Source organism: Paraburkholderia sacchari (genome assembly GCF_000785435.2).
GTDB classification, from domain to species: domain Bacteria; phylum Pseudomonadota; class Gammaproteobacteria; order Burkholderiales; family Burkholderiaceae; genus Paraburkholderia; species Paraburkholderia sacchari.
Genome location: NZ_JTDB02000010.1, coordinates 57117 through 114787 on the forward strand (window position 1 = coordinate 57117; position 57671 = coordinate 114787).

A 57671-nucleotide genomic window follows, 5' to 3' on the forward strand; every position below is an offset into this window, starting at 1 on the left:
CTTCGGAAGTGAACGGCGCAACGAGCACGTTCACGCCCGCGGCCTTGGCCTTCTCCAGCGTCTCGGCGAGATTCGCCACTTCGTAGCCCGTCATTTCGCGCCCGAACGGATAAGGCAGATGGCCGTCGGTCGCGAGCACGGTCATCTTCCCGAAGCCCGAGTCAATGCGCACGCGGCGATACGTGTCGTTCGGCCGTCCGATTTCGACGCCCGGTGCGTTGGCTTCGTCGGACACCACCTTGCCGTGCGAGAAGTTGACATAGGCATGCACGAGCCTGTGCAAGCTTTGCGGCGACACGTACACGCGATTCTCGGGCACGGTCTGCAGCGCGTCGTAGTGCGGCGCCTGGGTATGCCAGTAGAGCTGCGTGTTGACGCCGCCCGGCCACGTGAGCACCGCGTCGCGGCCGATCGGGTCCGGGAACGTATCGACGATCACGTCCGCGCCGAGCGCGCGCGCCGATTTCACCGCCGCGTCCATGTCGGTCACGAGGTAGCCCGTGCGCTCGGCGCCGAACGGCCAGGGAGTGGGCGTCTTGAAGCCGAACACGGAGATCGTGCCCACCGGCGTGAAGACGAGCTGCGACATCGTCTGGCTCGGTGTCGGCGTGACCTGGAACACGCCCTGCTTCGACTTGCTGCCGCCGAATGTCGCCACGAAGCTGTCCGTGAAGCGGTCGAAATCTTCGGGCGCAACGTACACGTGAGTCGTGTCGTACTGCGGACCGACCGCGACCCACGGCGCCTGCGCCGGAAGCACCGGTGGCTTCGCGAACGACACGGGCGCGACGACGAGACCGCCCGCGATCATCACGGCGGCGAGTACAGAGCGAATGGCTTTCATAACGGGATTTCCTTGATGTTTCATTTTGCCGCCCCATCATGCCCGGCTGTTGCCGGATGCGGGTTGCGTATCGACGAGCATCGTCGCGAGCACGAGCGCCGCGATCATCCCCAAATGCTCGAAAAAGCTGTTGAGCGCCATGAAGCGCGCGGTGCCGGTCTGATTCCAGAAGTCGTTGGCGACGAGCATCGCCACGACCGTGAGCACACCGAGTCCTCCCGCGCCAATCCAGACGAAGCGGCGCAGCACGATGCACAGCGATCCGCCGATCTCGACCGCGACCGCAAGCGCCGCCCACAGCGCGGGCGGATGCAGGCCGAAATGGGCCTGCTCCGCGATGGCGCCGTCGAAGTGCAGCGCCTTGTTGACGCCGCCGATCAAATACGCGGAGACGAGCGCGAGGCGCACGAGCGCCGCGACCCACCACGGCGAAAGCAGCGCACGCACCCATGCGGGGTTGCGGCTGCCGTTCAGCGCTGTCATGTCAGATCGCCCAGCAGGAGCAGCCTAGCGCGCCCCAGAAGCCCTTGGCGTCCGAGGTCGGCAACGTGCTGCCCCATGCGTTCGCGTGGCCGTGACCGTGCACGTCGCAAGCGCTCGCGCAGGCGCACATCGCTGCTGCCGCCGCACGCTGCAGCGGCGCACCTTCGCGCTGCTGGTTTGCGTACCCGCGTCCCCAGCCGCCATAGCCGCCGTACTGGCGCACGGGCGACCAGTCCGGCATGGCGGGCGGGATCGGCGCGTCGTATTGCGAGAACGGGCCCGCGCCCCACACGATCCTGCCGCCCACGACCGTGAGCAACGCCGTCGTCGTGGCGATATCGTCCTCGGCGCACGCGAAGAAGTCGCGGTCCGGCACCATCAGGTCGGCGAGTTGCCCGACCGCGATGCGGCCTTTGCGGCCTTCTTCGTTCGAGAACCAGGTGACGTATTCCGTCCACATGCGCAGCGCGGTTTCACGATCGAGCAGATTGCGCTGCGGATACAACCGCAGACCGCCCACCGTCTTTCCGGTCACGAGCCACGCGAGCGACACCCACGGGTTGTACGACGCGACGCGCGTGGCGTCGGTACCCGCCGACACCTTGATGCCCTTCGCAAGCATCTTCGCGACGGGCGGCGTGGCTTCAGCCGCCTGCGCGCCGTAACGCTCGACGAAATACTCGCCCTGGTAAGCCATGCGATGCTGCACGGCGATGCCGCCGCCGAGCGCGGCGATACGATCCATCGAGCGCTCGGAAACGGTCTCCGCGTGATCGAAAAACCAGTTGATGCCCTCGAGCGGAATATCCTGGTTGACCTTCTCGAACACATCGAGGGCACGGCTGATGGTTTCGTCGTACGTGGCGTGCAGCCGCCACGGCCAGCGGTTCTGCGCCAGCACGCGCACCACGCCTTCGAGTTCGCCCTCCATTCCGGGCGGCAGTTCGGGGCGCGCGACACGGAAATCCTCGAAGTCGGCCGCCGAGAACACGAGCATTTCGCCCGCGCCGTTATGCCGGAAGTAGTCCGAACCATCGTGATACTTGACCGAGCCTGTCCAGTTCACGAAATCTTCTTTTTCGGCGTTCGGCTTTTGCGTGAAAAGGTTGTACGCGATGCGCACCGTCATCTCGCCCGCCTCATGGAGCTTGCGGATGACCTCGTAATCGTCGGGATAATTCTGCGAGCCGCCGCCTGCGTCGATTGCGCCGGTCACGCCAAGGCGATTGAGTTCGCGCATGAAATGGCGCGTCGAGTTGTACTGATACTCGATCGGCAGCTTCGGACCATTCGCGAGCGTCGCGTAGAGAATCGACGCATTCGGATTCGCGAGTAACAGGCCGGTTGGGTTGCCTGCACCGTCGCGCAGGATCGTGCCGCCAGGCGGCTCGGGTGTTTCCTTCGTATAGCCCACTACGCGCAGGGCTGCTGCGTTGAGCAGCGCGCGGTCGTACAAATGCAGAATGAACACGGGCGTATCGGGCGCCACGGCGTTCAGTTCTTCGATGGTCGGCAGCCGCTTCTCTTCGAACTGATGCTCGGTGAAGCCGCCGACCACACGCACCCATTGCGGCGCGGGCGTGATTGCGACCTGCTGCCTGAGCATTTCCATGGCAATGGCGAGCGAGCGAACGCCGTCCCAGCGCAATTCCATGTTGTAGTTGAGGCCGCCGCGAATCAGGTGCAGGTGATTGTCGATCAAGCCGGGGAGTGCGGGCCGGCCGCCGAGATCGACGACTCGGGTCGCGCTGCCCGCGAGCGGCATCACCTCGGCATCGCTGCCCACCGCCACGAAGCGGCCATCGACGATCGCCACGGCGGTGGCGCGCGGGTTCGAACGGTCGAGCGTGGTGAACCGGCCGTTATGCAAAATGAGATCGGGATGGGTAGCGGTTGCACACATGTGCGGTTCCTCGCTTCACGTACTGCGATTAAAAGCCGAACAACGGCTTGAGGGTTGGAATAGCCTGAGCGCCGATCACCATGCCCAGCAAGCCGACGAGCGCGACCAGCGGCGGCGCGGGCGAGCGGACCTTGATGGCGCTGTAGATCACACCGGCGAGCGCGCCAGCACCGAGCGACACGAGATACGATTCCATTCAGTTATCCTGATCGATCAATTCACTGAACCAGCGCCTGGCGCATGGAACGCGCCGCGCCAGCCTGCGCTGACGCGGCGCGCGCGATTACTTCGCCGGCACCGCCGCCAGCAACTCGTGCGGCACAGCCGTGCGTTGGGCGGCCTTGTGGACCATCGTGTAGGCGTAGTCGACGCCCATGCCGTACGCGCCCGAATGCTCCTTCGCGATCGCCATGACCGCGTCGTACGTTTCGCGGCGAGCCCAGTCGCGCTGCCACTCGAGCATGACCTGTTGCCACGTCACGGGCACTACGCCCGCTTGAACCATGCGCTGCATGGCGAAGTCGTGCGCATCCTTGGACGTACCGCCCGAGGCGTCGGCCACCATGTAGATTTCGTAGCCGCCTTCGAGCATGGCGCACAGCGCGAACGTCGTGTTGCAGACTTCCGTCCACAGGCCGGCCACGACCACCTTCTTGCGGCCGTTCGCCTTGAGCGCGTCGCGAACCTTCTGGTCGTCCCACGAATTCATGGACGTACGCTCGAGCAGCTTGTGATCGGGAAACACGTCGAGCAGTTCGGGATATGTATAGCCCGAGAAGCTTTCTGATTCGACCGTCGTGATCGTGGTCGGCACGTTGAACACCTTGGCCGATTTGGCCAGCGCAACGACGTTGTTCTTCAAGACCTGGCGGTCGATCGACTGCACGCCGAAGGCCATTTGCGGTTGCTGATCGATGATGATCAACTGGCTGTTCTGCGGGGTCAGGACTTCAAGCTTAGGATTGCTCATTACACTAGTTTCCTTTGAACCGGGGAGAGGAGACGCTACCTTGCGGGCATGGCCGCGAGGCGACCGGGATGCATTGCACTGGCGAGATTGTCCGGCCAGCTGCGGTTATTTGACACGCTAAAGCAGACGTTCAACAACTAAAAAAAACGAATTAATCCAATTCCAGAAAATTAACCCTTAATTAATCTGAACGCGCCTTCTCCCGCCTCTGAAAACCCGATACCCTTTCGAGAAAAGTGCCGCGCAAGGCCTCTTTATGAGCCGGTTTTCCACTGAGATTCGTATCATGAAACCCTATATTCTTTCGCTGCTGGCCGGCGTGCTTATCGGTGTCGTCTACTCCGCGATCAGCGTGCAGTCGCCCGCCCCGCCCATCATCGCGTTGATTGGACTGCTCGGCATGCTGGCAGGCGAGCAGATCCTTCCGCTTGCGCGCCGCATGCTTTCGGGCGACAAGCCGCGCACAGCATGGCGCGACGCCAAGTGCGGCCAGCACATGTTCGGCTCGCTGCCCGGCGCTCAAGTTTCGGATGCCGCGGCAAAAGACCGTCAACCATCATGATGTACCGCCGCGCGCCCGCTCTGCACTGCTTGAACCGCTGACAAATGAATGAATAACGTCGAGCTTTTTCACTATCTCCTGCTGCTGATTTGTGGCGCAGGCGCGCTGACCTGGCTCGCCGAGCGTGTCTCGATCCCGCCTGCCGTCGTGCTTTTGCTGGGCGGCTGCGTCATCGCAGTGGCCGGCAAACGCGTGCCCGACATGGACCCCGACTTGCTGCTCGCGGCCGTGCTGCCGCCGCTGCTGATGTCGAGTTCGTTCTATACGGCATGGAAGGAATTCCGGCAGGAACTCGCCACCATTACCTCGCTCGTGCTCGGTGCGGTCACGTTCACGACCGTCGCCGTTGCCTTCGCGGTGCGCGCGTTCAATCCGGACCTGCCGTGGGCCGCGTGCTTCACGCTCGGCGCGATCGTCTCGCCGCCCGATGCGGTCGCCGCCAAGGCGATCCTCCAGCGCCATCCGCTGCCCGGCAGGCTCGTAGCGGTGCTCGAAGGCGAAAGCCTCGTGAACGACGCTTCGGGACTGCTGCTCTATCAGATGGCGGTTTCCGCCGCGCTCGCGGCCACGATCACCGTCGCGAGCGCGACGGGGCTGTTCTTCGCGCTGACACTGATCGGCGTCGCGGTCGGCCTCGCCTGCGGCCAGGCCATGTGCTGGGTGCTGCCGCGCCTGCGCGACCCGATGCTTGGCATCGTCGTGACTTTCGTGATGGCGTGGGCCAGTTATGGCATCGCCGAGGCCGTGCACGGCTCGGGCGTCCTTTCGGTGGTGACGTGCGGCCTCGTGCTCGGCGTGCGCCAGCACCGCGTGTTCGACGCCGACATGCGCATCAAGGCCAAGGCGACCTGGGAGGCGATCGTGTTCGTGCTCGATGCGCTCGTCTTCATCCTTATCGGCCTCGCGCTACACGGCATTCTCGCGGGCGTGCATCACGAAGGCGCCGTGCTGGCAGCCGGGTTGCGCGTCGCGTTGCCCGCGACGGCGGCGGCAATTGTCGCGCGCCTCGTGTGGGTGTTCGCCGCGGTGTGGCTGCCGAGCCGGTTGCGAGCGAGGCGCGCGGGCGCTCAGCCCTGGTCGTTCGCGGAGGCCGTCGTGCTCGGATGGGCCGGCATGCGAGGCGTCGTGAGTCTTGCCGCCGCGATTGCGTTGCCGGGCAATTTCCCGGGCCGCGATCTGATCGTGTTCAGCACCTTCTTGCTGATCATCGCGACGCTCGTCGTGCAGGGCGCCAGTCTTGCGCCTCTCATCCGCCTGCTGAAGCTGCGTGCGGCCGCGCGCCAAACCATGTCCGAGCACGAGGCGCGCGCACAAACGTTCGGCGCGTCCCTTGCCGCACTCGAGCAGATCGGCAAGCGCGCGTCCGGCCTCGAACGCGCAACGCTCGAGCGTCTGCGCGCCGAGTACCGGATCCGCGTGAGCGCGAACCAGGATGCGCACACTTCAGGCGTCGAGCGCGTCGAGGACCGCGCGCGCTTTCTGCGCGTCGAACTCGAGCTTGTCGGCGTGTCGCGCGCGACGCTGCTCGACCTGCACCGCGTGGGAAAAGTGGACGATGGGGTTCTGCATCGCATCGAGTCCGAACTCGATCTCGAGGAGTTGCGCCTGCAGCGTCTGCTCGAACCGTAACGCGTTGCGCGGATCGCGCGGCTTCGCTTGCGCCGGCCCGCTACGACTGGCTCAGGATTCGCAGCTTCGTGACTCGCACCGGGCGAGCCAGGCATGAATCTGCCCGACCACCGCCGCGCCGTCGCCTACCGCCGAGGCTACGCGCTTCGCCGCGCCCGAGCGCACGTCGCCGATGGCGAAGAGGCCTGGCACGTTCGTCTCGAGCGGCAGGCAGCCCGCGCCGTTGCTCGCGTCGGACGGCCCGGTCACGACAAATCCGTGCTCGTCGAGTTGTACCCCGGTCGATGTCAACCAGTCGGTTTTCGGGTCGGCGCCGATGAAGAGGAAAAGGTGCCGGGTCTCGATAGTCTCGCTGCCCGCATCCTGATGCCGGACCTGAATGCGCTCGAGACTTCCATGGCTCGCCTCCAGCGATTCGAGCGCGCAGCCCGCGCAGATCAAAACATTTTGCAGCGCGCTAATTCGGTCGATCAGGTAGCGCGACATCGTGGCTTCGAGATTCTGCCGCCGAATCAGCACGCGCACGCTTCTTGCGAAGTTGGCGAGAAACACGATAGCCTGCCCCGCGGAATTCCCCCCGCCGATCAGCACGATGTCCTGGCCTCTCACGAGACGCGCCTCGATGGGAGACGCCCAGTAATAGACGCCTCGGCCTTCGAAGTGCTCGAAGCCCGGCACGCAAGGTCTGCGGTACGCCGCGCCGCTTGCCACCACGACAGATCGCGCCCGAACGCTCTGTCGATCGGAAAGCGCGAGGGTGAACGTGGCGGACGTGCGTTCGATGCACTCGACAACAGTCGGAATCGCAACATGAGCGCCGAACTTCAGCGCTTGCTGGAATGCGCGCGCTGCGAGCGCCTGCCCCGTGATCCCCGTTGGAAAGCCCAGGTAGTTTTCGATACGTGCGCTCGCGCCAGCCTGCCCACCCGGCGCACGCCGGTCGAACACCACCACCGAGAGCCCTTCCGATGCGGCGTACACTGCCGCCGCGAGGCCCGCTGGACCGGCGCCGACAATCGCAATGTCGTAGCACTGCGAAGCACAGAAGGTCGGCACGAGGCCAAGCCGCGTGGCAAGTTCCACCTCATCTGGCGCGCGCAGGACCGTCCCGTCCGGGCAAAAAACGAGCGGAAAGTCATCGGGATTCGAAGTGAGTCCCGCAAGAAACCGTACGGCCTCCGAATCGTTTCGCGCATCGATCACGGCGGCGGGATACGCGTTGCGCCGCAGGAAACCCTGCAGCCGGACGAGACGCGCGTCATCGGCATAGCCGACAATGATGGGCCCGAGTCCCTGCTCGATGAGCCCGAGACGCCTCAGGATCAACGCGCGCATGATGTGTTCACCAAGCTGGGCGTCCGCGACGATAAGCGCGCGCAATTGCTCCGGCTTGAGCACGAGCGTGTCGCAGTCGGTGAGCGCGATGGCGTCGACGAGGGACGGCTTGCCGGTGAGTTGCACCATCTCGCCCATGAAATGCCCATCGTGGTGTTCGGTGACGAGCGTCGTGCGCCCCTGTGCGTCACGCGATTCGATGCGCACACGGCCGCTCAGCAGGATATGCAACCCTTCGGCCTCGCGTCCGGTCTCGAAGATCAGCTCCCCGGCCTTGAACGCCTTGCGGCGTGCGAAGCGGCTCGCGCTATGGATCTCTGCGCTGGAAAGGCGGGGAAACATCTGGTGCCTGCGATGTTCCAGCGAGGAAAACGGATGCTCGGAGTCGGGTGAGTCCTGGCTCGTGCTTGTACTTGCGTCGTCTGCGTCGATCATATGGGTTTTGCCTCGCGCTCAGGCAATCAATTGCCTGTATCGTGTCCCCTCATCGTGGCATTTTTCGCACGGGCAGACATTAAGCCGGACTGAAACGTTCTGAACGCGCGAGCCACGCTGCGCCGCTTTCGCGTGGAAGCGACCGTCGCAGACATGCTCTGAATACGCGTGCAGGACGCGCTGCGCGCGCCTTAACCGGCTTCCTGCCCCACCCGCGCCTCGAGAAATTGCAGCAACGCGCGCACCTTGGTGGAGTGGCGCCGGTTGGGAAGATATGCGGCGTACGTGAGCGCGTCGCCGTTGTGCGGGCTCACGCGCCAGTCGGCGAAGCAGTGCAGCAGGCGGCCCGCGCGGACATGCTCGTTCACGAGCCACGCGGGAAGAAGGGCCAGTCCCTGGCCGGCCAGCGCCGCTTCCAGCAGCATGTCGAGATTGTTGGAGATGAGCCGCCCGCGCACATTCGCCTTCTCCTCCACGTCGCCGCGCGTGAAAGTCCAGACCTGGCGCGCGCGGTAACTGCCGCCATAGGCCACGCGCACGCATTCGTGCTCCGCGATTTCGCCGGGATGCCGCGGCGTGCCAGCGCGTTCGAGATACGCGTGGCTCGCGACGACCATACGCGGGTTCCCGGCCAGCGTCTTCACGATGAGATTGGGATCTGCCGACGGCAGCCCGATCCTCACCGCGACGTCGATACGCTCGATAGCAAGGTCTACGAAATTATCCGCGACCACCACGTCGAGCGCGACGCGGGGATACTCGCGCAGATATGCCGCGAGATGCGGTGCAAGCACCACGCGGTTGTACACGGACGGTACGGTGATGCGCAGCGCGCCGGCCGGCGCCGCGCCTGTGTCGAGCACGCTTTCGTCGGCTTCGGCGAGGTCGTCGAGGATCCTCGAGACCTGCTCCACGTACGCCGTGCCCGCTTCGGTCAGACTCACGCGGCGCGGCGTTCGCGTGAGCAGCGCCGTGCCGAGCGCGGCTTCGAGGGCGTCCATCAGCCGCGTGACCGACGACGTAGCCACGCCAAGACGTTGAGCGGCCTTCGCGAAGCCGCCCGCATCGGCGACTTCGAGCAGCGTGTTCAGTGCGAGTAGCTTGTCCATGACAGCGATTATGCCAGCGCGATTGCGCCTTTGACGCGTCTTCGGCACCCATTCGCCAGGGCGCGCGCGCAACATTTAACTGCCGGATTCAGGACTTTTCAGGCGCATCGTGACACGCTTGCACCGTCACGAGGACCCGAGCCTTTCGTTGCGCACGACGCAATGGGCGTTTGCGCCGCGGGTGTATTCCGATGCCGCCGCCAAATGTCTAACCTTGACGCAACCGAATCGCCCCCCGCCACAGTGACTTCATCGTACAAGGAACCATCATGCCCACGCCGTCGAGCACGCTTGGCCACAAAACGCAGGCAATCAAGCTCACCCAGGGACTCATTGCGCTCTTCGCATTCAGTTGCGGTGCGATCGTCGCCAATCTGTACTACGCGCAGCCGATCACCGAACTGATCGGGCCGTCGCTGCATATGTCGGCCGGTGCGGCGAGCCTGATCGTGTCGCTCACGCAGATCGGCTACGCACTCGGCCTGTTCTTCATCGTGCCGCTCGGTGACTTGCTCGAAAACCGCAAGCTCATGATCACGACGGCCCTCGTGTCGATCGCGAGCCTCGGGGCCGCTTCGCTCGCGCACTCTCCAGGCTGGTTCCTCGCCCTCTCGCTGCTGATCGGCTTCAGCTCCGTCGCGGTGCAGATCCTCATTCCGCTCGCGGCGCACCTCGCGCCCGATCACGCGCGCGGCCGCATTGTCGGCACGATCATGAGCGGCCTGCTGCTCGGCATCCTGCTCGCGCGCCCGCTCTCGAGCGTCGTCGCCGACCATTTCGGCTGGCGTTTCGTGTTCGCCGCCGCCGCTGTGCTCATGGCGCTCGTCACGGCCGTCCTCGCGCTGACCATTCCGCGCCGCCAGCCAGAGCATCAAACATCCTATTTCGCGCTCATCGGTTCGCTGCTTCATCTTGTACGCACCATGCCGGTGCTGCGCCACCGCGCGTTCTATCAAGGGTTGATGTTCGCCTCGTTCAGCCTGTTCTGGACCGCCGTGCCCATCGAACTCACGCGCCATTATGGCCTCTCGCAGTCCGCGATCGCGGTGTTCGCGCTGGTCGGCGCCATCGGTGCGACGTCCGCGCCGCTCGCCGGTCGCCTCGCCGATGCGGGCCACTCCGTGCGCGCCACGTTCATCGCCTTGATCGCTGCCGCACTAGCCTATACGCCCGCGCTGATTCATCCGGCGTTCGGCGTGTACGGTCTCGTCGTCACGGGCATCGTGCTGGACTTCGCCGTGCAGATGAACATGGTCCTCGGGCAGCGCGAAATCTACGCGCTTCACGCGCCAAGCCGCGGCCGCCTCAATGCGCTCTACATGACGAGCATCTTCGCTGGCGGCGCGATCGGCTCGGCGCTCGCGAGCACGCTGTATGAACGCGGCGGCTGGACGCTCGTCGCGGGCGTTGCGCTGGCGTTCCCGCTCGTCGCTTTCGTGCATTTTCTGCTCGTGGGCCGCCCGCATGCGCGCGCAACGAGCCTGGCGGCGCATGCCGTCGCGCAACGGGAGCGATCATGAAGCGCAGAGGACTCTGGATCGGTGCGGCCGCAAGCATCGTCGTGGCCATCGCGGCCGCCGCGGCCATCATGTACAGGCCGCCCATCGCGCCCATTGCGCCGCCGTCGCCGGACAGCTTCGATGCGCAGCTCAAGCGCGAGGGCGCGCGCGTGGTCGCGCTCGGCGACTGTATCGTCTGCCACACGGCGAAAGGCGGCCGTCCGTTCGCGGGCGGCTTGCCGCTCGCCACGCCGTTCGGCACGATCTACGCGACCAACATCACGCCGGAGCCGCAAACGGGCATCGGCGCGTGGTCGGAGGCGGCCTTTGCGCGGGCGGTGCGGCACGGCGTCTCGCGGGACGGGCATCTGCTCTATCCCGCGTTTCCGTACGTGCATTTCACGCGCATGTCCGACCACGACATTGCCGCCGCCTACGCCTACCTGATGAGCCGCGAACCGGTTCATGCGAGCGCGCCGGCCAACGAACTGATCTTTCCGCTGAATTTCAGGCCGCCGGTGGCCTTCTGGAACCTGCTCTTTCTGCGCGCGGGTTCGCGCGAAGCGGACGCTTCGCAGGACGCCCAGTGGAACCGCGGCAAGCTGCTCGTAGACGGCCTCGGCCACTGTGCCTCGTGCCATTCGCCGCTGAACGCGATCGGCGGCGAGAAGGCCGGCCGCGCCTTCGACGGCGGCGTGGTGGACGGCTGGGAAGCGCCCCCGCTCAATGCGCTTGAGAGCGCGGCGAAGCCGTGGACGACGACGCAGCTCGTCACCTACCTGCGCACCGGCCGCGCCTCGGAGCACGGCGCCGCCGCGGGCCCGATGCTGCCGGTCACGCGCGACCTCGCGACCGTGCCGGTGGAAGACGTCGAGGCGATCGCCACCTACTTCCTCTCGCTGCAGAAGGGCGCGCCAGGCGATGCGACGCCCGCAGTACGCGTCGCGGCACACGAAGCCACGCCCGCCGAACAGCGCGGCGCGGTCCTCTTCAACGCCTCGTGCGCGCAATGCCACGGCCCGGGCTCGCCGATGCAAACGATCGGCGAGCGTCCGACGCTCGCGTTCAGCACGGCGGTCAACTCGGGCACGCCGCGCAACGCCGTGCAGATGATCCTGAACGGCATCAACTGGAAAGGCGCGGACGCGATGAACTATATGCCCGCGTTTATGGGCGTCTACGACGACCGGCAGATCGCCGACATCGTCGCCTACGTGCGTGGCGCCTACTCGACCCGACCCGCGTGGCCCGACGCCGAACCGCTCGTCGCCCAGCTCAGAAAGGAGGATAGTGCGCGATGATTTCACTGAACGTCAACGGCGTGCAGCACGCGCTCGACATCGACCCCGCCACGCCGTTGCTCTATGCGCTGCGCAACGATCTCAAGCTGCATGGCGCGAAGTTCGGCTGCGGACTCGGTCAATGCGGCGCGTGCACCGTCATCGTGGACGGCGAAGCGACCTTCTCCTGCCTCGTGCCCGTGAGCGCGATCGGCGAGCGGCCGGTTCGCACGCTCGAAAGCCTCGGCAGCGCGGCGCATCCGGGCGCGTTGCAGCAGTCGTTCATCAAGCACCAGGCGGCGCAGTGCGGCTACTGCATCGCGGGCATGATCATGCGCGCGCAGGCGCTGCTTGATCGCAACCCGCATCCCACGGAGCAGGAAATACGCGCGCACATGGCGCCGAACCTGTGCCGCTGCGGCACGCACATGCGCATTCTCGCCGCCATCGGCGACGTCGCGGGCGTGAGCGCCCCGCCCACCCATTCCGTCACTGCCGCGAAGACCACATCATGAGCCACCACGACGACGATTCCATCGACGCGCCCATCGACGAACGCCGCCGGCATTTCATGATTTCCGGCGCGCTTTTCGTCGCGTTCAGCATGGTCAAGGGCGCGAACGTGCTCGCTCAGGAAGTCATCGCCGACGAAGGCGCGGCCGTGCACATTGCGAAGGAGACCCAGGCACTTGCCGGGAGCCTCAAAACCAACCCGCTGCTCGATGCGTGGATCAAGATCACGCCCGCCGGCAAGGTCACGGTCTTTACGGGCAAGGTCGAACTCGGCACGGGCGTGCGCACGGCGCTGCTTCAGGTCGCCGCCGAAGAGCTGAACATGGCGCCCTCGCTCATCACGTTCCTCACCGCCGACACGGGCGCCTCGCCCGACGAAGGCCTCACGGCGGGCAGCCACACCATGGCCGACAGCGGCAGTGCGCTGCTCAATGCCGCCGCGCAGGTGCGCGGCCTGCTGGTCGGCGCCGCCGCGAAGCACTTCAGCGTCGATGCGGGCACGCTCAGCGCGAGCGATGCCGTCATTCGCACGCAAGACGGCCGCACGATGCACTACAGCGAAGCCGTCGGCCTCGTGGACCTGCATCGCAACGCCACGCCCACTTCGCCGCTCAAGGACCCGAAGACGTTCCGCGTCATCGGCACGCCGTTGCCGCGCCTCGATATTCCGTCGAAGGTCACGGGCGGTGCGAGCTATGTGCAGGACATGCAGTTGCCGGGCATGCTGCACGCACGCATTGTCATGCCGCCCGTGTACGACGCGAAACTCCTCACATTCGACGAAACCGCCATCGCGAAGATGCCCGGTGTCGTGAGGATCGTGCGCAACGGCAGCATGTTGGCCGTGGTGGCGCAAGGCGAATGGCAAGCGATTGCGGCGCAACGCGCCCTCGCGGCGAGTTGCCAATGGTCGCCGGGGCGCGCGCTGCCCGATCCGGCCACCGTGCATCGCGACCTCAAGCCGCTCTGCACGCAGCAGATCAAGATCGCGGATCACCATGCGCCCGCCGCGCCCGCCGTGAAAACGCTGGAAGCGCGCTTCATCAAGCGCTATTTGATGCACGGCTCGATCGGGCCTTCGTGCGCCGTCGCGCATCTCGACGCGGGCCAGCTCACCGTCTGGACCCATTCGCAAGGCGTTTATCCGCTGCGCGACGCGCTGGCCGAAATGCTTTCCATGCCGAAGGAAAGCGTGCGCTGCGTCCACACCGAAGGCTCCGGCTGCTATGGCCACAACGGCGCAGACGATGCCGCCGCGCATGCCGCGCTGATCGCCGCGGCCATGCCGGGGCATCCGGTGCGCGTGCAGTGGATGCGCGAACAGGAACACACATGGGACCACTTCACGCCCGCGATGGTGACTGAGGTGAAGGCGTCGATCGACGCGAGCGGGCGCATCGTGGACTGGCAATACGCGCTCTGGAGCAGCTCGCACAACGAGCGCATCGTCAACGCCGGGCGGCTGCTGCCCGCGCGCATGCTGGAAAAGCCCTTTGTTTCCGCGCCTTCTACGCCGATGCTGCAACCCGAAGGCGGCGGCGACCGCAACGGCATCCCGCTCTACACGCTGCCGAACATCGAGGTGATGAACAACTTCTCGCCGACCATGCCGCTGCAGACTTCGGCAATGCGCTCGCTCGGCGCGCACACCAACGTGTTCTCGATCGAGAGCACCATGGACGATCTCGCGCATATGGCCGGTATCGATCCCGTCGAGTTCCGGCTGCGCCACATGGACGATGCGCGTGCGCGCGATGTGATCCAGCTTGCGGCGAAGCGGTTCGGCTGGCCGCGGCCGCCGCGCGCGCGCAGTCGCGGTGTGGGTTTCGCGTTCGCGAGGTACAAGAATTTGATGGCGTATGTGGCCATCGCCGTGGAAATCTCCGTCGAGCCCGAGACGGGTCTCGTGCGGCTGGAAGAGGCGCAAGTCGCCGTGGATTGCGGCCAGGTCGTGAATCCCGACGGCGTGCGCAACCAGATCGAAGGCGGCATCGTGCAATCGGCCAGTTGGACGCTGCACGAGGAACTGCGCTACGACACGAGCCGCATTCGCAGCTTCGACTGGGGAACGTACCCGATCCTGCGTTTCGATTCGGCGCCAAAGCGCATCGACGTGCACCTGATCGACCGGCCCGGCGCACCGTTCCTCGGCACGGCGGAGGCCTCGATGGGGCCCGCTGCGGGCGCACTCGGCAATGCGATCTTCGACGCGACCGGCAAACGGGTGCGCGAAATGCCGCTGGCGGGCGACACGCTGAGAAAACTCATCGAGGTATAGCGCCCGGCGATATCGACGCCTTCCTCGATGGCGTGCCGCACACGCTCAAGCAGTGGCGGCACGAGCGGCGCAAGCAACGATAAGCCGGCGTAATGCCGGCTTATCGTTTCGCTCAACCGCTTGGCCGCTTAGTTGCCGGGCGTGCGCACCGACAACCGGTTGACGACCTGGCTCACGCCTTCCACGTCTTGCGCATGCTGCTCCGCGACCGCGATCTGGGCGGTCTCAGGAACCGTTCCGGTGAGCGTGACCACGCCCGATTTCGCGAGCACGACGACGTTTGCCATCGGCACATCGCCTGCCTTCGTCACCGCCTTGCGCACGTTTGCGGCCAGTTTGCGATCGGCGGCTTTCGCGGCCTTGTGGGCCGCTTTGCGCGCCGCTTTCTCCTGTGCCGCGCCCGAAGTGGCGTTCGGCGCGTGCGTCGCGACGGGCGGCGAATAGGACGTTGCCGCATCGGCGGCCAGGGCGTGAACGCCCGTCAATGCGAGCGCGGCCAGCATCGGAATGAAACGTTGCTTCATCGTTTTAGTCTTCTTGAGTGGGAAAGTAAGTTCTTGTCCGGCTGAGTCCAGCGCGAGCCCAGAATGAGCCCGCAAAAATTCAGCCGGCAGTAGTCGGGATCGATGCGGGCAAGAATGTCCGCGCTCCACGTGCCGCTCGTCGTGTGCGGGCGATGGGCGACGCCTCTGCCGATCGCCCGGATCACGTCTTCGCAGAACGTGGCTTCGCGCGGATAGGCCGCCAGAATGGCCCCGCGCTCGGCACGCGTATAGGCGTCGTAATGCTCGCCGACGAGATCGGTCCACGCCGCTTGCGCCAGCAGACGCGCGAGCGGCGAAACATGCTCCGGAATGCCCGGCGTGGTGTGCAGGGCGATTGCCCGCCACACGTCCTCCGCCACGCGGGGGGACACGCGCGCGAGCAGCGCGCGCGCCGCATCGGCGCTGTCCACCTCGTAGCGCAGCTTCGAGTGTGCATAGGCCGGGCTCAGGCCCATATTCGCGTACATCGCGCTCACGTAGAGTGTTTCCGCGTCACAGGCTTCACGCGCGCGACGCGCGGCGAGCGCGGCGAACACGAACACGCGATGCGCGTGTCCGATCAGCACGGGATCGAGCGCCGCGCACGCGTTCTCGAAAGCGAGAGCCGCGAGCGCGGTGCGCGGAATAAGCACGCCCGCCACTTCGTCCGGAGTTGCTGCTGGTTCAGGCTTCATGACGCGCTCCGTGCTTACGCCGGCAATCGGCCTTACGCCTTCAGGAACGCCAGCAGATCCGCATTCACTTCGGCAACGTGCGTGCTGCACATGCCATGCGGCGCGCCGGGATACACCTTGAGCGTAGCGTGCTTGACGAGCTTCGCCGAGAGGCGCGCCGAATCGTCGATCGGCACGATCTGGTCATCGTCGCCGTGCAAAATGAGCGTCGGCATGTCCATCTTCTTCAGGTCTTCCGTGTAGTCGACCTCGGAGAACTGCTTGATGCACTCGTACTGGCCTTTGATCGAGCCCTGCATGCCCTGCCGCCAGAAGTCCTGAACGAGACCCTGCGAAACCTTCGCGTTCGGGCGGTTAAAGCCATAGAACGGCGTTGCGAGGTCGAGATAGAACTGCGAGCGGTTGGCCGCCACGCCGTCGCGAATGCCGTCGAACACGGACATCGGCAGGCCGCCGGGGTTGGTCGCCGACTTGACCATCTGCGGCGGCACGGCGCCGATCAGCACCGCCTTTGCCACCCGCTTCGAGCCATGCCTGCCGATGTAGTGCGCCACCTCGCCGCCGCCCGTCGAGTGGCCGACGAGCATGGCGTTGCGCACGTCGAGCGCGTCGAGCACAGCGGCCAGATCGTCTGCATAGATATCCATATCGTTTCCGGCGGACGGCTGGCCCGAGCGCCCGTGGCCGCGACGGTCGTGCGCGATCACGCGATAGCCCTGGTTCACGAGAAAGAGCATTTGCGCATCCCACGCATCCGCCGAAAGCGGCCAGCCGTGCGAGAAGACCACCGGGATGCCCGTGCCCCAGTCCTTGAAAAAGATCTCGGTGCCGTCTTTCGCCTTCACGAAGCTGCCGTGGCGCTGATGCTCGCCGCCGCCGTGCGCGGCCGTGCCGCCGGCGGCCGACGCCGCCGAGGGCAGACCCGACATGGCGAGCGCCCCGGCCACGCCTGCGCTGGCCGAAAGCATTCTGCGTCGCGTGGGCGACGGCGCATCCGCGTTTTCTTGCAAGGTCATCGTTATTCTCCGTCGTTGCCGACCCATACGCGGGGTGGCGCGTGATGAGTCTGCGTGTTGCTGTTGTCCACGATGCAAAGAGGCTACGCCCCGCATCGGGAAAAGAGCTTAGCGACGCCAAATTAAAAGGTCCTTTTCCGGTGCTTAAATATGCTTAATGGCCGATTCAGACGCCGGCCGCGCGCGAGTTCGGCGCTGCGCCCCGCACGGCCAGCGCGCGCTTGCGTTCTGCGCCATAATTACGACGCATTACAATGACATTGCCGGGCATATCAATGCGTACGGATCACACCGATGATTTCATCACCGTTCATGCCGAATAGCTCAACCGGTTCGAAAGACTCGCTCGGGTGCGTGAGCACCAATCTGCGCCGGGACGTGCAAGTCGCGACCGGCGGCATCACGTTCTTTCGCAAGTGCATGGACACGCCGGAGCTGGAACGCATTGCGATGCCCGGATGCGAGCGTGGCTTTCTCGTGGGCGTCTCGTTGCGAAGCGGTCACCGGCGCAAGATTTTCCGCGCAGCGCAGACAATCGATCGCCGCTTTGGCGACAACTCGATTTATATCCGCGACTTTTCCGAGCATTACCGCGCGGATCTATACGGCAATTTCGACTTTCTGCTGGTCGAGTTGTCTCACGCTTTCCTGAATCACCTGGCCGACGAGCATAACGTACCTCCCGTGCAGGGGCTAACTTGCGCACTCGAGCAGGAAGACGCCGTGCTCGGCCATCTCGCGCGTGCGCTTGCCGCCAGCCTCGAAACATCCGGCCCGGTCAACACGCTGCTCATCGAGCAGATCGGCGTTGCCATCGGCACGCATCTCGCGCGGCAATACGGCAATCTGCGGGCCGCCGACGAACGCGTCAAGGGTGCGCTGTCGCGCGCCTGCGCGGCCCGCGCGAAGGAGATGCTGCTCGAGTGTTCCCGCGACGGCCTCTCGATTGCCGATGTCGCGCGCGAATGCGGCCTGTCACGCGGCTATTTCATTCGCGCATTCGCGAAGGAAACGGGGCAAACGCCGTATCAATGGGTCCTCGAAAAGCGCACGGAGCAGGCGCGAGGCCTCATGGACGCCACGGACATGACGCTTTCGGAAATCGCGGCATCCTGCGGCTTCGCGGATCAAAGCCACTTGAGCCGCGTCTTTCTCAGGATCGTCGGCGTGCCGCCGGGCGCGTGGCGCCGCCGGGCGTGATGCGGCTTCAGGCGCGCATCATGACATCGTGTGCACGCTGAGGTCCTCAAGGTGTTGTACAGCACGCTCCAGGCGGTCTGCGCCTGCGGCATACGCTGGCGCAACAGCACCGCGCCGCTCGCGTCGAGATACTGCCGGTCCCGCGAGGGCACGCCAAGCTGCGGTGCGTGTGCGATACCGGCGAACCGGAATGCCTCGAGCAAATCGGGCTGCATGACGAGGCCGCCGCCACGGCTGTCAAGTTCGCTGATCGAGCGCTCGTACACATCGACCGTCCAGCCGACGGCCCGCAAAGACGCAGCGGTGAAAAGCCCGCCCAGCGAACCGCCAATGATCACTGCGCGACGCGATGTTTGATCAGTCATGTCGTTGCTCCTTCAGTTCGGCCCCGAGGCCACGTCGACAGAGTAGGCATGACGGACGCCATCCGGAATCCAGGCTGAACGCAACATGGCATTGCGTGCCCTGCAAACTCGCCCCCTCCTCCCTACGCACGCTCGATCTCGAAGCGCATCGCCCGCCGTTCCGATGGCTTGCGTCCCGCGCAAAACTGCTTAGCGCATGAGACGGATTCTCCGTGGTCGCCATCGCCGATAAGGTTGCGGACATCCCGCTCCCTTTTCCTGCACGGAGATTTCAATGTCTGACGCTCTCTTTGAACCGATCCGCCTCGGCCGCCATACACTCGCCCATCGCGTCGCCATGGCGCCGCTCACGCGTTCGCGCGCGGGCCAGCCGGGCAATGTGCCGACGCCCATGAACGCCGAGTATTACCGGCAACGCGCGGCGGCGGCGCTGATCGTCACCGAGGCCACGCAAATATCGCAGCAGGGGCAAGGCTATGCCTGGACGCCCGGCATTCATAGCCCCGGGCAAATCGAGGGATGGCGCGCCGTAAGCGAGGCTGTCCATGCCGAAGGCGGCAAGATCTTCCTGCAGCTCTGGCACGTGGGGCGCGTCTCGCACCCGGTCTTCCAGCCGGACGCAGGTTTGCCTGTCGCTCCCACTGCGATGCCCGTGCCGGGCAAGACGTTTATCGTCGACAGCAATGGCAACGGCGTCTGGGCCGATGTTCCGGTGCCCCAGGCATTGACCATCGAAGGGATCGCGCAGATCGTGCAGGACTTTCGCGTCGCCGCGCGCCACGCCATGCAAGCCGGTATGGACGGAGTCGAGATTCATGCCGGCAACGGCTACCTGATCGACCAGTTCATCAATAGCAACAGCAATCGCCGCACCGACGCCTATGGCGGCAGCATCGAGAACCGCACGCGTCTGCTCTTCGAAGTCGTCGATGCGGTCAGCGCCGAAGTGGGCGCAGTCAACGTCGGCGTGCGACTCACGCCCATGGGCCGCTTCATGGGCATGGGCGACGACACGCCCGAGGCCACCTTCGGGCATATCGCCGAGCACCTGAACGAGCGGAATCTGGCGTATCTGCACCTCGTCGAGCCCGCTATCGTCGGCACGGTGAAGGACGAAAAGTACGATCCCCGCTGGGACGCCATCATCCAGCTCATGCGGCAGCGATTCAACGGCGTATTGATGCTCGCGGGCGGGTACACGCTGGAAACCGCGATAAAGGCGATCGAAAGCGGCCGCGCCGATCTCATCGCGTTCGGCCGTCCTTTCATTGCCAATCCGGACCTCCCCGCTCGTTTGCGCGGCGCCCTGCCCCTGAACGAGGCCGACCCGAGCACGTTCTTCGGCGGCGACGCGAGCGGCTATATTGACTATCCGGCCTTCGCGCGCGCATCGGACTGACTGCATGCACGCGGGGCCGCCGGGGCTGCCGCCCGCCTGCGCAAACCGAGTCCCGCCGAGCTTCGCGCCGTGCATACCGCGCCATCGAGATTTCAGGAGATTTCATCCGCCGGCTAAGGACCTTTCAGCTGCCACGATTCACAATGGAATCTCCCGCGCGGCCTCGATGCGATGTCCTCCCGCGCGACGCCCGCAACGGCAACGTGCCCACGCCGGCGAGCCAGGACCCGATCGCATGCATGCGCAATGGAGCTGCCCAATGGAACCCTATGCAAACGACGAACCGTGGAAACAGACCATCCTCTTGCTCGAGCGCGCTTCGCGCTCGAGCGCGGACGCCGAAGCGGATCAGGAAGGCGTGAAGCGCAAGGCAACTCGCGCATGTTCGCCGCAGCGTGCGTCGCGATCGGCATCCCATACCGTCTTTTCAGGCCGCATCCGCGTGCTCGAGCGCCTTTCGAGCACGGTCGTCTCGCTTTGCTGGCATGACGCCACGTTCGGCCATTACGCAGATCAGATCTGGAAGCGCACCCACTCGCGCCGCAAAACGGTCTGCACTGTAACGGGCAGGACCGTGAACCGCGGCGACGCCGTCTACCGCCCTTATCGGCGCGGCACGTGGCCGGCCAATGCCAACCACTCGATTCTCGCCTGCGTACTGGAGGCTTCCGAAGGACTCGATATTCGCTTGTACTCGGGCCTCGGATACGGGCACTAGCGCTGCACCGGAGGCCAGGCGATGGACAAACTTCAGGCGCTACGCGCTTTCGTCGCAGTGGCACAGAGCGGCGGGTTTTCGAGCGCGGCGCGCAAGCTCGACCTCGCGACCTCGTCTGTCACGCGCGCGCTCGACGCGCTGGAAGCATCGCTCGGCACCGCGCTGCTCAACAGAACGACGCGCCAGGTCACGCTGTCCGATGCGGGCAAAGCGTACTACCTGCGCGCGCAGCGCATTCTCGAAGACATCGCCGAAGCCGACGCCGCCGTCACGGATCGCGGCGATGAGGCCTCCGGTCCGCTGCGGGTATCGGTGCCGGTGGAGTTTGCCCGCCAGTGCATCAGTCCGCACCTCGGCGCGTTCCTTTCGCGCTATCCCAGGATCGACCTCGACATCACGCTGACCGACACGGTTGCCGACCTGGTTTCCGAGCGCATCGACCTCGCAATCCGGCTGGGCACGCCGCCGCCGGACGCCGCCGTGATCAGCCGGCACATCGGCAACTTCAGCCGGTACGTCGTGGCGAGCCGTGCTTATCTGCACGCATTCGGCGCGCCGGCGCAACCCGAGGAACTGACCGCGCATCAAACCCTGCGCTTTTCCTATGGCGCCGAGCGGCAGGTCTGGGCATTTTCCAGGGATGGCGTGCAGTCCGAAGTCGTGGTCACGGGCAGACTGAAGAGCAACAACTCGGACATTCTTCGCGAAGCGGCGCTAAGCGGCGCCGGTATCGCGCTGCTGCCAAGCTGGCTCGTGGCCGGCGACGTGCAAAACGAACGCCTGACGCGGTTGTTCGAAAGTTACGAGGTCAATCCGAACAACGCCCGGTCCGCGGTCACCGCGCTTTATCTGCCGAACCAGCGTGGATCGAGACGTATCCGCGCCTTCATCGAGCTTGTCAGCGAGGCGGCCAACTTGCAGTGAGCGCAGCGCCGGCGGTAAATGCACGAATCGGCATTTGACAGACAAATGCACGTCCCACAATTTTCCCAATCGACGTGACATTCATACATGCCACTCGATGAACGCCGCGGCGGCTCGCGCTCGCAGGCATGCGAAGACATCTTTTTTTTGCCAGGCGCAGAGCATTTTTGTTCAAGACGCTCCTTTTCGCTTTGTTTACACTTCGGTTTGCGCAAAATTGCCGGATTGAACGCAAACCGGCTGCGCTCGACCGCGTTCCAGCAGGGCCGGAACGCCAAACCGGCTTGGGAATGATGGCCTCACACCGTTTTATCGCCAACGCTCGATCAGATGCGCGCCGCCGGGATAGTCACGATCCCGCCGGCCGGAGACGACCATGATTCAAATAGGATCGTTGCAGGTCAATTTCGATCAGCGAAGCATTCAGCAGAATGGCCTTTCGCAGCGAATCGGCGCGCGCGCTTTCGATATTCTCGAAGCGCTCTATCGTGCCAATGGCGCCATTCTGTCGAAAGACGACATCATGGATGCGGTCTGGCCCGGCCAGATCGTGGAAGAAAATCGCCTTCAGGTGCATATCGCGGCGTTGCGCAAGTTGCTCGGTGCCCACCGCGATCTGATCAAGACCGTGGCGGGCCGCGGCTATCTGCTGGTGGCAAGAGGCGTGCAGGCGGCCGAGTCGCGCCCCGTTGCCGGGCCCGCGCAGGCATTCCCCGCACTGCCCCCGCTCGTCTCGCCGCTCATTGGGCGCGCCGCCGAGATCGAGCAACTGCTCGATCAGCTCGATCGCGGACCGGTCACGACCGTCGTCGGCGCGGGCGGCATCGGCAAGACGACGCTCGCGCTTCACGCCGCGAATGCCATGCATGGCCGCAGCGGTCGAGCCGTGTGCTTCGTGGAGCTTGCCCGGGCATCCTCGAGCGAGGCAGTGCTCGATATCCTCGCCGAAACCTTCAGGCTCTCCACGGAGGACGGCCGGCGCCGCACCGACGCGCTGTACGATGCCATCGCCGCTTCGGGGTGCCTTCTCGTGCTCGACAACGCCGAGCATGTGATCGACGTCGCGGCGTGCCTCGTGGAGGCGCTGGTCGCGCGCAGCGCATCGGTGCGCGTGCTCGTGACGAGCCGGGAAGCCCTGCACATCCGCGCCGAATCCGTGCTGCGCCTTGAGCCGCTCGCCGTGCCCGAGGCCGGGCTGGAAACCGAGGCGCTGCTCGCCTCGCCCGCGGTCGAACTGTTTCTGCGCCGCGCGCGCTCGCTCGCAACCGACTGCGCCACCGACAAGCGGAGCATCGCGCTCGCCGCCGACATCTGCAGGCGCCTCGACGGCCTGCCGCTTGCCATCGAACTCGCCGCGGCGCGCGTGGCCACGCTCGGCGTGGAAGGCGTGGCCTCGCGGCTCGACCAGCAGCTCGACCTGCTCACGGGCGGCTTGCGTTCGGCACTGCCGAGGCACCAGACCTTGCGCGCGACGTTCGAGTGGAGCTATGCGCTGCTCGACACGCCTTCGCGCATTCTCTTTCGCCGCATCGGCTGCTTTACGGGGTCCTTCGCGTTCGATGCGGTTTGCGCGGTCGCCACCGAGCCCGGCATGTCGATCGCAGTGGTCGTATCGAGTCTCGGCGAACTTGCGACGAAGTCGCTCTTGAACGTGGAGTTCGACGGTCCGATCGCAACCTACCGGCTGACCAAGAGCACGCGCGCCTACGCGCTCGAGAAACAGCGCGACGAAGGCGAACTGCACGCCATCGCGTCCCGGCACATGCGCTACATGAAAAAGCGCATCGAAGAAATCGGCCTTGCGCACGCGGAAGGCGGCCGGCCCGGCACGGATCTCAACACGCGACTTTCTCTCGACGACGCGCGCATCGCCTACGACTGGGCGTTCTCCGAGAACGGCGATCCCGCCCAGGGCGTCGCGCTCGCGGGAGCGCTCGTCGGCACGCTGCTCGAAGCCTCGCTCGTGCACGAATGCTGCGAACGGGCGCGGCATGCGCTGGAAGTGCTCGACACGCTGCCCGAAGGCTCGGTCGACGTTGTCTGCGAAATGCGGCTGTGCGCCGCCTATGCCTCCACGCTCATCTCCGTGGGCGACGACGTCGAGGTGGCGATATCGATGTGGCAACGCGTCTTGCAGCTCGCACAGGCGGCGCGCGACCAGGCGTTCATGACGCGCGCCCTGTGGGGCTTGTGGAACTCCACGCTGACGATCGCCGACATTCAGGCGTCGATCCGCTACGCCACACGCCTGCAGCAAGCCGCGGAACGCGGCGATTCGCGTGGCATTCTGCTGGCCGGCGCCATGCTCGCCGTTTCGCTCCACTGCTTCGCCGAGCACGAGCAGGCCCGCGAGCGCCTCGATTCGGCCGTTGCCTCGCTCAGCAGACTGGACCCGGCGGACGCATCGTGCGGCACGCTGGGCGTGGACCCGTTCATCTTCTGCAATGGGACGCTCGCACGCATTGCCTGGTTTCAGGGCAAGCCGGAGCAGGCGATGCAACTGGTGCAAAAGTCGCTGAACCCGGTGCGCCGCGACAAGCTGGAGCCATCGCTAAGCCACGTGCTCGCCACCGTGGCGGTGCCGGTCGCGCTTCAGTGTGGCGACGTGCAGGCCGCGGCGCGCTATCTCGCCCTGTTGCGATCCCAGGTGGCGACTCACCGCTTTACCGTCTGGGAAGATTTCGCGGAATGCCTCTCCGTCCAGATAGATTTGCAGTCGGGCGACGAAGCGTCGGCGCTCGAAAGGCTCGAGCCCGCGCTTCAGCGCCTCCTTGCACGCGGGTTCCGGCGCGTCGTCACGCCGTTTATCGTGTCGAGCGCCGAGGCGCTTGCAGGCGCGCTGCGTTTCGCGGAAGCCGCAGCAAGGCTCGACGACGCGATCAAGCGCAGCGAAACCCACGGCGAGCATTACTTCCTGCCCGAACTGCTGCGCGCCAGGGGCTGCGTGGCGCTTCGGCAAGCGCGCGCGCTCGACGGCGCAGCGCGTGAGGCGCGCGCACAGTGCGAAACACAGGCGCGGCACTTCCTGAATGCCGCGATGACGCTCGCGAGCGAACACGGCGCCGTGATCTTGAAATTGCGCGCCGCGCTCGACCTCGCCACGCATCATTTCGAACGAGACGACGCCGCGCGGGCCGTGGCGCTGCTAGCGCAATTCGACGGTGTCCTCGACATGAACTCGCCTGCGCTCGATATCCAGCGCCTGGCCCACCTGCGCGGCAAGCTGAGCGCGGTGACCGCGCCGTGACGGATTCGATTCGTCTAACAGTGTCGCCGGGAGCGCACTAGCCGCGCCTCTCATCACCGCGGCCGCCGCCATGCTCCTGGCGGCACGCCGGTCATGCGCGAAAACGTGCGCGTGAAATGGCTTTGATCCGAAAAGCCGCATCGGAACGCGATCTCCGCGATCGACGTGTCCGTCTTCGCCAGCATCTCCTGCGCCTTTTCCATACGGCGACGCAGGAGCCACTGATAAGGCGCGATGCCGGTCGTCAGCCGAAAGGCCCGGCAAAAGTACGACGGCGAGAGTTCGCACGCCGCGGCGAGTTGCGGCATGGAGAGGCTCTCGTCGAGGTGCGCGTCGATCATCGCTTTCACCCTTTCGACCTGCCAGACCGCGAGACGCCCCGGACCCTGCGGTTCGCGCACGCGAGCGCCCGTATAGCGCGCCGCCAGATGATGATGCAGCGCGACGATGATGCCATCCACGAAGAGCCGCGGCGCCCGCGCTTCGGAAAGCGCAGGCAGCAACAGCTTGCCGATCGATTCGACGAACGGGTCGTGCGCCCCGTGCGGCACGGCCAGTTCGCGAATGGGTGCGCGGTCTTCGGCCGCCGCCAACTGATCGAGTGTCGCCTGCGGCAAGTAGAACTGGATGCAGTCGAAGGCGGTAGGAAGAAAGGCCGTTGGGCGCGCCGCGAGGTCGACGACGGAGATCGCGCCGCACCCGTAGGGCGTTACCGGTTCGCGTTTTCCGTCGAGCCACAATTCGTGTCTGGGCAATGGCTGGAGTTGCAGCGACAAGACGAAAGCGTTCGCGGGCGGGATCGGATCAGTGAGGTTGACCGTGTTCTTCGTGGCCGTTAGCCGCGTGATCGTGATGTCCTCGTTCTGTAACGACGTGCTCCGCAGAATGCGCGCTTCAGGAAGATGAAAATAGGCCGCGGCATTGCCAGCGTATTGCGCATTCATGGCTTTATCGTCCGGTGTCTGGCGAACGTGGGCCAAACATCCATCGTCTATGGCTCGTCAAGATAGCCTGTTTCCCCAGGAAGCCGGATTAATTAAATTTAATTCGGGTGGGAAGGCGCATTCCGCGCCGGGTCCCTCGTGCGGCTATTCGTTCGTGTAAAACACGACAAAAAGTGGCAAGACGGTCTCGCACACGCCTGCCTAGAATGCCCCGCAGGAAATTGCGTGTGGCATTCAATTGGCATGATTCGAATTGCGGAATACGAAATCGATCTCGACATGCGCGAGCTGCGCAAAAACGGCGCGCCGCAGCCGCTCGGGGCACGCGCGTTCGACGTGCTCGCCACGCTGGTTCGAGCCGGTGGCGAGATCGTCACCAAGGAAGCATTGAAGCGCGGCGTGTGGCCCGCGAGAGTCGTCGAGGAAAACAATCTGCACGTTCAGCTATCGTCGTTGCGCCGGGCATTGGGCGACGCTCGCGCGTGCATTGTCACCGTCGACGGCCGTGGCTATCGGTTCGTCCATTCGGAGGCCGCGCGGCGTCGCCTGCCTTCGGCACCCATTGCGACGCCCCCTTACCCTTCGTTCGAAGCGCCGCTGATCGGGCGGCACGCCGAGATCGAGGCCGCGCTCGCCGCGTTAAGGGGCGCACAGACGCTCACGATCACGGGACCGGCGGGTATCGGCAAAACGGCGTTGGCGCTGACTCTCGCGCACCGGCTTGGGATTGTCGCGGCGTTCGATACCTGCTTCGTCGAACTTTCGATGTTGAAGTGTGAGCAGGAGTTGCACGCCGCGATCGCAAACCAATGCGGTGCGGGAATCGACGAGGGCGCGCCGGAAGGCACAACGCCAATCGAGCGCATCCGTCGCGCGCTAGCCCGACGGCGCAGCCTGCTCGTGCTCGACACGGCGGAGCACCTGATCGACGAGGTCGGCGCCTTCGTCGCGCGCATCGTCGCCGACAACCCGCTGGTGCGCGTGCTCGTGACGAGCCGCGAGCGACTTTACGGCACATACGAGCGTGTGATGCGTCTCGCCGGGCTCGAGGTGCCGTCGTCTGCGGCGTCTGTTGAGCAGGCGCTCGACACGGCCGCCGTCCAGCTCTTTCTCGCACGGGCGCAGTCGGTCGACAAGGCGATTCGCATCGAAAAGTGCCTCGTCCATCACGCCGCCGAAATTTGCCGACGGCTGGACGGCAATCCGCTCGAAATCGAGCTGGCCGCCGCGCGCGCGCCGCTGTTCGGCGTGGTGGAGTTGAACCGGCGGCTCGACGAGCGCATGGATCTGCTCACGTCGGGCTATCGCACGGCGTTGCCGCGTCATCGGACACTGCGGGCGAACCTCGACTGGAGTTACCACCTGCTCAGCGCACCGACGCGCAGACTGTTTCACCGCCTGGCCGTATTCAACAACGCGTTCACGCTCGACGCCGTGCGCGCGGTTGCCTGCGACGAGACACTGAAAGACGCGTGCGCGATGGCAGGCATAAGCGAACTCGCCGCGAAATCGATGATTACCGTTGAATGCGAGAGCCCGCTCGTGACCTATCGCCTGGGTCAAACGCTGCGCACCTACGCGCTCGAACGCTTGCGAAGCGACGACGATGCAACCACGCTCGCGCAACGCAACGCGCGCTATCTCGCTTCGCTCGCACACGGCGAGGCGTATTCACGATCCGGATAAATCCCGCCTGCGCGCCGCAACCGGCCCACCTCGCCACTTGCGCCAGCGTTGCGGCGTCATGCCCGTGATATCGCGGAACGTGCGCGAAAAATGCGCGTGGCTGCTGAAACCGCACATCAGGGCAATATCGTTCAGTGCGAGGCCGGGATCGGTCAGCAGGTTTCTCGCGCGTTTGATTCGAATGCGAAGCAGCCATCGTTTGGGCGTCTCGCCCGTTTCGCCGTTGATCGCTCGCACAAGGTTCTGACGCGACATGCCCAGCGCCTGGGCAAGCGCGGAGGGCGTGAGGCGCTGCGCGGGCGAACCGGCGATCCAGCCAAGGGCATGCAGCCGTTGCGCCGCACTGAGCCCCGCGCCGCGAGCATCGAGCAGCAATGCCAGATGATCCGTACCGTCGGTGCACGCGGCGCTCGCCATCAAGAGGCCGTGCAAGACCCCTCGTGTGCCCGCATGCGTCGCCGCGAGCGCGTCGCGCATCAGCGCGCCGAGGCTCGCGCATTGCGGATTGCCTTGCGCGAGAAGATGGTCGATCAGCGTATCGAAGTCGCGCAGCAAGGCGTTATCGGGCAACCATGCGCCTCGCGCGCCGCCCACGCGCTCAAGGAGCGCCAGAATGAGCCGCGCCTCGTGCGATAGATTCGCGTTGCGTTTCAATGTCGCGCCTCGCCGGCCAGGGCCAGCTTCACGATCAGACCCGGCGTGTTGTCCTCGAGCCGCAGCATGCCGCTGTGCAAGGTCGCCACCCCTTTGACGAGCGCGAGTCCGAGACCGACCCCGGGCGTTCCGCGGCTCGCGTCGCCGCGATAGAACCGTTCGGTCACCCTGAGTTTCTCGGCGTCCGCAACACCGGGACCATCGTCGGCAACCACGAGTTCAATCGAGCCGCCGGCGCGGCTCAGGCGGACATCCACACGCGTGCTCGCAAACTTCAGCGCATTGTCGATGAGATTGCCGATAGCCTGCGCGAGCAGCAAGGGATCGACCAGCGCAGGCAAGCTGTCCGGGCCGCTCTGCGTGAGCGCGAGGCCGCGCAGCTCCGCTAGCGGCTGATAAAACTCCACCGCCTCGCCCACGATGTGAGCGACGTCGCTGTGCACGAACCCCGACTTGCGCACGCCCGCATCGATTTCCGCGAGCCGCAAGAGCGCGTTGAAAATCCCGATGACGCGGTCGATGTCGCCCAACGCGCCTTCCAGCCGTTCGAGCGTATCGCCGTCGACTTTCTTCTTGAGGTCGAGGACCATCGCCTCCATTTTGAAGCGCAGTTCGGTGAGCGGCGTTCGGAGATCGTGAGCGATGGCGTTCGACGTATTGCGCACGCTGTTGATCATTTCGATCAACGCCTCCTGCGCGGCCTCGCGGCAGCGCACCTCTTCCTGAAGCCGTGCGTTCTGCTCCTTCAAGGCTTTCTGCAAGCGCCCCAGATTCAGATGCGTCTTGACCCGCGCGAGCAGTTCCGCCATTTGCAGCGGCTTGGTCACGTAGTCGACTGCGCCGACTTGAAAGCCGGCCGTCTTGTCTTCCGTTTGCGACAGCGAGGTCATGAAAATGACGGGCACCGCGCTCGTGCGCGGGTTCTCCTTGAGCCTGCGGCACACCTCGAAACCATCGAGGCCTGGCATCATCACGTCGAGCAGTATCAGGTCCGGCCGCACGAGATCCGCGCGACTGAGCGCTTCTTCGCCGTCGCGGGCAATCGACACACGCAGGTCATTGCTTTCGAGAAAGTCGACCACGAGGCCCAGATTCGCCGCCGTATCGTCGACCACCAGAACGAGCGGCGCGATGCTGTTGAATTCCTCTGTCATGCGGGCTCTCTTCCATTCCAATGCTGCTCGATGAATGCGAGCAGCGCTCTCGATTCGAAATTTTCCGCGAGCCCGCGCACACGCAGCACGAATGCCCGGTAGCGTTCGTCGCTTTCCAGTAGCGCATTGACGTGACGCATGACATCGCGCATCTGCCCTCGCAACGCCAGACGATGCAAAATTTCCATGTCCTCGTGCAAGGGGACGGCCAGCGGCGCGCCCGCGCCGAACTCGCCCGCAACGGACAGCAAAGGCGTGCGAGCGCGAGGCGCCGGCTCGTGCGCCGCTGCGTCGATATCCTGATTCGCCGTGTCATTCGCGCCGCACGCCGCACAGGCCGAATGGCCCGGAACCTGCACCGCGAGATCGAACCAGAAGCGGCTGCCTCGACCTGGTTCGCTCTCCACACGAATCTCGCTGCCCATGAGCCGCACGAGCTGTTGACTGATGGAGAGGCCAAGACCGACGCCCGCGCTGCGCTGCTCGGTATCGCCCGCCTGCTCGAACGGGCTGAACACGCGCTCGAGCTGGTCACGCGTGATCCCCACGCCCGTGTCCGCCACCTCGAAGCGCAGGAGGCCGGGACTGATCTGTCTTACCGTGAAGGTGACCTCGCCTTTGTCCGTGAATTTCACCGCATTCGAAAGCAGGTTCAGCAGCACCTGGCGTAGGCGCTTTTCGTCGACCCGAATCACGGCTGGCAGGCAACGCCCGATCACGCGGGTTTGCGTGAGGCCCTTCTCCTTCGCGCGCACATCGACCATATCCGCAAGCATTTCCAGAAATGGCGCGAGCAGCACATCGGCTAGCTGCAGTTCGGTTCGCCCCGCGCCGATACGCGCAAATTCGAGCAAATCGTTTATCAGCGTCAGCAAATGCGTTCCGCTTTGCTCGATGACCGCGACGTGCGACCTTTGGCGCGGCGCGAGCGTGTCGTCGTGGCGCAGGACCTGCGCATAGCCGAGGATGCCGTTCAGCGGCGTGCGCAGCTCGTGGCTGATGTTGGCAAGGAATTCATCTTTGGCTTGATTGGCGGCCTGCGCCTCGTCTCGCGCCACGCGCACCGTTGCTTCGAGCGCTTTACGCTCGGAAATGTCCTGCAGGACCGCGATCGTATGGTAGATCTGCTCGCCGGGCTCCCATTGCAGGGCAACACAATCATTGACCCACACGCGCGAGCCGTCGCCCCGAATGAGCAGCTTGTCTTCGGCGTAGTGAAAGATTTTCTTTTCGAACAGCAGTTCGAAGCGCGAGACGCTGGCAGGCAAATACGATGCGTCCGTGACGTCCTTGAAGGTCATGTCGAGCAATGCATCACGCGCGTAGCCGACGATCTCGCAGTAGCGTTGATTCACGCGCAGAAAACGCCCGTCCGAATCGCAGTGCGCGATGCCGACCGCGGCATTTTCGAACGTGCCGCGAAAGCGCTCTTCACTGGCGCGCACGGCCTGTTCCGCGCGCTTCAGTGCGGTAATGTCGATCACCGTGCCGCTCAGACAGACAGCCATGCCTCCGGCTGGACTGCGCGGCGCGCCGCGCGTGAGAACCCATCGGTATGAGCCGTCACGGTGCAACAGGCGATGCTCGATCGCCAGCGCTGCGCCGCTTTTGGCCTCTTTCCTGAACGCCTCGCGAAAGCGGTCGAGGTCGTCGGGATGAACGAGTCCCATGAACCGCTCGAAGCGGGAAGCGTCGGCATGCTCGCCATAACCAAGCCACTCGTGCGTGTTCCAGCCGCGCAGTACCCAGTGGCGCTCGTCTTCGCCATGGAGTTCGAGATCCCATACGCCGACGTTCGAGCCCTGCATGGCCGCGCCGAGGCGCTCGTTGGTGGCGCGCAGTATCTCCGCTTGCGCCGCGCGCCGCGTTTGCGTCACGTCGCGAATGGCGAGCACCGCGCCGACCACCTGCCCCACGTCATCGACAATCGGCGTGCCTCGGGCTTCGACCGGAACTTCGCGCCCATGCCTGCCGACCAGCCGCGTCTTGAGCGGCAAGTCAACTGGGGCCTGCCTGCGCAGAACCGCGGCGCCGATGTCGTCCAGCGGCGCATTCGTGTCCTCGTCGATCAGCGCGAGCACCGCTGCAAGCGGCTGGGCGGCGGCCTCCTCGCTCGACCATCCCGTCAACGCCTCGGCCACGGGATTGATCAGCGTGATGCGCGATTCGCAGTCCGTAGCAATCACGCCGTCGCCGATGCTGGCGAGCGTGACCGCATAGCGATGCTCGCTGTCGCGCAGCCGGCGCTCCGCGCGATGCTTGTACAGCGCCATTTCCACGACGGTGCGCAACTGCTGGTCTTCGAACGGCTTCAGCACGTAGCCGAACGGTTCGGTGACGGTCGCGCGCCGAACCGTCTCTTCGTCCGCGTAGGCGGTGAGAAATACGATGGGCAGGCCGTGCGCTTCGCGCAGCCGCGTGGCCGTATCGATGCCGTCCAGTTCGCCTTCCAGACGCACGTCCATGAGCACGAGGTCCAGCGGCGCCTGCGCCGCCACGGCGATCGCGTCCTCGCCGCTCGCGACACTGCCCGCGATGACATGCCCGCATCGCACCAGTTGCTGAGCGATATCGCGTGCCACCACACGATCGTCTTCCACGATGAGTATGCGCGCGGATGCCATGACGAAGCCCGTTGAGTCCTTAGAGTGTGAAGTGAATGACAAAGCTCGTCCCCGCACCGTTGTCCCGTCGGACCGTGGCATGCAGTTGGTGAGCCAGGTCGGAAACGAGTTGCAGGCCGAGTGAGTCCGCCTCTTCGACGCAGAAATCGGCCGGCAATCCAATGCCGTCGTCGGACACGCTCAGCCTGCACCGGCGTTCGTCGTCCGACATCAGCTCGACCCGCAGATTCCCGTGCCGCCCCTGCGGAAACGCATGTTTGAGCGCGTTCGAAACAAGTTCGTTCACGATCATGCCGCAAGCCACCGCCCGATTCATGTCGAGTTGCACGTCGTCCACCAGCACGTCGAGGGACACGTTCAGTTGGCTCAATTCATAAACGCGGGAAAGATGCGCGCACAGGTTGCGGATGTGAGACGCCATGTCGATGCGCGCGAAATTCCCCGCTCGATACAGATTCTCGTGAACCATCGCCATCGAGCGCACGCGGTTTCGGCTGTCGAGGAAGCGTTCCGCCGTCGACTTGTCTTCGGCGCGCGCCGCCTGGAGATTGAGCAGGCTACTGATCAACTGCAGGTTGTTTTTGACCCGGTGATGCACCTCGTGCAGCAAGGCGTCTTTTTCTTCGAGAAGCGCCTCGACCTCTTCGAGACTCGCGTTCTCGATCGATATCGCGGCCTGCGACGCGAGCAGCCTGAGCACCGCCAGCCGCGAGAGCGTGAACACGCCCGGTGCAAGTTCATTTTCGAGATACAGGGCGCCGATCACCCGGTCCTGCTTGACGAGCGGCAAGGACAGCACGGAGCGTGCGGTGCCGCTCATGAAGTATTCGTCGGCGCCGAAGGGGTTCTCCATCGAAGCGTCATCTACCAGCACCGGCTCGTGCGTGCGAAGACTATGGTGGAGCATCGCGAGCGGCACGGCGTCGGACGAAGCCGCGCGCCGGCCCACGTTGACCGTGTTGCCCTCGCCCAGCGCGCTGGCGTCCGCCTCGATCCAAAGCTGTTCCGCGTGCGGCAGGATCAATAGCGCGCGCCGGGCGCCCGCGTGCTCGAGCACGATCGTCATCAGCGTGTGCATGAGCCGCTCCAGCACGCGCTCGCTGGAGATCGCCTGCGACGCCTTGACGACCGTCTCCATCGCCATGGGATTCGTCACCGGCCCGCTCGACACGCTCGACGTCTCCTCCGACACGAGGCCCGGGTGGCGCGCCTCGAGCGCCCGGACTTTCGCCATCGCCCCCCAGTTCAGATAGGCGAGCCGCGCGTTGCGCAGATACACGACGCTGATGGCCGCGAATCCGCTGTCCGCATAGAACCGGCCCGCGATCTCATTGGCGAGGCCCTCGACATGCAACAGACGTTGCTCGCGTGCCCCGACAACTGCCTGCTCATAGTGGCGCATCGCTTCGAACTCGCGCTTTTGCACGCGCGCGAGTTCGGCCTCGACCAACGCGAGGCGCGAGGCGAAGTTCGCCGGCGAGTGCTGCGCCCAGCCGCGCAGTTTCTCTACGTCTTCCGCCAGCGCGGCCTCGTTTTCAGCCTGGTCCGCGGGCGCGAGACTGTCATGCCACTTCAGGCGCGCCAACGCACCGAAGAAGTGATATTCCGCGAGTTCGAAGTGGCCCGACGTGGTCCACAACAACGGCGCCGCGCGCTTTTGCGCCTCGAGTGCGCCGACCATGTCGCCAGCGAAAAAGCGCGCCTGCAACTGCCGAATCCAGTACCAGCATGCCGCAATGGCGAGCGCGGGATTGCCTTCCAGATGCCGCTCGAAAGCGGCCTCATCCGCATGGTCCGCATGGGCAGACCCGAGCCAGGGCGCGAGCCCCCGCAGTCCGCGAATCAGCGACAACTGCGCGTTCATGATGTCGACGATCAGCCCGAACCCCGCGGCGCGAACGATACGCAAACGCTCGCCCCCTTCGTCTTCGACGTCTGCGAGCGGATGGCCCGCAGCCAGCAGGCTCGTGACGAGACAGCAACTGCTAAAGCCTACGTAGGTGAGGTCGCCGCTGTGCGTTGCCGCTTCGAACGCCCGCCGCAATAGCGGCAGCCCCGCGCGCATGGGCTGCGTCCATGGCGTCACGTGATAGGCGAAACACATGTACACGCGCGCCCGGAACCGTCCCAGCCCGCGCTCGTCCACGAGTGACAGTCCAAGCCTGCCGAACTCGAAACCCGCGCGGTAGTCGCCAAAAATCGGGCCGGCCACCATGCCGAGGTAGGCGAAACCCAGCGAGGACGCGTCGGTATTGCCATGCCGGATGCTCAGATTCGCCATGCGCGACAACACCAGACACACCAGGTTCTCGTCCGTGAAGAAAGCCGGCGGAAGCACCGCGGTCAGCACGTTGAGCGTGGCCTCCAGCGTTTCGTCGTGCAGCAGCGGAAGCTCGATGAGCGAGGCGATCGTTCGTTCTCCGATCTGATCGCGCAGCGCCGCGTACTCCGCCACGGCCGCCGCGCGATCGGGATGCGCAACCCAGTCCATGCCGACCTCGCGCAGATAGCCGAGACAAATTTCGACCGCGGCCTGCATCTGATCGAGCGCCGTGTGGAGCGTTACGCGAAGAAACGCGACGGCGGCCTTGTGCGGCACGTTCCTCGCTGCGGCGGCGAGATCGCGCAGGCGTTCCTCGGCCAGCGCGGCGCCGCCCGTGAGAAATTCGCATTCGGCGCGCAGCAGTTCGAACGAGAACTTCTCGTCGTAGTGCGTGCGCCACGCGTCACTGCCGAGAAGTTCGCTTCCGAGCGTGAGATACGCGAGCGCAGAGCCATAGGCCGCGGAGCCCCTCGCGCGCCGGCCGGCGCGCAGGTTCAGACCGGCCACGCGCGCACGCACGCCGTAGTCCTCGACCACATGAATCGCCCGGTTGTACTGGTTGACGATCTCGAAGATATTCAGTTCGACATCCTGACCATCCTCGCTGTCCAGCAGAGTCCCGATGCGCAGGTGCGCAGGTGCGCGATCCGCCTCGGCCAGCAAGGCGTACGCGGCTTCCTGAATCCGGTCGTGAACGAACGCGTAGCCATCGGCCCGCCGATACACGACGCCCTGGGCGACCGCTTGAGCAAGCGCTGCGTCGACCGCCTCGCTCGACTGACCGCTCACGCGTGCGAGAACCGCAGACGAGACACTGGCGCCCAGGCACGCGAAATCCACCAGCACGCTGCGAGTCGCATCGGGCATGCGGCCAAGCTTGCCGATCATCAGGTCCACGACGCTGTTCGGAAAGCTTCTGCGCGCAATCTGATCCGCGTTGCACGCCCATTCGCGGCGCGCCTTGTCGAACGTGAGAAAGCCTTCGTCCGCCAGCGCCTGCAGGAATTGCACGGCAAAAAAGGGATTCCCGCCGGTCTTGTCGAACATCACCTGCGCGACTTGCTGCGTGCTTTGCTTGTTGCCGTGCATCGCATCGCCCACGAGGCGATCAATGTCGTTCACGCCGAGCGGGGCCAGCAAGAGGTCATGAACGCGAACCTGCCCCGCGTGCATCGCATCGACGGCCCGCGTGAGCGGGTGCATCGGCCCGACTTCGTTGTCGCGATACGCGCCGATGAGCAGCAGGTCGCCGATGTCCTGACTTTTTCCCAACGCCTCGAGTACCGAGATCGTGCCCGCGTCGAGCCACTGGAGATCGTCCAGAAAGAGCACCAGCGGACGCCCGGGAAACGCAAACGCGCCTATGAATCGCGTGAGCGCCGCGACGAAGCGCGTCTGGGCGTCCTGCGGCGGGAGTTCGGCAACCTGCGGCTGCGGGCCGACCAACTGTTCGAGCGCGGGAATCAGGTCGACGATCAGTTGGCCGTGAGACCCCAGCGCGTTTTGAATGCGCTGCCGCCATGCGCCGATCTGCGCTTCGTCTTCGTCGAGAATCTGCTGCACGAGCGCCGCCATGCACTGCGCAAGCGTTGCGTATGGAATATTCCGCTTGTACTGGTCGAATTTGCCGGAAGCGAACAGGCTGCCCGACCCGGACATCACCTGATGGAATTCCTCGACCAGCGACGACTTGCCGATTCCCGAGTAGCCGGACACCAGAACGCATTCCGGCGCGCCGTCGCGCGCGACGCGCTCGAAGGCCGCAACGAGGGAGCGCAAGTCCGCTTCGCGCCCGTACAAGCGCCCGGGCATCAACAAGCGGCTGTTCGAGTCGGCAGCGCCCAATGCGAACGGCTCGTGCGCGCCGCGCTCCCATTGCGCGGCGCACAGCCGCAAGTCGTGCGCCGCGCCTCGCGCACTCTGATAGCGGTCTTCCGCGGCTTTTGCGAGCAGTCGATCGACGATGGCGGCGGCGAAATCGGACACCTGCGGCGCGTATTCCTTGAGCGAGAGCGGCTTTCTCGCGGTATGGCAATGCAGCCACTCTGCGCCCGAGTGGGCCACATACGGGAACCGGCCAGTGAACATCCAGTAGATCACGACCCCTAGCGAATAAAGGTCGGAACGCGTATCGGGTCGCCGGTTGACCAGTCCCGTGCGCTCGGGCGCGACATACGGCAGCGCATGCGCGAAGAGGAGCGGCTGAGGGATGTCGCTGCCTGCGGCGTCGGCATCGGCATCGGCATCGGAAGACAGGCCGAAGCCGGTGAGCGCTACCGCGCCGGTTTTTGCGTTGACGAGCAGATTGGCGGGCCGGATGTCGTGATGGATGAGCCCGCGCGCATGCAATGCATCGAGCGCGGCCGCCGCGTTCGACGCGATCGCAAGCACCTGGCCGTGCGACATGAGGTGCGGCTGCATGGAAGCGAGATCGCCGCCGCCCGGGTCTTCGAGAAAGAGTATCGTGCGCCGGCTCTCGCGCAACAGCGCGTGCGGCTGCGTGAAGCGCGGGCTGTCGAGCCGCGTGCGCAGCCCATAGGCGTTTTCCAGCAACGAGAGCGCTTCAGCCGAAGGCTGGGTGGCCGACGGCCGCACGGCAAGCCGCGTTTTCGCGGCGCCGCGCGTTTTGACGCGCGAGAGCACAAGCATGCCGTCATCCCACAACGTTTGAACGACCCGGTCTTCTGGATTCGTGACGGCTGCCGCATGGGTGCGCGGCTTCATAGGGGGCTGAATTTCATGTGGCGGCCGAAAGCATGTACCCGGAATTTCGCACGGTGCGCAGAAGCGAACTCTCGAATCCCGCATCGATCTTTTGCCGAAGCTTGCTGACGTGCACGTCGATCACGTTGGTCTGCGGATCGAAGTGATATTCCCAGATATTCTCCAGCAGCATGGTGCGCGTCACGACCTGGTCGGCGTGCCGCATCATGTATTCGAGCAGCTTGAATTCACGCGGCTTCAGTGTGATCGCCTTGCCCGCCCGCATGACTCTTCGCGAAAGCAGATCGATGCACAGGTCGCCCACCTTCAGCGTCGTTTCGAGCACGTCGCTCTGCGAGCGGCGCATGAGCACCTCGAGCCTCGCCAGCACCTCTGCGAACGCGAAGGGCTTGACCACGTAGTCGTCGCCGCCCGCCTTCAGGCCGCGAATGCGCTCGTCCACGGCGTCGAGCGCGCTCAGGATCAGCACCGGCACCTTGCTGCCGGTTGCCCGCAGCGCCGCGACGATGCCGAGTCCGTCCGCACCGCCCGGCAGCATGCGATCGAGAATGATGGCGTCGTACGCGCCGCTCATGGCGAGAAACGCGCCGTCCCGCCCGTTGTCGGCGAAGTCGATCACGTGCCCCGCTTCCTCAAGCCCCTTCCTCAGAAAACCGGCTACCTGCAGATTGTCTTCCACTAACAAGATCTTCATTCCAGCCACTCGCGGTTCCGGGCAGCCGCCGTGCATAGTCGCGGCGCCGCGCCGCGCTCCGTGCAAAGCACGATCTTCCTTGCTTGTGCCACCTCACCCCCAATTATCGGTCCAGCGCCGATATTTCGATTTCCGGCGTGTCATTAAATTTAGTTAATGTATCGTTGCGCACCTGGCGCACGCGCTCTGCAAGAGATTAACAAAAGTTAATCTGCGGATCACAGTGTGGAAAAGACGCGTCGCTTATCATTTCGATACGGTCCACGCGCAATCAACCTGCTCACCCTGTCGGCGTGCCTTTGGCGAGTGGCATAAGCCGGGCGGGTTGCAGTGCGCCCAGTCCCTTGCCAGAGCCACGCCGAGCAAACCAGACATGAATCACGCGACAGCACTCTCTCCATCGTTCGCTGCGCACGCGCCGGTCATTCAGGTCGGCGAATGCGAGCTGGATCTCGACTTGCGGGCGCTGCGCCGCGGCGGCAAGACGGTGGAACTCGGTTCCCGTGCGTTCGATGTGCTCGCCACCATCGCGCTCGCGGCAGGACGCGTTGTCTCCAAGGACGAACTCATGGAGGCAGTCTGGCCCGATACGATCGTCGAAGAAAACAATATCCACGTGCAGCTGTCGGCGATCCGCAAGGCGCTGGGCGCGGACCGCGCGCTGATCCTGACGGTGCCGGGGCGCGGGTACCAACTGGCGGCGGCCCCCGAAACGCGCATCGTGCCGATGCCTCGCCATGAAGCCGGCCCGGCGCGCGCGCCCAATGAACTGCGCGCGGGCGAAGCCGTGATCGGGCGCGACACCGCAATCGCCGAGATTCTCTCGCTGATGTCCTCGGCGCGCATCGTGACGCTCGTCGGCGCGGGCGGCATCGGCAAGACGAGAATCGCCCGCGAGATCGCGCACCGGCTCGCTGCGGAACAGGCGCTCGACGTGCGGCTCGTCGAACTGGCCGCGCACGCCACGCGCGCGGCGGTCGTCCAGGCGTTCGCGGACGTCTGCGGCGCGCCATTCAACGGGAAGGAGCCCGATGCGCGCATCGTGGCGAATGGGCTGGCCGGCCTGCCCGGCCTGCTCGTCATCGACAATGCCGAACACGTCGTGGAGCACGTGGCCGAAATCGTCGACCTGACAAGCCGCGCCAATCCCCAGATGACGATTCTCGTCACCAGCCGCTCGCGCCTGCGCGTGTCTCTCGAATCGGTCTATCGTGTCGGCCCGCTCGCGCTCCCGCACGCCGGCGAAGACCGCGATGCCATGCTTCGGTCGCCCGCGATCGCTCTTTTCCTGCGGCGGCTGCGCTCGAACGGCGTGAGCGCCGAGATGAGCGACGAGCGGTTGCGGATGGCCGAGGAGATTTGCCGCCGGCTCGCAGGCATACCGCTCGCGCTCGAACTCGCGGCCGGGCGCGCTTCCCTGCTGGGGCTGGAAGGCATTCGCGAAAGGCTCGACGAACCCCTGCTCTATGTTGCCGGCGGTTATCGCACGGCCCAGCCCAGACATCAGTCTTTGCGCGCCGCATTCGACTGGAGTTTCGACATGCTCGATGCCGCCGAGCAGACGGTGTTCAGGCGCCTGAGCGTCTTTAACCGCGCCTTCACGGTGCAGGCCGCATCCGAGGTCGCCCGCGACGCCACACTCTCCAATGAAGCCGTGATGGATTGCATTGGCGAACTGGTCGACAAATCGCTCATCGAAATTCAATTCGAAGGCGCCGATGTGAAATACCATCTATTCGCGCCGGCTCGCGCCTACGGGCTGGAAAAACTTCTTGCCGCGGGCGAGATCTGCACCATTTTCGAGCGGCACGCGCTCTTTGCCAGCGGGCACGTTGCGCATGGTCGGCTCAGTGGCGTGAGGCAATAACGCGCCCGAGCAAAAGCCCAGGCGCGGCCCCGCATCGAACTCCGCTCAGGCCTTGATGAACGCCAGCAAGTCGGCGTTGATCTGCTCTGCCTGTGTGGTCGGCATGCCGTGCGGCAAGCCTGGATGGGATTTCAGCAAACATTTCGCTGTGCACGGATCCTTCTGGTCGGCATCGAGATTATGCACATGATCGCCTCTAACCATGCATTCATCCTGCGGTGCGTACGACTCGCATTCGTCGACGCGTTGAATGCTTCGCACGATACGCCCGGATTCCTTTGCGCGTTCAAGGCCGCCCTGTGGGCATGTATCCATGCGGAACGATAACGCGCTCGCAGTTATGTTTCGTTTGCCTAACTTGATTTGCCGCAGCAACCCGGGCCGTTGGTTCAGAAACCGCACTGATTCTAGTCGCAATTTCCCCGCTTTCACACGTTCAAGATTAAAAAAATCCGGTGACGCCGGAAGCAGTTTGCCAGTTGACGGGAAGAGACGCGGACAGAGAATGCGGTCACCCCTGGAGATGGCGCGACGTGCTCGCGTTTTCTCCAGAAATCGCCACACGACGCGACCGTGAAGATAAGTATTCCTATCGTTATAGAGCGCCATTTCTCCGCTTGACCCATGCAAACGTGCAAATGATTGCGGCCGACATGGAATCGAAATGCGCTTCCGGAAGCAAAAGCCTGTGCAAACACCCTTAAAGCGTCAGGCCGGTGGTGCGCGAGCGCATTTGCATAGCGCCAGGTGGTTAAAGTCAAACTCAAGCGCAACGCGAGTTCATTGAACTGGTCCATGCCGAGAAGCGTGGCGATCAGATCGCTCTTTCGGGCCGTTGACATCGCGGCGGTGCGCGAAGGGTTGTCGATTCCCGGCGTAGGTTTTTCGCGGGGAGACACATGGCGTAGGTTCGCTCCCAACAGGGGAAAAACCTACGCCAGCATCGCCGACTCACACAGAAAAAGATGAACGGAGGCTAATCAACCCAGCGCTTGCACTCAACATAAACTCGTTTTAAATCAGTTACTTATATCTAAATCCGGCAAATCTGACCGCTCCTCACCAATCCGGATATTACTTTTCTTTCATTCGTTCATTATTTTTTCGGATATGCGAAGAGGCGGCTACCATCCCGCTACGAAATTCTAGAAAACGCTTATTTTTCAGCCATCTAAACGCCGAGACCGGCATTCATCCGAATGTCAATCCTGACTACTCGTTTTCTTCGAAGTAGTGAAGTGCCCTTTTCCAGAAAGCCTTCCTGTCGAAAGTCACGCCAAAACCTACGCCGAATGGTCTTTCGATTGGTACGACGTCTTCACGGCGCCGAATCGGCGCTGTGCCTTGAATCAAGGTTAGTACCGTGCGCTGACCAAGGAGCGGCAAACGACGATGGATAGCAGGCACCTGGATCGAGAGGTCAGCCGGCGAATAAGCCGAAATCAGATGTACCGCGCTTTGGCGAACGCCCGTCTCGCCACTGAAGGCCGACGCATTCGCGGGCGGGGGCACTGGGGATATCTTGCTTCACGGCCTGCGATCTACGCCAAAAACTACCCCCAACGGTCGGTAGCAGTCACCGGAATGAAGCAGCTACCCAAGGACGTCCGGGAAGACCGGCGCCCCTATCCAATCTGGACTGAGGGTGAGAAAAACAGAACGTTTGGGAATGCAATGGAACGCTTAGGAATATGATGGGCCGGGTGGACTCTCATTGTGGCCGCTCAGGGCCGCCCCGTAAGGGATTGGCAATGTGGCGATGGACGGTTACCCCCAGATCTACCCCTGCTGAGTGGCGGAACAAAATGGAACTGAGCCGCTGAAAGCGTCACGCCTGCCATCGGCACTTGCGTCGCGTTAATTGGATGGTAATGTCGTCATATTACAACGCTCGCGGCACCGCAACGCCCGATGAATTGCTTCTGCATGACGCGCTTTCCTTCATGACCGACCGCTGCGCATTTCGCACTTACGCTCACGCTGTGCGAGTGCGCTTTCACCGGCATACCATGTCAGTCGACGAGCCCGAACGAATTTCTACTCGAGCAACTGAATCTACATCCGACCGCCCAACGCACCAAACGCAACGTGCGATCTGTCAACCAGCAAACATCCGGTTTGGCACGCATTCCCGTCCAAGGAACCTGCCAGAGCAAAGGGACTCTGATCAAGATCGCAGTCGTCCGCGAACTGCGCTCGTACACCGAAGCCAATTGCGATTAGAGTGATTGCAGTAACAGATAGCACACGGAATTTCCTGCTTCTTATTTTCATCGCTAACTCTCCGCCAGTCGATTTGATCTTGCACTCGGGGCGAAATTCCAGAGTGCGTCTCCACTGCGTAAGCTAGCATTCGTCCACAGCCGGTCTCATGGTCTAAGTGGACTAAGCAGAAACCCGCATGCCCTACCGACTACCCAAAGTCGCAGTTGTGGCTACAAGCTAGACCAGAAATCCCCCGTCGATCGGCAGACAGGCGCCATTGACGTACTGCGCATCTTCAGCGCTCAGCCAAATCACGGCGCGTGCGATGTCAACTGGTTGAGCAACGCGACCAAGCGGAATCTGCTGCTCCAAGGACGTCCGCCATTGAGGAGCATCAAGAATCGTGCGTGTCATTTCGGTTGCAACGATGCCCGGTGCAACCGCATTACAACGAATTCCTTGTCGACCATATTCGGTAGCGATTGCCCGTGTTATTCCCAATACCCCATGCTTTGCAGCCGTGTATGCTGCAGTACGAGGAAAACTAATGAAACTTTGCAACGAGGCTGTATTAATGATGACACCGCCACCGTTTTCAAGCATTAGAGGGATTTCCGCCTGGATACAGTAAAAAACCCCGGAGAGATCGATATCAATGATCCGCTTCCACTGTGCTACGCCTACCTCATGGCTCGGAGGTGGGTTGTCGTTATCCGCAACGCCTGCGTTGTTGAACGCAATATCCAACCGTCCGATCGTGTTCCGAATCTCAGCAACCATGGCATGACACTGCTCGGGATCCGACACATCAACCGACACAAAGGAAGCCTTCCCTCCTTGCCGGCCTAGCTCCTCCGCCAGTGATTGTCCAGCCTGACGACTGACGTCAGCGAGAACAACGTGAGCACCAGCCCGAACAAATGCCTCCGCCGTTGCGCGACCGATACCGCTTGCTGCACCGGTTACCAATGCGACTTTGCCAGTCAAATCAGGATATTTGGCCATTTTATATTTGAAAATCAAAAAATCGTTCAATACATGAAACATGGCCCGAAAATATCGTCAAGCCACAATTCCCGTATTCAACAAGAATAAATAACCTCGAATCAAGCCGAAACGGCGGAATGTTTTGAGGCCCAATTTCCGGAAAATTAAACCTTAAATTCCGCAAAGGTGGCATCGTCCGTTTAGACTAGCTTTGTTTCGACCGTTGAATCGCGCGAGACCCGATACTTCGAACTTACGCTCGCACCGCTCTCTCGCCGCGCCACGGCCCCCAAAATGTACGTCCCATCAGGATCATCCCGGCCAAGCATAGGAAGAGAATTCCGACAACCATGAAAGCCTTGTCGATGCCACACAGAACTCGGATCGGGCCAACGACCCAAGGATTGAGAAACTGCCCCAAGAATATTGCACTGAGTAGCAACCCGGTAGCCCTAGACCGCATTGAAAGGGGGGCTCGGCTCATGATCATCGTCGCACAAGTTGCCTCAACTAGCCCTGCACCGATACCCATAACCGCACTCGCACAGCCGATCAAAAACGCCCCGTGAGCCAACGACATTCCCAAGGCTCCAACCCCGAAGCACACGGTGGTAAGCATGAGTACGCCCCGCGACCCGAGGAAACGCCCGATAAAACCAAAACTCGCGGCTGCAAGGGCAGCGACCAACGCACAGGCAGCGGTGACCGTGCCCTGCACCTCTGCACTGCCCACTCCCTGCTCTTGAAGCAAGAACGGCCCCTGAATGCTCGGCATGAACATGCCAATAGTCAGGGCCGACGCGAGTAGATAGATCGGCCACATCGTCCGAAACGGTGAAAATATATTGTGCTCTGACGTAGCGATGTGTTTGTGTGCTTTTATGCAGAACGGTGCCATCAACAGAAACGGAACGCCAAACGCATAGAGAGCAAATGGAGTGCGCCAGCCCGCGCGATCAACAAGATGACCGCCAGCCATCAGCGCAACCATCGCTGTAGCGGAAGAGGCCGCCACCATGAACCCGAGCAATCTTTCGCGGTGGCCGCCGGTAGGGTAATCGCCAACCAGGGAGAGACAACACGTCTGTATTGCCCCACCCGCCGCACCCAGCAGTAGTCGCGAGACGATCAGAGCTGTCGGACTATCAAGGAAGAGCACCGCTGTGCCGGCGAGCACGAAGCTCAACAGTCCGACCATCATGACCAACCGACGCCCTACGATTTCGGCAACAATTCCGGCGAGTGGCGCACAAAGAATCAGCGCTACTGCCGGCACGGTCATTACAAGTTGCGCGAAAAGCGCACCGTCGGTCCCATGCGCAAAATGCGCTGCCATCGCTGGCATGGCGGGCGCGGCCGCCATTGGAACCAATGTAACCAAGGCCGGTCCGGACACCAGGACAATACTCTTTGCCCAATTGTTCTCACCGAGCCCATCTGACGTGGAACCCATACTCACAACGCGTCTCCTTACTCTTATATGTAGTCCCGCGTTGGAAGATCCGTCGCCGAGACATTTTGTGGGTCCGGGCGCCCCCTGGCTACCAGGGCAGTGGCAACCAAGCGGCTAATGCCTCTGGGTCCGCTCTCACCGGGCGCACGGCAAACGTGCATACCCATTCCGCACCGCACTTGAAAGTCGATCGTGATAGGTCGATTTCACTCGCCTCAATAGATCAGAACAACGTCCATTTGTAGTAGACCATGATCGTGGGCGTCAAAAAAAGCACGGCTTTCCACAATATTCCGATGAATAGATACCGCTAGTCCACTTGGACGATGCACTGTCCGACAGCCGACACCAAGATCACCCCGGCAATGAGGATACGTTTACCTCGTTTGGAACTGTGACGCGACCATGCGCCGATTGTGCCGCGCTTACCATATGACGAACCGCATCGACGCGAACTCCCGCGTCACCTGGAGACACTCATGACCGCAGACGACTACATCCAGATCCAGAACCTCGTACACCGATACGCATATCTCATCGACTCTGGCCGATGGAAAGAACTGGGCGATTTGTTCGCAGATGCAGACGTCTATATTGCGGGGGAACTCGCGGTTCACCGCGACCCTGAAAAGCTTGAAGATTTGTGGCGACAATATGTGCGGTTGTATGCTAATGGAACGCCCAAGACGCATCACGTCATTACCAATCTGACGATTGAGGAAGTCGGTCCGGAGGAGGCACGAACGCACTGCTATGTACTCGTGGTCCAGCAGACCGCCGCCTTGCCGCTCCAGCCAATCATTACCGGCGACTATCTCGATCGGTTCGTCAAATCCGAGGGTAAATGGCGATTCGCCGAGCGTCGCATCGCAAACGACCTTATCGGCGACCTTTCGGCACATCTTCTCCAGGAACTTGCACAGGCCGAAGAACAGAAGCCTCAGAGTTGGTGACAACCTGCGGCGCTTGGCCTCATCAGATGCTGCATCGCAACAATCGCCCTGATCAGACGCCCTCGTTTAGCCGGAAGTCGGTAGCGAATGTATCAAGGCCCCACAGCAGCGAATGTTCGAAGCAGATACAACACATCGTGGAAGCCCGAGGTTACTCTCCCGGTAAGTTGGTGTACGATTTTCGCCAAAGGTCGCCGAGCTGAGCGATTGGCTAAGAGATAGGAGACACAAGATGGGTGCACCCGTAATGTCTGCAAGAGCAGACGCACCCCACGTTCCGGAGGATTTCCGTAACTCCTCGTCGGAATCGCCGTACGTCCATGGCAGCGTCGAAGACTTTTCACAGGCGAAACTCCCCTTCGAAAAGTTCGACGAGCTGGCCGGCTTAATTTACGAAGGGCCCCTCCAGGCAGTACCTTGGTCAGGCCTGTTGATTAGCTTGCGCACACTACTCCGTGCAAATTGGGTGACACTCATCCTGCGCCCCGCGTCGGACAAGATTCAAGCGGTGATTGTGAACGCTGGGCCAGACGGCGCATTTGTTGAGCGTGGGAAGTTTGCGACGCACACGGCGTTTATACTGGATCCGTTTAATGGACTCCCGCCCGAGCGCATTATTTCTGTTGATGACTTCGTCGGTACCGATGCCTGGATGTCCAGCGACTTCTATAAGCAGTTTGTAGAGCCGTACGACATCCGCTTTATGATCGGCGCCGATCTCGTCACGGCTGATGGCTCTGAATGCCGACTGCGGATCTGCCGCCCAGAGAGCGCCGGGAACTATTCCGAACAGGACAAAGCAGTTTGTCAGGTATTGCTGCCGCATCTCAAGCGAGCCATCGAGCTTCACTCCAGACTCGACATGATCGAGTCGGAGCGGACCCTCTATGCCAATACCGTCGATCGAATGCTGCTGGGTACAGTTGTTTTGGACGAGACGGGTCAAATTTTGAGAACGAACGGCGTCGCGGAGCGGATCTTACACGGCAACGATGGTCTCAGACTGGCGAACGGTCACATTGAGGCCGCCTATTCCGGCGACAATCGTAACTTGCAGTCTCTGGTCCGCAACGCGTTGCTCGGCGCGCCCCAGACAGTTCATCAATTCGGACAAGCGATGTCGGTGTCTCGTCCGTCTGGGCGCGCAAAGTACGGGCTGGCAGTCCGCACCAATCCATTAAACGAGTGGTCAGAGGGCCGACATCGCCCAGTTGTGACAATCTTCATCCGAGATCCAGAACAACAATCCCAAGCCTCGCGTGACCTCGTCCAACAACTCTTCGACCTTACACCTGCCGAAGCTTCTTTGGCGCTGTTGCTTGCGGAAGGCATCACCTTGGACGAAGCGGCGGAAGAACTATCAATCCGCAAAAACACGGCCCGGGCGCATCTGCGGTCGATTTTCTCAAAGACCGGTGTAACTCGGCAAACTTCGCTTGTACGGCTGCTCCTCGGAAGCTTTACACCGATAGACTGAAAGACGCGCCTGCACGGCGCGTCTTCTACTACGCTATCGAACCGAGAACGTCGTCTCAAATCGCGCGGCGAAGCGGTCGAAGTCGCTCTCGGGCAGATGGTTGATGCCACCCGCCCCGCGACGGCCGCCGCCCGTCGGGAACTCGCGACAAAATTCGTCCGCGCCTACCGCACTCCGACGCGGTACCCGAACACTCGCGGTGTAGCCGCCTCCGGATTTGACCGAGAGGATTGAAATTGCGCTCTCCGGAGACCCATGCATCAGTTCGTTCGCCAGCACGCCTATTGCTCGACGGGCCCACGCTTCATCCGGGAGAATGACGATCATGGCACCCGGTGCCTCGCGCGTCACGCCTACCCCTCGCGCACTTTCCATGTCGGCTCGGTACCCTTGCACCAATCTCTCGTATGCCGAGGAATCCACCACAAAGTCCAACGGGTCGTCGTACGGACGAATCTGTTCGGCAAGCTCAGCTGGATCGAAGTGGAGATCGCTAACCGATTCGCCGTATGCGTTGTAGTTTAGGCAAATGCCAAGTGTCTCTAGAGACGCGAGCTTAGCATCCTCGAACCCAGCAGCAGTGCCCATCGCACGCCCCACCGCCGGCAGACCATCGCCAAATGCCGCTGTCACTGCCCAGGCACTGAATCTTCCACCCAAAAACCGGTCGACGAGGATGCTCGTGCAGACGTCTACCGATAAATCGATGTGAGATGTCAACCCATCGTGGACCGGAATCTCACCAGCGTGATGGTGATCAAAATAAGTTACCTTTGCACCCACGTCGAGGAGTCTCAGCAGACCGGCCCGGTTCGAGTCCATTGAGATATCAAGCGCCGTTACGCTATCGCCTGCGGCAGCGCGTACTCGCTCCAGCAGTTTGATGTCGCGCTTGACGCCCGTGACAAACTCGGCTTGCTCTGGTCCCGACGCAAGCCGCAGTTGCTGAAGCGCACAGAGACCATCAGCGTCTCCGTTAAAAGCATAAATTTTCTTCAATTTTCACCCTCTGCCCTTCATCTACATTGCCGCCCCACCACTCGAACTCTGGCTCAAAGCGAGCGCGATGACGCATAAATGCGCTCTGCTTGCGCCTTCACGCCACGCGCGATGCCGTCAAATCCTTGTTTGACCCAAGGACCAAAACTTTGCATGATCGAGTCCGCATTGACGCCCAAAAAGAGGTCTGTCGTGAAATACGCCGAGCGCTCGTCCCCCAATGCCTCGATATACTGATCGCGTCGCGCGGCATCCTTGGACTCGGCAGTGGGCCGTTGTTCCCAAGCGAGCAATTGGCCCGGCTCGTAAGCAACGAGATGCTCAAAGACGTGAATCTCCGACCCAGGTTGGGCCGGATCGGGGATGTAAATATGGACCGGTTCGCCAAGCTTAAGCGTCGATTCGATTCGCACCGTGTACGGATTCCATTCCTTGTAACGCGGCAGATCAACCAGCACATCCCAAACCACCGACGCCGGCGCATCAATTTCAACCCGAACCGACGTCACGATATTCTGCGCTTTGCTCATCGTGTCACCTCCAATGTGCTCTCAACTTTTGATGGATTTGTTTGCGTCCCTACCGAACGTCACCAGCTATTAAAACCGTTCACACGGCTTCAGCCTTTTTCGCGGCTGAAAGCCTGGGCAGGATGTAGCGCTCGCGGTACGAAGCGAAGTCAGACTCAAGCTTCGATTTCGTCAAGGCCATTTTCTCCAGCGAATAGTCGTGCGGCGCGCGCTTGTCGCGGCTGCTCAATCCAATCCACTTCTGCATCCTCCCCCGGGCCTCATCGTCGAGTTCTACGCCAAGGAACGGATAGATTCGCTCAATGACTTCCATCGGGCGTGCCACCGCGTCCAGATACCAAACATCGAGGAAGAGCGAGTCCGACAACTCATCACGAACTCGAATTGCGTCCTTCAATCCTCGTGAAAATTTCGCACTCCACAGCGCAGCAGCTTCCGCTGGATTGGCATCATCGCTATACACACACCAGATCGTGTAAGCGAAGCTACTCATCGAGGGAATCGTCTCCAACGGATCCCGGTGCGTTTGGATAATCTTCGCGTCCGGAAACACTTTGAACAGGACATCCATTGCGTGTGTGTGGTGCGGTGCCTTGAGAATCCAGCGCTGCGCCACCTCACCTCGGCGACGCTTCTGCCATTGCAGAAATTGAAGCTGCCGTTTGAGGTATGTGTACGCCGGAGTCTGATCCTGCTCGCCCAACCACGCGGTGTAACCCGGAACATTGGCGTATGCATACATCGCGCTGAGGAAGGAGTGCTCCATCAATACAACTTCCTCGTCGGCCAACTCAGCGTCGAGCGGATGCATCGTCAACAAGTCCGGCATGGCCTCGACCATCATTTTCACTTCCGCCCGAGCTGCCGGAATGCGCGGGTCCTCGCCAGCCTCGGCCCCTGTATCGTCAAACGGAGCAGGAAATCGGACTTCCCACCACTTTGGCGTATAGAAGCGTGGGTCCTGAGCCAACACTCGATGCAGCATGGTCGTACCGGTGCGTGGCAAGCCAACGATAAACACGGGCTGCTCGATCGATTCTTGAAGAATCTCTGGATACCGACTCACATATTGTTCGAGCGTCAGCCGCGATGCCAGGCTCTCTACGAGTCTCTCACTGAAGAGACTCTTGCCCAGCCCCGAGAGCTTTCCTTCTTTATTGATCGACGCCAACAGTGCTTCGAGGGCCGGAAGGAAGCTCTTATCGCCAAAGTCGGTCAAGCCATCGCGGCGCTTGCTAGCAGCGGCGAGCAACGCCTCGGATTCGAGCGGAACTGTCATATTAGTTTCCCAATTTCAATGTTTGCAGCGCGACAACCTCTGTCTCCGGTTGAACGTGCTCATTTGCGCCAATCCACCGAAAACACATCGTTCCCCGCCGGTGACCCGCCGTTTCCAGCCAATTTGCCGCTCCCGGATTCTCGTTCGCCAGCACTAGGGTCACACCACCGTTCTCGTCGTAGACTGCAGTCTCTTTGTTGATGCAGATGTCGAAATACCTGAAATCGAGTGACTCGAGCCAGTAATTCTGAATAACAAAATTCCAATAGTCACATTTTGGAATACGCGGAACTTTCACGACCAGTGCCTCGCCGTCTTTGAGTTCCCAGTACGCGTGGTAGTAAAAAATGTTGGGGTCACCACCCACCGCCTGACAGAGCTTTTGGTCCGCTGCCGGAAGTGTGTTTGGCCGGCTGAGATAGCTCTCCGCCCAATCGCAAAACATCCTCGATGTATTCTCGACAAACGTGCCGGCACGCAGGAGCTTTTCTGCAAAGATCGCGGGATTTAGCGGCTTAGGCCTTGCCTCCGTCGCCCCAATCCGTTCAATACGGATTTGCGCGGGCTGTTGCTGACGCCGTCGGGGAAGATACTGTCGGATCAGCAGTTGCGAAGTATCTTCGTCAAGCTTAAGCCAGTTGCCATGGCGTTCCTCCTTCGAGAGGATCAGCTCAAAACTGCCATCCGACTCGATGGTCATGTTTCGTGCTTCGATTAACCCGCTCGCTACGAGTCGCCCGTTGGTGTCGTATCCGCCGCGCTTCGTACTAAAGTTGATGTTCTTCGCGTCGTTCAGTGAACCTGTGACGCGATACTCATTTCTCCCGCTAATCAACGCAACCTGATAAAAGTTGTCGGGGTTGTCGGCGCCAATCTTCGCGGTCTCATGGGAGGGCACCATGAAGGTCGGAAAGTCAGCGTCACCGCTCTCCACCTGCATTTCAAGAGCGATACGCGTTAGCCGGCTGAGGTAACGATAACCTTCCGCGCGATCGAATAGATTATCTGGTGCCTCTGACCTTAGAATTTGATTTCCGGCACGCTTGAGCGTGTCGCAGAATTGCTCCCAGACACGATCAAGCTCAGGCGAATCTTGATGAACCGTCGACATGCGGCGCTCTCCCGGCGAAGTTTTTCGATAAGACAGCTTACGACCGGGCATCGGCGAATTCATCGTCTCTTCGGACTATGAATTCGCCGCAATCAAAGCAGCGATGCAAACATCAGGCAGTCGTGACCGCTGGCTGAGACTCTGCGTTCAACGCAGTACCGCGCGCGCGGGCCATATCGAGAGCCGTGTCCTCGATCATGTCCTCCTGCCCGCCTACCATCCCCTTACGGCCCAGCTCCATCAGGATGTCGCGTGCCGGCACCTTGTACTTTGCTTCCGCGCGTTTCGCGAAAAGCAGGAACGAGGAATAGACCCCCGCATATCCCAAAGTAAGGGCATCACGGTCAATCCTGACCATGTGATCCATCATCGGGAGAACGATGTCTTCCGCGACATCCATAATTCGATATAGATCAACGCCAGTCTCGATCTCCATCCGGTTGCAGACCGCGACGAATACCTCAAGCGGCGTGTTTCCAGCTCCGGCGCCAAGGCCGTTGGTGGATCCATCGATACGGGTCGCCCCCGCTTCCACAGCGGCCAACGAGTTGGCAATCCCCATTGCCATATTATGATGGCCGTGAAAACCAATCTCCGTATCACTCTTCAATGCGCCCCGGAGTGCCGCGATTCTTTCCGTAACATCGTCAGGCAGCATGTAACCGGCGGAGTCCGTGACATAGACACAATTCGCACCGTACGATTCCATCAGAAGCGCTTGCTCGACAAGCTTCTTTGCCGGGATCATGTGCGCCATCATGAGAAACCCGACCGTATCCATTTCTAGCTTTCGAGCAAGATTGATGTGCTGCTCAGATACGTCGGCCTCAGTGCAATGCGTCGCGATACGGATCGTGTGTACGCCAAGATCCTTCGCCATTCGCAGGTGGTCAACTGTGCCGATGCCAGGAAGCAGGAGGGCCGACGCCTTCGCGCGCTTTAAGGTCGGCACCACGGCCTTGAGGTATTCCTCATCCGTATGAAGCGGAAACCCGTAGTTAACCGACGAGCCGCCCAAACCGTCGCCATGGGTCACTTCCAGCAGCGGCATTCCGGCTTCGTCCAGGCCGTTGGCTACTGCCTGCATCTGCGCAAGCGTAATCTGATGCCGTTTTGGATGCATCCCGTCACGCAGCGTGTTGTCGTGCAACGTGATCTTCTTTCCCTTGAGGTTCATCTGTATCTCCGGTCAGACTAGTTCGCGACGGCTTCAAGAGTCAGGGAACCCTTGACGATCTCTTCGGCAAACATCTCGGCCGTCCTGGCGGCGGCTGCGGTCATGATGTCGAGATTGCCGGCGTACTTCGGCAAATAGTCCCCCAGCCCCTCGACTTCCATATAGATGGATACGCGCTTTCCATCGAAGATCGGTCCGTTCTTCAACCGATAACCCGGCACATATTTCTGGACTTCCGTGACCATCTCCTGCACCGATCGAGTGATCGCCGCCTGATCAGGCTCCGACTCCGTCAGGCAGTGAATTGTGTCTCGCATAATCAGCGGCGGCTCGGCCGGGTTAATGACGATGATTGCCTTCCCCTCCTTCGCGCCGCCAACGCTCGAGACCGCGCTAGCGGTTGTACGCGTGAACTCATCGATATTCTTTCGAGTCCCCGGTCCAACCGACCGAGACGAGACTGTGGCGACAATTTCCCCATAAGAAACGGGCTGTACCCGCGAGACGGCCGCAACCATCGGGATGGTTGCTTGGCCGCCACAAGTCACCATGTTCACGTTCATCTCGCCGGTACCGAGGTGCGCCTTCAAGTTAACAGGCGGCACGCAGAATGGCCCAATCGCAGCAGGGGTGAGGTCAATCATCATGACGCCCAGCGCGTTTAGCTTGCGCGTATTTTCCGCGTGCACGTAGGCCGACGTCGCATCGAATGCAATCTGGATTTCGTCCGCCGCAACATGCGGCAACAGTCCGTCAACGCCGTCAGATGTGGTTTTTAACCCAAGCTCTCTCGCGCGCGCCAGCCCCTCTGACGCAGCGTCGATACCCACCATCCAGACCGGCTCAAGCCACTCACTACGCCGCAGCTTATAAAGTAGGTCAGTCCCAATGTTTCCAGGCCCGATAAGGGCACATTTGATCTTTCGCACGCTTCAATCTCCTATCTGCCTTCGTGAAACTCCAAGAGCTCGCTCCCGTTCTTTAGTCGACGAAGGCCACCGAGGCTGAGCCGATGCCAGAAATCGTCAACTCGAATCGATCGCCAACTTGAGCCGGGATCAATGGCACAAGGGAACCCGATAGAATCGTCTCTCCTGCAAGAAATGGGATACCGAACTGTCCGAGTGTATTGGCCAGCCAAGCTACCGCTTCGGCTGGGTGCCCCTGTACTGCACTCCCGAGACCGGAAGCCACGCGCTCCCCATTTCTGTACATCTCGAGATTGACATTCGGCAAATCGACACTTCGAGGATCGACGCGGTCCACGCCGAGCACGAAGACACCACACGACGCGTTGTCTGCGACAGTGTCCTGGATCTTGATCTTCCAGTCGTCGATACGGGAATCGACGATCTCAAAACAAGGAAGCACGGCCTCCGTCGCGTCCAGCACATCCTCGCGCGTGATATTTCGGCTAATCAAATCTTCCTTTAACACGAAGGCAATCTCGCCCTCGGCACGAGGCTGTATGAGACCCGTCTTGGAAAAGCTGATTTCGGCGCCGTTCTCGAATCGCATCGCATCCGTGAGAAAGCCGAAGTCCGGCTGATGCACGTTCAGCATCTTCTGAACCGCCTCGCTCGTCACGCCAATCTTCTTCCCGACAACCAGTTCGCTCGCACCTCTCCTAAGTTCCAGCAGATGGGCGGATACGTGATACGCGTCCTCGATGGTCATGTCGGGGTACCGCTGACTGAGTGGACTAACTGTCGAGCGGTTGCGAAGCGCATGAAACAGCTCATCTCCGAGGCTGCGTATTAGATTGAGTTCCATGTCGGCCCCGTCACGCGGTAGTGAGAAATTCGATACACGTCTTGTTGAAAAGGTCGCGGTGTTCCACCATGACCCAGTGCCCGCAGCGGTTCGTGATCACGAACCTCGTATCGGCGCAGCGCTCCAGAACTTTCAGCGCACCACTCGCAGGGCAAAACTTGTCGTCACTGCCCCAGAATCCTAGTACCGGACATCGAATTTCATGGAGTCTCTCCACAAGATTCGGCACGCGCATTGTGGCCAGTACGCTCTTCGGTTGCATCTCGCATACGGGAACCCGCTCGTCGAGGAGTTCGTCGGTAACATGGACCGGGTCATACACCAGAATTGAGAGCAGTCGACGCATCCCTTCCCGATCGAGGACACCCGTTGCGAAGTCCGACATCATTCGCTGGATGCCCTCCATTTGGAAATAGACTTCGCGTTCTTCCAGTCCACCAGGTCCCATCAGAATTAGTCGCTGAACCGCTTCTGGCCGATCCAACGCGTACTTCAGTGCGATGGCTCCCCCAAGTGAGTTCCCGACCAAAACACACCGTGTAACGTCCAATGCATCGAGGAACTCACGCAATACACCGACGAAGTAGTCTAGAACGTACTCAACATCGTCTGGCTTGGATGACAGTCCGTAACCCGGTAGGTCAGGGACGAGCACGCGAAATCCCTCGTTCGCAAATACCGGGTAATTTCCTTTGAAATTACTGTAGCCGCTCGCGCCCGGCCCGCTGCCATGGATGAATACCACCGTTTCGCCCACGCCACTATCTTGATAGTGGATATCAAGCCCACTCGGGGTTCGCACATACTTCCCCTTCGGAATCGGGGTATTCTCGTTCATCAGAGACTCCAAACCACTTCGCAGTAGAGATTCTCCAGCGCAAGCAAAGAAGAACCTCTATCGAGATCAACTCAGGGTGCGGCGCCCGTCTTATGGCGCCATGAATTCGCCGCCGTTCACGTCGAGCAGTGCTCCCGTGACCGCCATCGAGTAGTCCGACGCCAAGAACAACGCGGCCTTAGCACAATCATCGTCTGTCGGAATTCGCCTAACAGGAATATTGGCAGCGACATTGTTGATCAGTGTCTCAAGCGGCACACCTTGCTCTTTCGAGTACTGCTTCATCCAGCTCTCGGTAGGCGTCCCCCACATCCACCCCATCGCCGCTGTATTCACGCGAATGCCGTACTTACCCAGTTCCGCAGCAAGATGCTTCGCGGCAACGGCAATCGCCCCCTTGGAAGACGCATAGCTCGCGTTACCCCAGGGCTTTCGCGTCACCATCGAACTGATCATGACAATTGAACCGCCGCCCTGCTGTTTCATATGAGGCACCGCCGCTTGCGTCAACTGCAGCGTCCCGAGGACATTGGTATCAAACACGCTGCGCCAACCAGGCAGGTTAGCCTCCTCGAAAGTCTCAGCGACATCACCAGGTGTGTAGGCGCTATTGATCAGTGCGTCGACTCGACCAAAGCGTTCCACGGTTTGGGAAATCAAATTCTCGCACTGATCCGGTTTCGAGATGTCCGTCGGTACCTTGAGCACCTCCGCCGCACGTACTCGCTCTCGGATGGCTTGCTCGGCCTGATCCAGCTTCTCCGCACCACGAGCGGCTAAGACGACACCCTTTGCCCCCTCTTCCGCCGCAAGCAATGCGAGCTTGATCCCAAGCCCCGGGCCGATCCCCGAGATCACAACAACCTTGTCCTTAAGTAGCATTTGGCGTATTTCCCCTGTTTGTCAGCGAGTACAACAATACAAAGGGGACGCGCTATTCTCATCGTCCTTTTGGACTAAGGTCGTCTACCACACGATCGCACTGCCATTTTGCTCGAGATTAATCAGGCGACAGGCGCACAAAGACGCACGCGCATACCCTTCGTCGCAAGATTCGCCATTGCAAGGGGAGTAAATGCGGCCATGGTGCCCATGGTTGATCTTCTAATACCTTCACTTTTTGTTCCACAAGCGATGACGGTAAGTCGAAAGGTGAAGAAGAACGCCGTATTGGCGCCCCTCCTTACACCGCCTCGCAGCGACAAACACGAACAGCCTCCACCCTAGTAGAACACCCTTAGTCTAACCGGACGATGTGCACCTTCGGGCGGACATCTACTCTCGATTCGCGAAGAACGCAGACCGTGCGAAGGTTATATCGCCTCCTTGTATCTAATCGTTGGCACTTTGTACGGAACTGCTATGTATTTATACATATAAATTATTAAATATATTTATTTAGTATTTGTTAACAACAATATTTCCGATCCATATCCATTCACACTGAAAATCATGTCTCAAATCGACAGAAAAGGTACTCTTGTAGTGGCTGGCGCGGGTCCGTTGGTAGGTTTATCCATCGCCAAGCACTTTGGGAAGAAAGGATTTCGCGTCGCCTTGATTTCAAGGCGCAAAGAAAAGCTTGATGCCCTCGTGGAACAATTGACGGCTGCAGGTGTAGAAGCCCGCGCCTTTCCCGCAGATCTTACAAATCCGCAGCAACTCTCGAAGGCGTTTTCTGATATCAGACTGGCTTTCGGCACCGTCGACGTACTGGAGTTTAGTCCGACTGATTGGGGCAAGGGTAGTAAGGAGAAGAATGGCAAGGCAGTAGCGCTCACCGCAGAAACTGCGCAGGACGATCTCAATCTCCTCGTTAAGGGCGCAATTTCGTGCGTTCAGCAAGTCCTGCCAGATATGCTAGAAAAAAAGAATGGTGCCCTGCTCTTCACAACTGGGTATTCTGCAATCAAGCCGCTGTCGTTCATTGCTTCACTCGGCATCGCGAATTCAGGTCTTCGCAACTACGCCTACTGCCTCCACGAAGATCTCGCGTCCAGTGGCGTTTACGTTGGTACCGTGTCGATCAATGCATTTATCGCACACGGCACCGACGGTGACCCGGGAAAAGTGGCCGAACTCTACTACGATATGTATGAGCATCGAGATCGAATCGAAGCAGTTTTCGGCCCAACCGATCACTAAGCAAGGACGGAAATCGACCATGTCTAAAGAGGCTGCAGTTGCGCAGATCGACGCTGTCCCCACACATGTCACGCGCGCCCATATCGTAGACTCCGTTCGAAGCTTCTTTTCGACCTATCCCGCAGCGCAGGTCGAGGAGATTTTGCCGCGCGCCGAACTGTTCGCGAGCGATGCCGTTTTCGAGGACCCCGTGGGAGCTCCCCCCTACGTCGGCAAGGCCGCTATCCTAGATTTCTTCAAGTCGACGTTGGAGTCCGGCTGGATCATTCATATGCACCCTGAACAAATCATTGTTTGCGGAGACGAAGCAATTTCGCTCACTGCCGGGAGTTGGGGGCTGCCCGATTCCGAGCCCGCTCACGTACGTCTAATACACAATTTTGCGTTCGACCACACCGGCAAGATTGTACGCGTCCGCGTTTTCTTCGACCGTGGTACTGTTGCCTAGCGACACCTGATGGACGCAGAAAGAACCCGATCGCTTTCGTTAGGTGATCCACAATAGCGTTAGTCTCATCGGACGATGTAGCGCGCACTTTCTACCCTTATGCTTTTAAGCGTGCCAACGTCAAACTACGCGGTCCATCCCGAGAACGGAAGAGTAACCGCTTAACGGGCAGTAGAAAGAGGAAATATTGTGGCAACGCCAAATAACATCGACCCGTCCGAATTTCGCCGAGCTCTGGGGAGTTTCACAACCGGCGTTACGATCATCACTACGCGTTCGGCTGAAGGAGAGCCGGTTGGAGTAACGGCGAACAGCTTCAACTCCGTCTCCCTGACCCCCCCACTGGTTCTCTGGAGTCTGGCGAAGAATTCGCGAAGCTTGCGGGCCTTCGAATCCAACTCTCATTGGGGTGTGCATATTCTCTCTGCTCATCAGGAAGGTCTGTCAAACCGGTTCGCAAAAAGTGGTGAGGATAAATTTCTCGGCGTGGACGTCGAGGACGGCGCCGGCGACATTCCCCTCCTGAGTGATTGCTGCGCGCGCCTTCAGTGCAAGACCATCTTCCGCTATGAGGGAGGTGACCATATCATCTTCGTCGGAGAAGTCCTCGAGTTCGATCGTTCCGAACTGCCGCCGCTCGCCTTTCACGCGGGACAGTACGCTCTTGCAGCAAGCAAAGGCAAGCCTGTGTCGTTTAC

The 57671-nt window shown here is 62.0% G+C and carries 48 protein-coding genes and 1 pseudogene (2 of these 49 cut by a window edge); 20 read left to right on the top strand and 29 right to left on the bottom strand.

From position 1 onward, the window contains the following. The 5 genes from NH14_RS27400 to NH14_RS27420 all read right to left on the bottom strand — a co-directional run. A protein-coding gene (locus NH14_RS27400; RefSeq protein WP_035530798.1) for a VOC family protein crosses the window boundary here: on the bottom strand, positions 1–844 show its 5' portion. 71 nt of this gene lie to the left of the window's left edge; 844 of the gene's 915 nt are visible here — the first part of the coding sequence; the start codon lies at positions 842–844; the stop codon falls past the left edge of the window. A gap of 36 nt (positions 845–880) precedes the next feature. Next, the gene (locus NH14_RS27405) at positions 881–1327 is read right to left on the bottom strand and encodes a DoxX family protein (protein WP_035530796.1); all 447 of its coding nucleotides are present in this window, start codon (positions 1325–1327) and stop codon (positions 881–883) included. Position 1328: 1 nt separating this feature from the next. After that, complete coding sequence (locus NH14_RS27410; RefSeq protein WP_035530795.1) at positions 1329–3230, bottom strand: amidohydrolase; 1902 nt, start codon at positions 3228–3230, stop codon at positions 1329–1331. 28 nt (positions 3231–3258) lie between these two features. Beyond that, positions 3259–3426 carry a DUF1427 family protein gene (locus NH14_RS27415; protein WP_035530793.1) on the bottom strand — a complete coding sequence of 56 codons (168 nt, stop codon included), beginning with the start codon at positions 3424–3426 and terminating at the stop codon, positions 3259–3261. A gap of 87 nt (positions 3427–3513) precedes the next feature. Beyond that, complete coding sequence (locus NH14_RS27420) at positions 3514–4200, bottom strand: hydrolase (RefSeq protein ID WP_035530791.1); 687 nt, start codon at positions 4198–4200, stop codon at positions 3514–3516. Between the two features lie 286 nt (positions 4201–4486). On the opposite strand from NH14_RS27420, the gene NH14_RS27425 reads away from it, so the two are divergent. Beyond that, positions 4487–4762: a XapX domain-containing protein gene (locus tag NH14_RS27425; protein ID WP_035530790.1), complete on the top strand. Its 276-nt coding sequence runs from the start codon at positions 4487–4489 to the stop codon at positions 4760–4762. Between the two features lie 48 nt (positions 4763–4810). After that, positions 4811–6391, top strand: coding sequence for a cation:proton antiporter (locus tag NH14_RS27430; protein ID WP_035530788.1), 1581 nt, complete (start codon positions 4811–4813; stop codon positions 6389–6391). Positions 6392–6442: 51 nt separating this feature from the next. Here NH14_RS27430 and NH14_RS27435 read toward each other — a convergent pair whose 3' ends face one another. Both NH14_RS27435 and NH14_RS27440 read right to left on the bottom strand, forming a co-directional pair. After that, entirely contained in the window at positions 6443–8161 is a 1719-nt protein-coding gene (locus NH14_RS27435; protein ID WP_035530786.1) for an FAD-dependent oxidoreductase, read from the bottom strand. 191 nt (positions 8162–8352) lie between these two features. Further along, positions 8353–9270 carry a LysR family transcriptional regulator gene (locus NH14_RS27440; protein ID WP_035530899.1) on the bottom strand — a complete coding sequence of 306 codons (918 nt, stop codon included), beginning with the start codon at positions 9268–9270 and terminating at the stop codon, positions 8353–8355. 269 nt (positions 9271–9539) lie between these two features. Between NH14_RS27440 and NH14_RS27445 the strand changes: the two genes are divergently transcribed. Genes NH14_RS27445 through NH14_RS27460 form a run of 4 tightly spaced genes read left to right on the top strand, consistent with a single transcriptional unit; the run spans position 9540 to position 14840 of the window. Next, complete coding sequence (locus NH14_RS27445) at positions 9540–10790, top strand: MFS transporter (protein ID WP_052148349.1); 1251 nt, start codon at positions 9540–9542, stop codon at positions 10788–10790. Continuing rightward, a complete protein-coding gene (locus NH14_RS27450) occupies positions 10787–12070 on the top strand; it encodes a c-type cytochrome (protein WP_035530784.1) in 1284 nt (427 codons plus the stop codon). The genes NH14_RS27445 and NH14_RS27450 overlap by 4 nt, the downstream gene beginning before the upstream one ends. Continuing rightward, positions 12067–12564 carry a (2Fe-2S)-binding protein gene (locus tag NH14_RS27455; RefSeq protein ID WP_035530783.1) on the top strand — a complete coding sequence of 166 codons (498 nt, stop codon included), beginning with the start codon at positions 12067–12069 and terminating at the stop codon, positions 12562–12564. Before NH14_RS27450 ends, NH14_RS27455 begins: the two co-directional genes overlap by 4 nt. Continuing rightward, entirely contained in the window at positions 12561–14840 is a 2280-nt protein-coding gene (locus NH14_RS27460) for a xanthine dehydrogenase family protein molybdopterin-binding subunit (RefSeq protein ID WP_035530781.1), read from the top strand. Before NH14_RS27455 ends, NH14_RS27460 begins: the two co-directional genes overlap by 4 nt. A 128-nt stretch (positions 14841–14968) precedes the next feature. Here the strand turns inward: NH14_RS27460 and NH14_RS27465 are convergent, their stop codons facing one another. From NH14_RS27465 to NH14_RS27475, 3 genes are read right to left on the bottom strand one after another with little or no spacing between them, the layout of a single operon-like run. Beyond that, positions 14969–15364, bottom strand: coding sequence for a BON domain-containing protein (locus NH14_RS27465; protein WP_035530778.1), 396 nt, complete (start codon positions 15362–15364; stop codon positions 14969–14971). Then, positions 15361–16059, bottom strand: a complete 699-nt coding sequence (locus NH14_RS27470) for a phosphohydrolase (protein WP_052148348.1) — start codon at positions 16057–16059, stop codon at positions 15361–15363. The genes NH14_RS27465 and NH14_RS27470 overlap by 4 nt, the downstream gene beginning before the upstream one ends. A gap of 32 nt (positions 16060–16091) precedes the next feature. Beyond that, entirely contained in the window at positions 16092–17075 is a 984-nt protein-coding gene (locus NH14_RS27475; protein WP_035530777.1) for an alpha/beta fold hydrolase, read from the bottom strand. Positions 17076–17369: 294 nt separating this feature from the next. Here NH14_RS27475 and NH14_RS27480 point away from each other — a divergent pair, with 294 nt between their 5' ends. Continuing rightward, positions 17370–18275 carry a helix-turn-helix domain-containing protein gene (locus tag NH14_RS27480; RefSeq protein ID WP_052148347.1) on the top strand — a complete coding sequence of 302 codons (906 nt, stop codon included), beginning with the start codon at positions 17370–17372 and terminating at the stop codon, positions 18273–18275. On the opposite strand, the gene NH14_RS27485 is transcribed toward NH14_RS27480, so the two are convergent. After that, positions 18203–18640, bottom strand: a complete 438-nt coding sequence (locus NH14_RS27485; protein WP_035530774.1) for a Rossmann-fold NAD(P)-binding domain-containing protein — start codon at positions 18638–18640, stop codon at positions 18203–18205. The two genes, NH14_RS27480 and NH14_RS27485, sit on opposite strands and share 73 nt — an antisense overlap. A gap of 274 nt (positions 18641–18914) precedes the next feature. On the opposite strand from NH14_RS27485, the gene NH14_RS27490 reads away from it, so the two are divergent. The 5 genes from NH14_RS27490 to NH14_RS27510 all read left to right on the top strand — a co-directional run bounded on the left by NH14_RS27490 (position 18915) and on the right by NH14_RS27510 (position 24928). After that, positions 18915–20039 carry an alkene reductase gene (locus NH14_RS27490; protein WP_035530772.1) on the top strand — a complete coding sequence of 375 codons (1125 nt, stop codon included), beginning with the start codon at positions 18915–18917 and terminating at the stop codon, positions 20037–20039. A gap of 259 nt (positions 20040–20298) precedes the next feature. Continuing rightward, entirely contained in the window at positions 20299–20757 is a 459-nt protein-coding gene (locus NH14_RS27495) for a DUF3331 domain-containing protein (RefSeq protein WP_052148346.1), read from the top strand. 21 nt (positions 20758–20778) lie between these two features. Further along, positions 20779–21681 carry a LysR family transcriptional regulator gene (locus tag NH14_RS27500; protein WP_035530770.1) on the top strand — a complete coding sequence of 301 codons (903 nt, stop codon included), beginning with the start codon at positions 20779–20781 and terminating at the stop codon, positions 21679–21681. Between the two features lie 87 nt (positions 21682–21768). Beyond that, positions 21769–21975: a hypothetical protein gene (locus tag NH14_RS27505; RefSeq protein ID WP_152617238.1), complete on the top strand. Its 207-nt coding sequence runs from the start codon at positions 21769–21771 to the stop codon at positions 21973–21975. Positions 21976–22057: 82 nt separating this feature from the next. Further along, the gene (locus NH14_RS27510; RefSeq protein ID WP_035530768.1) at positions 22058–24928 is read left to right on the top strand and encodes an ATP-binding protein; all 2871 of its coding nucleotides are present in this window, start codon (positions 22058–22060) and stop codon (positions 24926–24928) included. A gap of 53 nt (positions 24929–24981) precedes the next feature. Here the strand turns inward: NH14_RS27510 and NH14_RS27515 are convergent, their stop codons facing one another. Beyond that, positions 24982–25872, bottom strand: coding sequence for a helix-turn-helix transcriptional regulator (locus NH14_RS27515; RefSeq protein ID WP_052148345.1), 891 nt, complete (start codon positions 25870–25872; stop codon positions 24982–24984). A 225-nt stretch (positions 25873–26097) separates the two neighbouring features. Here NH14_RS27515 and NH14_RS27520 point away from each other — a divergent pair, with 225 nt between their 5' ends. Continuing rightward, on the top strand, positions 26098–27558 hold the full coding sequence (locus tag NH14_RS27520) for an ATP-binding protein (protein WP_152617237.1): 1461 nt from the start codon (positions 26098–26100) through the stop codon (positions 27556–27558). Here the strand turns inward: NH14_RS27520 and NH14_RS27525 are convergent. The 5 genes from NH14_RS27525 to NH14_RS27545 are packed head-to-tail and all read right to left on the bottom strand — an operon-like array spanning position 27544 to position 37731. Then, entirely contained in the window at positions 27544–28212 is a 669-nt protein-coding gene (locus tag NH14_RS27525; protein WP_052148343.1) for a helix-turn-helix transcriptional regulator, read from the bottom strand. The two genes, NH14_RS27520 and NH14_RS27525, sit on opposite strands and share 15 nt — an antisense overlap. After that, entirely contained in the window at positions 28209–29366 is a 1158-nt protein-coding gene (locus tag NH14_RS27530; protein WP_052148342.1) for a hybrid sensor histidine kinase/response regulator, read from the bottom strand. Before NH14_RS27530 ends, NH14_RS27525 begins: the two co-directional genes overlap by 4 nt. Next, positions 29363–31990 carry a hybrid sensor histidine kinase/response regulator gene (locus tag NH14_RS27535; protein WP_035530766.1) on the bottom strand — a complete coding sequence of 876 codons (2628 nt, stop codon included), beginning with the start codon at positions 31988–31990 and terminating at the stop codon, positions 29363–29365. The genes NH14_RS27530 and NH14_RS27535 overlap by 4 nt, the downstream gene beginning before the upstream one ends. A 19-nt stretch (positions 31991–32009) precedes the next feature. Continuing rightward, positions 32010–37037: an AAA family ATPase gene (locus tag NH14_RS27540; RefSeq protein ID WP_052148341.1), complete on the bottom strand. Its 5028-nt coding sequence runs from the start codon at positions 37035–37037 to the stop codon at positions 32010–32012. A gap of 13 nt (positions 37038–37050) precedes the next feature. Next, positions 37051–37731, bottom strand: coding sequence for a response regulator transcription factor (locus NH14_RS27545; RefSeq protein ID WP_035530764.1), 681 nt, complete (start codon positions 37729–37731; stop codon positions 37051–37053). Between the two features lie 373 nt (positions 37732–38104). On the opposite strand from NH14_RS27545, the gene NH14_RS27550 reads away from it, so the two are divergent. Together NH14_RS27550 and NH14_RS34165 are read left to right on the top strand one after the other, a co-directional pair. After that, positions 38105–39598 (top strand): ATP-binding protein, encoded by a 1494-nt coding sequence (locus NH14_RS27550; protein WP_052148340.1) that lies wholly within the window; start codon positions 38105–38107, stop codon positions 39596–39598. Positions 39599–39721: 123 nt separating this feature from the next. Beyond that, positions 39722–39925: pseudogene (locus NH14_RS34165) on the top strand (hypothetical protein); the annotation flags it as partial. A gap of 101 nt (positions 39926–40026) precedes the next feature. On the opposite strand, the gene NH14_RS34170 reads toward NH14_RS34165, so the two are convergent. From NH14_RS34170 to NH14_RS27565, 3 genes are all read right to left on the bottom strand, one after another. Continuing rightward, positions 40027–40497, bottom strand: coding sequence for a hypothetical protein (locus NH14_RS34170; protein ID WP_407947192.1), 471 nt, complete (start codon positions 40495–40497; stop codon positions 40027–40029). A 1543-nt stretch (positions 40498–42040) separates the two neighbouring features. Further along, on the bottom strand, positions 42041–42850 hold the full coding sequence (locus NH14_RS27560) for an SDR family NAD(P)-dependent oxidoreductase (RefSeq protein ID WP_202031800.1): 810 nt from the start codon (positions 42848–42850) through the stop codon (positions 42041–42043). Between the two features lie 193 nt (positions 42851–43043). Then, positions 43044–44243, bottom strand: a complete 1200-nt coding sequence (locus NH14_RS27565; protein WP_035530761.1) for an MFS transporter — start codon at positions 44241–44243, stop codon at positions 43044–43046. A gap of 479 nt (positions 44244–44722) precedes the next feature. Between NH14_RS27565 and NH14_RS27570 the strand changes: the two genes are divergently transcribed. Beyond that, a complete protein-coding gene (locus NH14_RS27570) occupies positions 44723–45196 on the top strand; it encodes a nuclear transport factor 2 family protein (RefSeq protein ID WP_084225794.1) in 474 nt (157 codons plus the stop codon). Between the two features lie 232 nt (positions 45197–45428). Then, positions 45429–46673, top strand: coding sequence for a helix-turn-helix transcriptional regulator (locus tag NH14_RS27575; protein WP_237179788.1), 1245 nt, complete (start codon positions 45429–45431; stop codon positions 46671–46673). A 33-nt stretch (positions 46674–46706) separates the two neighbouring features. Here the strand turns inward: NH14_RS27575 and NH14_RS27580 are convergent, their stop codons facing one another. The 9 genes from NH14_RS27580 to NH14_RS27620 all read right to left on the bottom strand — a co-directional run bounded on the left by NH14_RS27580 (position 46707) and on the right by NH14_RS27620 (position 55262). Further along, positions 46707–47672: a hypothetical protein gene (locus NH14_RS27580; RefSeq protein WP_035530759.1), complete on the bottom strand. Its 966-nt coding sequence runs from the start codon at positions 47670–47672 to the stop codon at positions 46707–46709. 53 nt (positions 47673–47725) lie between these two features. After that, positions 47726–48202 (bottom strand): SRPBCC domain-containing protein, encoded by a 477-nt coding sequence (locus NH14_RS27585; RefSeq protein ID WP_035530757.1) that lies wholly within the window; start codon positions 48200–48202, stop codon positions 47726–47728. Positions 48203–48281: 79 nt separating this feature from the next. After that, the gene (locus NH14_RS27590) at positions 48282–49481 is read right to left on the bottom strand and encodes a sulfotransferase family protein (RefSeq protein WP_052148339.1); all 1200 of its coding nucleotides are present in this window, start codon (positions 49479–49481) and stop codon (positions 48282–48284) included. Between the two features lies 1 nt (position 49482). Beyond that, positions 49483–50592 (bottom strand): DUF1214 domain-containing protein, encoded by a 1110-nt coding sequence (locus tag NH14_RS27595; RefSeq protein ID WP_035530756.1) that lies wholly within the window; start codon positions 50590–50592, stop codon positions 49483–49485. 112 nt (positions 50593–50704) lie between these two features. After that, positions 50705–51769, bottom strand: a complete 1065-nt coding sequence (gene dmpG / locus NH14_RS27600) for a 4-hydroxy-2-oxovalerate aldolase (protein WP_035530755.1) — start codon at positions 51767–51769, stop codon at positions 50705–50707. Between the two features lie 17 nt (positions 51770–51786). Further along, entirely contained in the window at positions 51787–52698 is a 912-nt protein-coding gene (locus tag NH14_RS27605; protein ID WP_035530754.1) for an acetaldehyde dehydrogenase (acetylating), read from the bottom strand. A gap of 52 nt (positions 52699–52750) precedes the next feature. Next, the gene (locus NH14_RS27610) at positions 52751–53542 is read right to left on the bottom strand and encodes a fumarylacetoacetate hydrolase family protein (RefSeq protein WP_035530752.1); all 792 of its coding nucleotides are present in this window, start codon (positions 53540–53542) and stop codon (positions 52751–52753) included. Between the two features lie 10 nt (positions 53543–53552). Next, on the bottom strand, positions 53553–54380 hold the full coding sequence (locus tag NH14_RS27615; RefSeq protein WP_035530750.1) for an alpha/beta fold hydrolase: 828 nt from the start codon (positions 54378–54380) through the stop codon (positions 53553–53555). Positions 54381–54470: 90 nt separating this feature from the next. Beyond that, positions 54471–55262 (bottom strand): SDR family oxidoreductase, encoded by a 792-nt coding sequence (locus NH14_RS27620; RefSeq protein ID WP_035530748.1) that lies wholly within the window; start codon positions 55260–55262, stop codon positions 54471–54473. 570 nt (positions 55263–55832) lie between these two features. Here NH14_RS27620 and NH14_RS27625 point away from each other — a divergent pair. From NH14_RS27625 to NH14_RS27635, 3 genes are all read left to right on the top strand, one after another. Further along, positions 55833–56525 (top strand): SDR family NAD(P)-dependent oxidoreductase, encoded by a 693-nt coding sequence (locus NH14_RS27625; RefSeq protein WP_035530746.1) that lies wholly within the window; start codon positions 55833–55835, stop codon positions 56523–56525. Then, positions 56476–56973 (top strand): nuclear transport factor 2 family protein, encoded by a 498-nt coding sequence (locus NH14_RS27630; protein ID WP_161790874.1) that lies wholly within the window; start codon positions 56476–56478, stop codon positions 56971–56973. The genes NH14_RS27625 and NH14_RS27630 overlap by 50 nt, the downstream gene beginning before the upstream one ends. 189 nt (positions 56974–57162) lie before the next feature. Continuing rightward, positions 57163–57671, top strand: the 5' portion of a protein-coding gene (locus NH14_RS27635; RefSeq protein WP_035530742.1) for a flavin reductase. 472 nt of this gene lie beyond the right edge of the window; 509 of the gene's 981 nt are visible here — the first part of the coding sequence; the start codon lies at positions 57163–57165; the stop codon falls past the right edge of the window.

Excerpts from the sequence above, each read along its gene's own strand:
- NH14_RS27585 (WP_035530757.1), bottom strand. The coding sequence starts at position 48,202 with ATGAGCAAAGCGCAGAATATCGTGACGTCGGTTCGGGTTGAAATTGAT.
- NH14_RS27595 (WP_035530756.1), bottom strand. The coding sequence starts at position 50,592 with ATGTCGACGGTTCATCAAGATTCGCCTGAGCTTGATCGTGTCTGGGAG.
- NH14_RS27470 (WP_052148348.1), bottom strand. The coding sequence starts at position 16,059 with ATGAAGCCTGAACCAGCAGCAACTCCGGACGAAGTGGCGGGCGTGCTT.
- NH14_RS27620 (WP_035530748.1), bottom strand. The coding sequence starts at position 55,262 with ATGCTACTTAAGGACAAGGTTGTTGTGATCTCGGGGATCGGCCCGGGG.
- NH14_RS27545 (WP_035530764.1), bottom strand. The coding sequence starts at position 37,731 with ATGAAGATCTTGTTAGTGGAAGACAATCTGCAGGTAGCCGGTTTTCTG.
- NH14_RS27410 (WP_035530795.1), bottom strand. The coding sequence starts at position 3,230 with ATGTGTGCAACCGCTACCCATCCCGATCTCATTTTGCATAACGGCCGG.
- NH14_RS27530 (WP_052148342.1), bottom strand. The coding sequence starts at position 29,366 with ATGACAGAGGAATTCAACAGCATCGCGCCGCTCGTTCTGGTGGTCGAC.
- NH14_RS27510 (WP_035530768.1), top strand. The coding sequence starts at position 22,058 with ATGATTCAAATAGGATCGTTGCAGGTCAATTTCGATCAGCGAAGCATT.
- NH14_RS27435 (WP_035530786.1), bottom strand. The coding sequence starts at position 8,161 with ATGATCGACGCAGACGACGCAAGTACAAGCACGAGCCAGGACTCACCC.
- NH14_RS27565 (WP_035530761.1), bottom strand. The coding sequence starts at position 44,243 with ATGGGTTCCACGTCAGATGGGCTCGGTGAGAACAATTGGGCAAAGAGT.
- NH14_RS27440 (WP_035530899.1), bottom strand. The coding sequence starts at position 9,270 with ATGGACAAGCTACTCGCACTGAACACGCTGCTCGAAGTCGCCGATGCG.
- NH14_RS27500 (WP_035530770.1), top strand. The coding sequence starts at position 20,779 with ATGGACAAACTTCAGGCGCTACGCGCTTTCGTCGCAGTGGCACAGAGC.
- NH14_RS27575 (WP_237179788.1), top strand. The coding sequence starts at position 45,429 with ATGGGTGCACCCGTAATGTCTGCAAGAGCAGACGCACCCCACGTTCCG.
- NH14_RS27405 (WP_035530796.1), bottom strand. The coding sequence starts at position 1,327 with ATGACAGCGCTGAACGGCAGCCGCAACCCCGCATGGGTGCGTGCGCTG.
- NH14_RS27420 (WP_035530791.1), bottom strand. The coding sequence starts at position 4,200 with ATGAGCAATCCTAAGCTTGAAGTCCTGACCCCGCAGAACAGCCAGTTG.
- NH14_RS27615 (WP_035530750.1), bottom strand. The coding sequence starts at position 54,380 with ATGAACGAGAATACCCCGATTCCGAAGGGGAAGTATGTGCGAACCCCG.
- NH14_RS27630 (WP_161790874.1), top strand. The coding sequence starts at position 56,476 with ATGAGCATCGAGATCGAATCGAAGCAGTTTTCGGCCCAACCGATCACT.
- NH14_RS27535 (WP_035530766.1), bottom strand. The coding sequence starts at position 31,990 with ATGGCATCCGCGCGCATACTCATCGTGGAAGACGATCGTGTGGTGGCA.
- NH14_RS27480 (WP_052148347.1), top strand. The coding sequence starts at position 17,370 with ATGATTTCATCACCGTTCATGCCGAATAGCTCAACCGGTTCGAAAGAC.
- NH14_RS27505 (WP_152617238.1), top strand. The coding sequence starts at position 21,769 with ATGCCACTCGATGAACGCCGCGGCGGCTCGCGCTCGCAGGCATGCGAA.
- NH14_RS27610 (WP_035530752.1), bottom strand. The coding sequence starts at position 53,542 with ATGGAACTCAATCTAATACGCAGCCTCGGAGATGAGCTGTTTCATGCG.
- NH14_RS27465 (WP_035530778.1), bottom strand. The coding sequence starts at position 15,364 with ATGAAGCAACGTTTCATTCCGATGCTGGCCGCGCTCGCATTGACGGGC.
- NH14_RS27425 (WP_035530790.1), top strand. The coding sequence starts at position 4,487 with ATGAAACCCTATATTCTTTCGCTGCTGGCCGGCGTGCTTATCGGTGTC.
- NH14_RS27495 (WP_052148346.1), top strand. The coding sequence starts at position 20,299 with ATGGAACCCTATGCAAACGACGAACCGTGGAAACAGACCATCCTCTTG.
- NH14_RS27450 (WP_035530784.1), top strand. The coding sequence starts at position 10,787 with ATGAAGCGCAGAGGACTCTGGATCGGTGCGGCCGCAAGCATCGTCGTG.
- NH14_RS27460 (WP_035530781.1), top strand. The coding sequence starts at position 12,561 with ATGAGCCACCACGACGACGATTCCATCGACGCGCCCATCGACGAACGC.
- NH14_RS27550 (WP_052148340.1), top strand. The coding sequence starts at position 38,105 with ATGAATCACGCGACAGCACTCTCTCCATCGTTCGCTGCGCACGCGCCG.
- NH14_RS27485 (WP_035530774.1), bottom strand. The coding sequence starts at position 18,640 with ATGACTGATCAAACATCGCGTCGCGCAGTGATCATTGGCGGTTCGCTG.
- NH14_RS27475 (WP_035530777.1), bottom strand. The coding sequence starts at position 17,075 with ATGACCTTGCAAGAAAACGCGGATGCGCCGTCGCCCACGCGACGCAGA.
- NH14_RS27445 (WP_052148349.1), top strand. The coding sequence starts at position 9,540 with ATGCCCACGCCGTCGAGCACGCTTGGCCACAAAACGCAGGCAATCAAG.
- NH14_RS27625 (WP_035530746.1), top strand. The coding sequence starts at position 55,833 with ATGTCTCAAATCGACAGAAAAGGTACTCTTGTAGTGGCTGGCGCGGGT.
- NH14_RS27540 (WP_052148341.1), bottom strand. The coding sequence starts at position 37,037 with ATGAAGCCGCGCACCCATGCGGCAGCCGTCACGAATCCAGAAGACCGG.
- NH14_RS27515 (WP_052148345.1), bottom strand. The coding sequence starts at position 25,872 with ATGAATGCGCAATACGCTGGCAATGCCGCGGCCTATTTTCATCTTCCT.
- NH14_RS27430 (WP_035530788.1), top strand. The coding sequence starts at position 4,811 with ATGAATAACGTCGAGCTTTTTCACTATCTCCTGCTGCTGATTTGTGGC.
- NH14_RS27570 (WP_084225794.1), top strand. The coding sequence starts at position 44,723 with ATGACCGCAGACGACTACATCCAGATCCAGAACCTCGTACACCGATAC.
- dmpG (WP_035530755.1), bottom strand. The coding sequence starts at position 51,769 with ATGAACCTCAAGGGAAAGAAGATCACGTTGCACGACAACACGCTGCGT.
- NH14_RS27490 (WP_035530772.1), top strand. The coding sequence starts at position 18,915 with ATGTCTGACGCTCTCTTTGAACCGATCCGCCTCGGCCGCCATACACTC.
- NH14_RS27590 (WP_052148339.1), bottom strand. The coding sequence starts at position 49,481 with ATGACAGTTCCGCTCGAATCCGAGGCGTTGCTCGCCGCTGCTAGCAAG.
- NH14_RS27455 (WP_035530783.1), top strand. The coding sequence starts at position 12,067 with ATGATTTCACTGAACGTCAACGGCGTGCAGCACGCGCTCGACATCGAC.
- NH14_RS27560 (WP_202031800.1), bottom strand. The coding sequence starts at position 42,850 with ATGTTTCATGTATTGAACGATTTTTTGATTTTCAAATATAAAATGGCC.
- NH14_RS27415 (WP_035530793.1), bottom strand. The coding sequence starts at position 3,426 with ATGGAATCGTATCTCGTGTCGCTCGGTGCTGGCGCGCTCGCCGGTGTG.